Here is a 44,066-nt window from a genome sequence, read left to right as displayed (position 1 = left end):
TCCCTGGCTACGCGGGACTCAGATGCCCTTGTCCCCCCGCCCATGGTTGTCGTTTCGTGTTGTGGACCAGGGCGCTGGCGGGGTCGGGCGGAGCCCGAGGGAAAACAAAGGGCTGGGTGGGTGGGAACATCCACCTGGGTCAAGGGGCGCATCCGGTGAGGTCCGCCGGAGGAGTCGGCTGTGGGGTGTTGGCGAAGAAGAGCTTCGCGCAGGCGGCGGTGAACTGGGGGTTTTCTTCGGGGGTGAAGTGGCCGGATTCGGGGGCGATTACTTCGCGGACGTCGTCGGCGACTCGGCGGAAGGAGCCTGCGATTATCCCGCCCAGGGCCTGTTGGCCGCCTATCGCGAGCACTGGCATCTGCAGGCGCTTGGCTTCGGCGTTGGCCTGGTTGTCGGCGGCGTCGGCGGCCAGGGAGCGGTAGTACTCGAAGCCGGCGTGCCGGTCGCCGGGGTCGGAGTAGGCCTTGTAGAAGACCTCGCGGGCGATGTTCTCGGGGTGCCGCGCGCCGTCGAAGAAGTGGTCGAGGATCGGCTTGGTGTCGCCGGTGTCCCAGACCGCTTCCGCGATGGGTGACATGTTGAACTGGAAGTGCCAGCTGAAGGGGTAGAAGTCCTCCTGGCCGAAGCCGGGCAGCAGGGCCTCGATGACCGCGAGCCTGGTGACCTCGCCGGGGAAGTCCCGGGCGTAGGGGTAGGCGACCTGGCCGCCGACGTCGTGGGCGAGGAGCTCGACCTGGCCGCGGAAGCCGATCTTGCGGACCGCCTCGCGGATCCGGTGGGCGGTGGTGACCTTGTCGTAGCCGCCGGCGTACACGCTGGACTCGCCGATGCCGGGCAGGTCGAAGGCGAGCACGGTGTGGTCGCGGGCCAGCTCGGGGATGACCTTGTTCCAGGTGTACCAGGTGCCGAGCCAGCCGTGCAGCAGCACCAGCGGCGGGCCGTTCCCGGCCCGGACGTAGTGGATGCTGCCGCCGTCCACGGTGACCTTGCCGTGCCTGAGGTCGCCGCCGGCGTTGGCCGGCCCGGCGGCGGAGGTGAACAGGGTCACCAGCGCCGCGATTACCGCGAATAATGTGAGCCGCTTCATGACCGGCCCCCTGAATTCTTTGTCTCCACGGTCCCTCCTCGTTTTACCGATGAATTGATACTCGAATGCGGGGAGCGACCGCGCATCTCTAAGAATGCGCACTGAATGTGACGTGGATCTTGCGCCCCACCCGTCCCGCCTCGGCCAGCAGGTCCTCGCTCCACCGATCCCAGAGCCCGGCCATGCGGGAGGTGATGACGACCGTGTCCACGGACTGGTCCTCAAGACCGGTGAGCAGCCCGATCCGGTGGTGCCCGGTGTGGCCGCCGCCCGCGGTCGCCCGCTGAAGCAGATCGCGGTCGATGTCGAACAGGGTGGCCGGGGGCAGCGACGGCGGCACCCGGCCGCCCGCACCGATGACGACGATCCGGCCGGTCGGCGCGATCTCCTGCACGGCCGCGTCGATCTCGGCGGACACGTCCAGGTCGCGGACACTCGCCGCCCAGTCGAGCACGGCACGGCACTCGTCGTCGATGGTCCCGAAGAGCAGCCGCGGGATGAGCAGGGCGAGCAACTCGACCTGGGGCTCCTCCCAGCCGCGCAGGAAGTAGCGCAGGTTGATCGCGACGTCCTGCATGTCGTTGGCCCGGTTCCGCTCGTGCGGATACTCCAGCGCCCAGGCCGTCCTGGACAGGACCAGCGGCACGCCGCTCTTGAACAGCCTGAAGCCGAGATGCATGTCCTCGCAGCCCCAGCGGTCGAAGCCCTCGTCGAAACCGCCGACCTCGTGGAACTCCTTGGCCGGGACGGAGACGTTGATGGTGAAGAAGAGCAGCCACGGGATGGCCATGCGGCTCAGGTCGAAGTCATATTTCTCGTACAGTCCGTGCCTGACGTCCAGGAACCACGACTGGCCGGTGAAATGCTCGACCACCTGCTCGGGCGGCATCCGGGACATCGCCTCGGCGATGGCGTCCACCTGGTCGTGGCCGTAGTCGGGGTTGTAGCCGTAGGCATACCCGACGATGGCCCGCGGGCCGCCGGGACGGGCGTGCTCGGCCAGGTGGGCGCGGAGGAAGCCGGGGCCGACCATGCCGCCGGTGTCGAGGAAGACGAACAGCGGCGCGGACGCCATCCTGGCCCCCGCGTTGCGGGCGTGCCCGGCCCGGAACCCCAGATACTCCATGAAGTGGTATTTCATGTGCAGCTGCCCGGCGAAGGAGTCGACCACGTCCTTGGTGTGATCGTTGGAGCCGTCGTCGGAGACGATGACCTCGAAATCGTCGGCGGAAATGTCCTGCCGGACGAGGTGATTGAGGGTATCGCGCAGCATTTCGGCGCGATTGTAGGTGGGAATAATCACGGAAATCTTCATGAGTTCTCCCTAATACGTCGTAGCTGGTGTCAGCTGTACGCTTTTGCCTGAAGCGCGAAGAGCTCCGAGTAGAGGCCGCCGCTGGCGGCCAGCGTGCTGTGGTCGCCGACCTCGACGACCCGGCCGTCCTGCACGACGATGATCAGGTCGGCCATCCGGACCGTGGAAAAGCGGTGCGACACGAACAGCGTGATCGCGCCGGTCGCCTCGCCGACCCGCCTGGCCTGCTCCGCGTAACGCTCGAAGAGCGCGTGCTCGGCCTGCGGATCCAGCGCCGAGGTGGGTTCGTCCAGCACCAGCAGCAACGGCGAGGACCGCATCAGCGCCCGGCCCAGCGCCAGCTTCTGCCACTGCCCGCCGGACAGCTCGACGCCGTCGGCGAAGGACTTGCCCAGCTGGGTCTGCAGGCCGTCGTCCAGATGCTCGAGCACGTCGGAGCCCTGCGCCCGGTCCAGCGCGGCCCTGATCTCCGGCTCGTCGTCCAGCCTGGGCAGGTCGCCGACGCCGACCGTCTCGCCGGCGAGGAACTCGTACCGGACGAAGTCCTGGAAACCGGCGGCGATGCGCTCGCGCCAGGCGTCGATGGGGATGCGCCGCATGTCCACCCCGTCGATGAGCACCTGACCCCGGGTCGGCCGGTAGAACCCGCACAGCAGCTTGACCAGCGTGGTCTTGCCCGCGCCGTTCTCACCCACGATGGCGGCCGTGGCTCCGGCCGGGATGTGCAGGTTGACGTCGCTGAGCACCTTCGCGTCGGTGCCCGGATAGGTGAAGCCGACGTCGTCCAGCCGGATCCCGTCCCGCAACCGGTCCGGCGGGCTCTCGTCGCCGTGCGCCGCGACCGCGACCACGTCCCTGATCCCGGCCAGCCGCCGGTACGCGCTGGACATGCGCTGCAGGTCCTGCAGCAGCGTGACAGCGGTCGTGACCTGCTGGTTCACCTGCGCCGCGAGCGCGATGACCAGCACCACCTCGCCGACGCCGCGCCGCCCGGCGATCGCGTCCCGCACCACCAGCAGGACCGCGCCCACGTAGGCCAGCGCGAAGATCACCTGCCCGGCGGCCCGGATCCAGGTGGCGGCCAGATGCGCCCGCCACAGGCCGCGGGTGGCGTCCGCCCACAGCCGGGTGTGCCGCCCGCGCAGCTCCTTGGCGAGGCCGAAGACGCGCAGCTCACCGGCGAGCCTGGCCGACGTGGACAGGTGGAACAGGTTCAGCGCCACCCGGGTGGACTCGGCGGTGGCGGTCCGCGCGGTGTCCCTGACCCGTTCCGCGGCCCGGCCGGTGAGCAGCGGCGGGATCGCGGCCAGCGGCAACAGCAGCAGCCACGGGTTGACCAGGGCCAGCAGCACGCCGGTCAGCGCCACCGCCAGGCCCAGGCCGATGCTGTTGAGCAGCGCCTCCAGGCCGACCCGGAACTGGCGGCTCTCCTGCTGCAACACGGTCAGCGCGTCCGCGTGCTCGGCCCGCTCGTGGTGCTCGATGCCCGCCGAGCCGTTGGACAGCGCGATGAGCTGCTCGTCGAAGTCGAGTTCGGCCAGCTCGGAGAGCTCGAAGTAGGCCAGGTGGGCGAAGTGGCCGAAGGTCAGCACCATCACGGCGAGCACCGCGACGACGATGCCCGCCAGGGCCGCCTGGCCCGGGTCGTGGGCCACGATGGCGTTGGTCATCCAGGCGAGACCGGCGGCGAGACCGGGGGCCGCCGCCGCGCCGGCCACCATCAGCACCACCGAGATCGCGGTCTTGCGCCGGTCCATCCGCCACGCGGTGCTGATCATCTTCCAGGAGCCGGCGAGGAGGTCCTTCACACCGGCACCTCCTCGTCGATGTCGGTCTCGTCGGTGAAGCGGTCGGCTTGGAGGTGGAACAGGGTGGCGTACCGGCCGTCCAGCGCCAGCAGCTCCTCGTGGCTGCCCTGCTCGATGATCCGGCCGTGTTCCAGGACGACGATGAAGTCGGCCTGCCGCACGGTGGAGAAACGGTGCGAGATGAGCAGCGTGGTCGCGCCCTGGGTGAGGCCCGCGAAGTCGTCGAAGAACCGGGCCTCGGCGCGGACGTCGAGGCTGGCCGTGGGCTCGTCCAGGACCACGATCGAGGAGCCGTGGCGGAGGGCGAACAGCGCCCGCGCGAGCGCGACCCGCTGCCACTGGCCGCCGGACAGGTCGGCGCCGTCGGTCAGGTGCCGGGCCAGCGGCGTGTCGATGCCGAGCGGCAGCCGCTCCAGCGTGGCGGTGAGGCCCACCCCTTCGGCGGCGGCCCGGATCCCAGCCCGATCATCCATGTACGCCACCGCGCCGAACCCGATGTTGTCCGCCGCCGGCGCCTCGTACCTGGCGAATTCCTGAAATATCACGCCAAGCTTGGCGCGCCAGGCCTCGATCGGGTACGTCGAGATGTCGACGCCGTCCAGCCGGACCGCGCCCGAGGTGGGCTCGTACAGCCGGGCCAGCAGCTTGACCAGCGTGGTCTTCCCCGCGCCGTTCAACCCGACGATCGCCGTGCACCGGCCGACCGGAATGGTCAGGTCCAGGTCCTCGAAGACCGCGCGCCGCTGCCCCGGATACCGGAAGGTCACCCGATCGAACTGAATGGTGTGCACGGGCTCAGGCACGACGACGGCCGTTCGCTCCTCCTCGACCGGCTCGTCGATGCGGTCGGCGAACCGCTGCACCGCGTCGTACGCCTCCATGCCGATGGCGGTCTGCAGGTCCGACTCCGGGTAGTACTCCGCCAGCCGCAGCGACCCGAGCGAAGCCTGCATGACCAGGATGAACGTCGTCAGCGTGAGCGTGTCGGTGAACCCGACCAGACCGAAGACCGCGGCCGTGGCCACCAGCGCCCACGCCCCGAACCAGACGAACGGCCACAGGTAGACCCGCCGCCGCTCCGCCCACATCGGCCGCAGCCAGGCGAAGTACGCGGTCCGCAGCGTGTCCCGCATCCACCCGGCCAGGCCGAACACCCGGATCTCCTTGCCCGCCAGCGGCTGGATGGCCAGCGTGCGGAGGTAGTCGCCCTTACGCTCGGCCGAGGTGAGGGCGAACCGCACTCGGGCGTATTTGCGCAGGCCGCCGCGCTGGCCGTACCGGAAGAGCAGGACCGCGACGACCAGCCCGGCGGCGGCGAGCCAGGAGAACGCCACCCCGACCACGACCGCGTACCCGGCGAGCTGGGTGTAGCGCGCGATCAACGCGACCAGACCCGAGCAGGCCTGCCCCGGGCTCTGCACGCCGAATTCCAGCTCCCGCGCGGCCACCCGCAGGTCCTCGAGCGCGCCCTGATCCTCCAGCGGCCCAATCCCCGGCGTCCGCAACGACGCCGCCATCAGGCGCTCGACCATCTGCCCATCGATCCTGCGCGCCGCCAGCTCGCCCAGCGAGGCCTGCAGCGGTGCGATGATCTGCTGCGCCACGAACGCCACCGCGGCCACCACGAACACCGCGACCAGCGAGTCCCACGCGGCCGAATCCAGGCCGCCCTGCACGGCCGCGGGCACCCGCCCCAGCACCACGCTGGTGGCGATCACGAACACCACGGGCAGCAGGCCGAGCACCAGGTTGACGACCACCAGCAGCGCGACCAGGCCGGTCCCGGCCTTCGGCACCAGCGTGGCGATGCGCCAGCGCGAGGCGACCAGGTCGCCGGCCGACATCACATAGGGGTTGGCGCTCATGACGACTCCCGTCCGCTCGCCGCGACATACTCGGCGCACCTCGGCAGGTCGCGCGCCATGATGATGTTGTTCAGCTCCCAGTAGTTCAGCTCGCCGATGTGCGGCAGGAGCGCGGTGATGGGGGTGGCGTACTTGGCCGCCATGTATTCGTAGTTGCTCGCCGCCTGCTCGTTGTTGCCGTCGAAGCTCTTCTCGTGCGGGCAGTGGATGGCGGCCGCCTCCCGGTTCAGCACGAAGTAGGCCCCGTCCCGGTGCAGCCGGTAGCCGAGGTCGATGTCCTCGCCGCCCCACTTCCGGAACGCCTCGTCGAACATCCCGATCCTGCGCAGCTGCTCGGTTCCCGCCGAGACGTTGCAGGTCCAGTAGTTCAGCCAGGGGGCGGGGAGGTGGCCGAAGTCGTCGCCGTACAGGCCGTAGAAGATCTCCCGCACGTCCAGCCAGACCTTCTTGCGCTGGAGATCGGCGATCGTACGATCCGGCCGCTCGAAGTCGATGATCTCGTTGATCTGCTTCGCGTCCTCGTTGTCGAGGTTGAAGCAGTACACGTAGCCCACGACCGCGACCGGCCCGTCGGCCTTCTCGTGGCTCGCCAGGTGCGCCCGCAGGCAGTCGGAATGGGCCAGCACCCCCGAGTCGATGAGCACGGTGACATCCCCGCCCGCCGCCGCGATCCCCACATTCCGCGCCTGCGCCGCCCGGTACCCCTCGTCCTCCTGCCAGAAGTACCGGAGGTTGAGCCGCCCGCGGAAGGTGTCCACCATGTCGGCCGTCGAGTCCGTGGACCCGTCATCCACCACCAGCACCTCGAACTGGTCCTTCGGCAGACTCTGCCCGACCATCGACTCGAGCGTGTGCCGAAGCAGCCCCACCCGGTTGTAGGTAGGAATGACCACACTGCACTTCAACGACCCCACCATTGCCGCTCCAGTCCGTCGAGAAATGCGCCTAAAACGCCCGGACTGTCAGTCTTCCGGTGGCCTCTCCTGAGCCGCATCTTCCTAAATGCTGAGGTCATCCCTGCAGGTCAGGAGTCCTTCGCCTCCCGGCACGCTGATCACTCACTGTCCCGGCCCGCGACGCCTGACCGACGTCAATCACACGCGCCGAGGGGTTCGACGGCGTGGATGACCCGGCCACCCTGCGGGGGTGCGGCGAAGGCGACGGAGAAGCAGCGCACGACGACTCCGCCGGACCCGAGGAACGATCCCCTGTCCGCCACGGCCTCCACCGTGACAACGGGCGATCCGGGCGCGGTCGCGCGCACCCGGACCTCCGCGAGCCCTTCGTCCGCCTCCGCCACCGGGTCGGCCGCACTTTCCCAGCGTTGCACGGCGCGCTCGGCGAACAGCACGGCGTAGCGCTCGGCAGCCTCCTCGGCCGCCACGGTGAACCGCCATTCGGCGACGAAGAAGCCGGCTATCGGCAGCGCGAACACCAGCACGAAGATCCCGAGAGCCACCCAGAGGGCCACCCTGACCCACCGGACATCCCGTTCGTCGACCACCCGCGTGCCCTTCCGTCGGTGCTCCGATGTTAACCGCGGCCCGCCTACCAGCGACGTAGTTGCCCAGCGTGGTGTTCTCGTCGAGATAGCCAGCCGCCAATCGCGCGCACTCCCGGAAGCGGCCCTCAGCGGACTCCCGGAAGTCCGGCCACGGGTAGGGCCCGCCCGTATAGGCGTATTCGGGCACCGTCATGTCCCGCGTGGTCGCCCGGAGCAAGCGACGAAGTGGAAGTTCCAGCCGCGGGTCGTCCCGGGGTGCAGGGGTGCCGATCACACAACCATGTCACATTCGAGGTGTCAACGATATTTCGAAGTTGTGCGCTTTACTGCATAATCATGGAGCATGTTCGAACCGGCGTTGGCGGCACCACTTCCTGTGGCGTCCCCAGGTGGGCCACGATCCGCTGGTCCGCACCCGAAGCTCGCACCGCCCGCGCCGCGCGGCAATCGAATCCTGAAGGAGTACCCGTGGACAGCCCCGACCGCAGTATCCGGTCCGTCATCGAAGCCTGGGCGATCTGGCGCGACGCGGGGGCGTGGGACGACCTCCGTCTAACGTGGCATCACGACGGTCGGATGAAGACGACCTGGTTCAGGGGCTCTGCCGACGATTTCGTCGCTGCGGCTCGCGCGGGCTTTGAGGCGGGAGTGCTGGTGCACCACTTCCTCGGTGGTTCATTGATCGAGGTGTCGGACCATCGCGCGATCGCGCAGACGAAGATGTCTATCTCCCAGCGCCTCATGTTGGAGAACGTCGAGGTTGACGTCACCTGCGTGGGTCGGTTCTACGACTTCTTCGAGCGGCGAAGCGGCGACTGGCGAATCGTGCTTCGCGAACCGATCTACGAGAAGGACCGAGTGGACCCCGTGACGCCCGGTCAGATTCCGGCGATGGATCGAGCAGTGCTGGCAACGCTTCCGCCCGGCTGTCGGCATCTGCTCTACTGCCAGCGCAATGCGGGAATGAGCGTTCACACGGACGTTCCAGGTCTTCGCGGCCGAGAGGTGCAGGAACTCTACGCGGATGGCCGACGCTGGCTAGCTGGCGAGACTCTCCGCCGCTGACGGACCCACCCCGGCCCTCGGAGAGTGAGCGCTATTTTCGTAATTTTCACCCCTTCCCGAGAATGTCTGTTACATTCGCGACATGGCGACTAGTGACATCGAGACCGTGACTCAACTGGTGCTGCACGAGCGCCAGGGGCGCGACCGCAGGTGGTGGGATCAGATGCGCGCCCAGTACTGGCCGGACGCCACCGTGCACCTCAGCTGGTTCGAGGGGAGCGCCTACGAGAACGTCGACCTGTCCGAGGCGATGAACGCGAACGGCAGCGTGTCGACGCATCGCCTGTCCCCCTTGGTCGTCCACGTCGTCGGAGACCGCGCCATCGCCGAGTTGCCGACAGTGATCGAAGCTCCGATCACCATCAACGACGTCGACGTCGTTCTGATGTCGTCCCTCCGCATTCAGTACCGCGCGCTCCGGCGCGACAGTGACTGGCGACTCCTCAGACTCGACACCGTCTACGAGCGCGACCACCTTGTGGTGACGACCCCCGGCGAGTCCGTGCACGTCGATGCCGCTGAGCTTGCGCCGTTCCGCAAGCCCTACCGTCTGCTTGCCTGGTTCTTGGCCTCGCGCGGCTACGCCGTTCTCGATGATCTGCTCGGCGACGATCGTCCCGATGAGGTCGCCGCGTTCTACGAGCGCGAGCGTCGCTGGCTGAACGAGTCCTGATCACCATCGCTTCACCAGAAAGGAATCCCTGTGCCCGAAGCAGTGATCGTCTCGACAGCGCGCTCGCCCATCGGCCGCGCCTTCAAGGGGACCCTCGCCGGCATGCGCGCCGACGATCTGACCGTGCAAATGGTCCGTGCCGCCCTGGACAAGGTACCCGAGCTCGACGCAGCGGACATCGACGACCTCATGCTCGGCTGCGGGATGCCGGGCGGCGAGCAGGGGTGGAACATGGGCCGGAATGTGGCGGTCCTGCTCGGCTACGATCACCTCCCCGGCACCACGATCACGCGCTACTGCTCGTCGTCGCTGCAGACGACGAGAATGGCATTCCACGCGATCAAGGCCGGAGAAGGGGACGTCTACATCTCCGCCGGCGTCGAGGTCGTGAGCGGATTCGGCAAGGGCACGAGCGACGCGATCGAAGGCCAGGACCTCCTGAACCCGCGGTTCGCGGACTCCCTCGCTCGCACCACGCGCCGCGCCGCGCATCCTGAGCCCTGGATCGATCCCCGAGCGCGGGGTGAGCTTCCGGACGTGTACCTCTCGATGGGTCAGACGGCTGAGAACGTCCAGCAAGTGCTGGGGATGAGTCGTCGCGAGCAGGACGAGTTCGCCGTACGCAGCCAGAACCTCGCCGAGAAGGCGATCGCCGACGGATTCTGGGCGAGTGACATCACCCCGGTCGTCCGGCCCGATGGCACGGTGGTCGCGACGGACGACTCGCCTCGCCCGGGCGTCACGCTCGAGGCGGTGAGCCGGCTCGAACCGGTTTTCCGCGCGGGCGGCACCGTTACCGCCGGCAACGCCTGCCCCCTCAACGACGGCGCGGCCGCGGTCGTCGTGATGAGCGCTACCAAGGCCAAGGACCTGGGCATCACCCCGCTGGCCAGAATTGTCGCCACCTCCGTCACGGGCATCTCGCCCGAGATCATGGGTCTCGGCCCCGTGACCGCCATCCCTGCCGCACTGGATGCCGCCGGAATGTCCCTCGCCGATATCGACCTCTTCGAGATCAACGAGGCCTTCGCCGTGCAGTGCCTTGGTTCGGCTCACAAGCTCGGCATCGACCTCGACCGGCTCAATGTCAACGGTGGGGCGATCGCGATCGGACATCCGTTCGGAATGACCGGCGCCCGCATCACGAGCAGCCTCATCAACGCCCTCGTTCAGCGCGACAAGCAGTTCGGTGTCGAATCGATGTGCGTCGGCGGTGGAATGGGCATGGCGATGGTGATCGAGAGGCTCGCCTAGTTCCGCAGGGCTCTTTGCAGCCCGACGGGGCCGGTCCCCAGATCGTCGGCGATCGCGGCCAGGGCGATCGCCGACGCGGCGGCTCCGAGCGGCATGAGAAAGACCGCCGTGAGGACGACGAGGGCGCCCGACACCGTGGCCTATGTCCGTACGTATGGGCTTCCCGGCGGCGCGAGCTCCTGCGGTTCGAAGCCGTACGAGCTGGCGAACTGTTCGGGCACCAGCAGCATCTCGACGGAGAGGTTGTCCACGAGACGCAGATAGAAGCCGCCGGAGACCGCCGGCATCCCAGCGGTCGAACGGATGGCGAGACGCTCGGACGCTTCGCGCGCACGCAGGAGTTCGTCGCGGTCCCGGTACCCCATGGCGACGTTCATGAAGCCCTGGTCGCTCAAGGGCGCGTCGGGGTGCGGGGCCTTCGGCTCGGGGATTTCGTACTCCATCACCTCGAGGAGCACGTCGCCGGCCTGGAACACCGCGCAGGTTCGCCGAGCACCCTCGAGTCCCCACAATGCCTCGTGCTCGGGACGGTGCAGGGCGTCGGACGCGATCTCGGCGAACCCGAAGACCTCTCGGATCTGGCGACGCGCGACCTCCAAGTCCGACACCGACACCGCGGCATAGGACACGGCCGGGCCGGGCCGCACGCCAGGAACGGCTGTCTCCTCGGTCTCCTCGATGATCTCGACGATGACGTCCGACCCGGATTCTCGGAAGCAGACCCGCCGCGCCCCATCGACGATCACGGGGTCGGTGAGCGTCGACTCCCCCGCCGCGCTCAGCCGCTCCAGCACCGCGTCGAAGTCGGAGACGGTGATGCCATAGCGCACCCAGCCGAGGTCCGAGGGCCGCCACCCCGCCGGCCGGGGTCGCTGCGGGGGGTTGATGTGGTGGAACAGCTCGATGTGCACGAACTCCTGACGTCCGAGCATCCACCACAGCATGACCGAGGTGTCATCGCCACTGGGCAGCTCCTGCAGGCGGGCGGCGAACTCGCCCCACCGGGGCCTACCGCCCGCGCTCGAGAAGCCGAACACCTCGACCAGCGTGCGAATCGTGCGCGGCATGTTCGCCGTGCACACGGCGACCTGGATGAGACCTGCCATGTTCCAGCCTTCCTAATTCAGAATTCAGAGAACGAGCGCGACGATGCGGGGCCCGTCATGCCGTGCCGAAGTTGACCAGCTCGGTGATCCCGCCGTCGTAGCGGAACTCGGCGCCGGTCAGCGAGCGGTTGGCGGGGTCGGCGAGGTACACGATCGCCCGCGCGATCTCGTCGACGCCGATGAGATGCCCCAACGGCATCCGGGCGGTCAGGAGCTGCCGCGCGGCATCCGGATCCGCGTCGTAACGACCGGTGACGGAGGTGTGCACCGCCCCGGGGTAGACCGCGTTGACCCGAATGCCCTCGGCCACGAGATCGGCGGCCATCGCCCGGGTGAGCGCGGCGACCGCGCCTTTGGACGCGCTGTACACCGCGCGTAGCGGGGTCCCGGCGACGGCGGCGATGGACGCCACATTGACGATCGTGGCCGAGTGCCCCGCCCGCAGGAGTGGAATCGAGTGCCGGCTGACTCGCGCGACGCCGAACACGTTGACGCCGAAGACCTGGAGCCAGTCGTCTTCGGTCGCCGTCTCGACCGACCCTCGCGCCCCGATCCCGGCGTTGTTGACGACGACGTCGAGCTTCCCGTGCGCGTCGCCGAGAGCGGCGAACGCCGCACTCACGGAGGCGTCGTCGGCGACGTCGCACGGAATCCAGCTGATCCCCTCAGTTGGAGGGCCTTCGCGCAGGTCGAGCCCGACGACGGTCATCCCGGCCGCGGCGAACGCCGATGCGGTGGCCAGCCCGATGCCGGAGGCGGCCCCAGTGACGGCGACGATGCGTCCGGCGTCGCTGGAGGGCGGCGCGCTCATCGCGTGCGTCCTAGGTTCATGATCGCCTTCCAATAACTGTTCGTCCATCTCACCAAGCTCCTTTGCTCAGTTCTCGTCCGGCCGATCGCCGGGTCTTCTTCCAAGTGCCTCAGCTGTTCACACGCGAAGGGGAACCGGCAGCCGAATCCCGTTCACAACCTCCGCCCCGCCGTCAGGCCGCCCTCGACGGGAATCAGCGCACCCGTGACGAAGGACGCCTCGTCGGACAGCAGCCATCGCGCCGCATGGCCGATCTCCACCGATTCGCCTGGCCGGCCCAGCAGATGGAGGCTGGCCGCCCGCTCGACATACGCCGCGGACTCCGTCGACCCGAAGACGGCCTCGGCCATCGGCGTGCGTATCGAGCCCGGGAGGATCGCATTCACCCGAATGCCCAGGGGCCCGCCCTCGACCGCGGCGGCACGTGTCAATCCGCACACGGCATGCTTCGAGGCGATGTACTCCGCTCTGTTCGGCAACGCCATCACACCGAGCCCGGAGGAGGTGTTCACGATGGACCCGCCGCTTGCCATCGCCCGCATCTGATGCTTCAGGCAATGGAACGTCCCGAGCACGTTGACGCGCATCACCCGGATGAAATCGTCAGTGGTCAGATCGACGAGCGGTTTCTCGTTCTGTGACACTCCCGCGTTGTTGAACGCGCCGTCCAGCCGCCCGAAACGCTCGACCGTGCTTTCGACGAGCGCGCGCACCTCGTCCTCCTCGGTGAGGTCGGCTTGGACGAAGAACGCCTCGGGCCCGTCAGCGGAGAGCTCCGCGGCGAAGGCGGCGCCGCCCGTTTCGACCACATCCGTCAGGACGACATGCGCCCCGGACTCGGCGAGCAAGCGCGCGGTCGAGCTGCCGATCCCGCCGAGCCCACCGGTGACGATGAACACCTTCGCGTTGGTCGCGTTCACAACGTCTTCTCCTCCGTGGATGCCGGTGACGAGAGCGACTTTGCTGTGCATCTGAGACATGAACTTCTCGCTCGTCGGCCGGCGGCCGCCGTGCGATGGAGCCAGACGATGATGAGGCAGAGCACGGCCACGACGAGGGCCATCGCGATCAGGGTCGTGCGGAACGCCGCGGCGTAGACGTCAGCGTGCCCGACCCCGCCCGCGGCGACCCGGGCAGCCGTGGCCGGGGGGAGTGAGTAGCTGATGAGCGCGGCCATCACCATCCCGTACCCGCCGACGGCGATGGCCGCCGAGCCCGTACGGAGGAAGTTGAGCACGCCGACGGCGGTGCCACTGCTGCGAACGGGAACGGAGGAGATCGCTTCACCGTCGATCAACCCCATGGGGAATCCGTAGCCGAAGCCGACGAGAGCCAGCGGCATGATCAGCCAGGCGAGCGCGACACCTGGGGACAGCAGCAGCAGGCCGAGGTCTCCGATGATCAGGGCTGCGAGCGAGGCGTAGATGATCGTCTCGGGGCGGATCCACCGCACGCGACGCACCAGGTGGGCGGCGAGCAGGGGACCGACGAACACCGGGATCGTCATCGGGAGCATGAAAGTCCCCGCGTCCGCCGCGGTCATACCGAACATCGCCGCCGTCGCCACCGGCAAGTAGGTGAGGATAGTGACGTAGCCCACCGCCGGCGCCAGCGGAACCAAGCAGAAGGCGAGGAATCGGCGATTGCGCAGCAGCGCGAAGTCCATGGCCGTCTGACGCGGCTCGCGCTGCGGGTGGGCGCGCGGAAGGGCCGCACTCACGACAAGGACGACCAGTGCCGCCAAGCCGAGGACCGCGTAGACGCCACGCCATCCGACGCTCGCCACGAGACCTCCCATGATGCTGGGGCCGAGGGCCAGTCCGATCCCCACGGTCGTGCCGAACAACGCGAACGTCCGCGCCCGGGCTGGGCCGCTCGGGTAGGCGTGCGACATCGCGGCCGATCCTCCAGCGATGATCCCCGCACTTCCCACCCCACCGAGGAAGCGGCCAACGTCGAGGACCAGCAACGTCGGCGCCAACCCGCTGACGGTCGACGACGCGAGAACGACTACCAGGCCGATCACGAAGGTGAGCCGGTATCCGAACCGGTCGGCGAACACTCCTGCGGCAATCGTGAAGACCGCGAACGCGAAGTTGAACCCGTTCACCGCCCACTGGAGACCGAGCTGATCGGAGCCGAGGTCCTGAGCGATCGCCGGTAGTGCGATCGCGGTGCCGGCCACGCTCAGGGGTGTGAGGAAGACTGCCACGAGGACGACTGGAGCTACCGGCAACGACCATTTCCTACTCACGGTCTCGGTCGCTGGCACGTGCCATCAAGTCGGCGGCCACCTCGGGGGCGAAAGCGCTTCCCGGGGGCGCCAAGTCCTGTGGACTGAAGCCGTACGCCCCGTCGAGATCCGGAGGCACGAGGAGCAGCTCGACGGAGAGCCGGTCAGAGATCCGCAGGTAGGTCGCACCCGACACAGGCGGCGGGTCAGTGGTGGCGGTAGCGCCAAGGGACTCAGCGGCCGCGAGAGCATCGAGCATCTCCGCACGATCCCGGTGCCCGATAGCGACATTCATGATGCCCTGGTCACTCAGCAGCGCATCCGCCGCCGGCGCCTTCGGTCGTGGCGTCTCATAGTGCATCACCTCGAGCAGCACGTCGCCGGCACGGAAGACGGCACATGCCCGTCGCGCGCCGTCGAGCCCCCACATGGCCTCGTGCTCGGGTCTGTGGATAGCGTCTGACTGAATCTCGGGGAAGCCGAAGACCTCGCCGAAGTATCGCCGCGCACCCTCAAGATCGGATACGGACGCCGCCACATACGCAAGCGCCGGAGCGTGGGACCCAACCGTCTCCTCCATGATCTCGACGATGGCGTCCGCGCCAGGCTCTCGAACGCACACGCGACGACGTCCGTCGACCTCTACCGGACTGGTCATCGTGGTAAGACCCGCACCGGGCAACCGCCGCATCGTGAGGTCGAAGTCAGGAACGGTGACTCCGAAGCGGACCCAGCCGAGATCGGAGGGTCGCCAGCCCGGACGCCTCGGTCGTTGGGCGGGGCTCGTGTGGTGAAACAGCTCGATCTGCACGAACTCCTGCCGCCCGACGAGCCACCACATCATGACGTGTGTGTCGTCTCCGGTCGGGAGTTCGTGGACGCGCGAGGCGTACTCGCCCCAGCGCGGTCGCCCTCCCGCATTGAAGAAGCCGAGCACGTCCACGAACGTCCGGATAGTACGAGGCAGATCAGCGGTGCACAGCGCGACCTGAGCAAGATTGGCCACTTCGGAACTCCCTGGATCCAGTCGAATCGAGTACGTGCCGACGCGAAGACTCGCCGTCACTCCGACTGAATCCACCAATGCAGCACCCGGCGCTTGAACGCGTCCGCGATCCAGAGCATCAGCAAGGCACAGACCGACAGGACGATGATCACGGCAAACGTCATGCTGGTGTCGGCCGCGTTCGTGGCGGCTGTGATCAGCAGACCCATCCCCGACACGCCGGTGAGGATCTCGCCGGTGACCACCGAGACGATCGCGAAACTGACGGCGACGGGAAGGCTGGAGAGCGTCCAGGCCAGCGCGTAGGGGAATCGAACTCGCCACATGAGATCCCACCCGGAGGCACCGAGCAGGCGGACATTGTGCCGCACATGCGCCTCGACGGTTCTGGCGCCCTCATAGGCGTTGAAGAGAGCCACGAAGAAGACCACCATGAAGGCGATCACGACGGAGCTCTGGAGTCCGCTGCCGAAGAGCACGACCACGATGGGGATCAACGCGATCCGCGGCACCGCGTTCAGAGCGACCACGAACGGGCGGAACACCGCCCCCGCGAACTCGAAGCTGCCCAGCAGCAGGCCCATCAGGCCTCCGACGATCATCGCGATCACGAGGCCGATGATCGAGGCGAGAAAGGTCGGCCACAGGTACCCCCAGACCGCGGGTACGCCCTCGCGCCCCAACAGCAGGTTCATCAAGGTCGCGCCGACGCGAGACGGCGAACTGATGAAGTACGGGTCGAGGAGCTTCCACTGCGACAGGCTGCCGATCTGGGGAATGAACTCCCACGCGAGCAGGACGACGACCGCGACCAGTGCCTGTGTCGCGGTGACGACCACTCGTGGCCGGCTGTTCGTTCGGATGCGTCCGGTGCCCGTGGCGCTCTGGTTCGCGACCGGGAATTCCTTGGGGCTCGCAGCCGCCTCGGAGAACGTGTTGGTCGCCATCAGTGGCTCCCCTCGGCGTCGTCCCGAGTCGACTCACTCTCGTGTGACGCGTCGATCTGCAGGTGGAGATCCCGCCAGAGCCGGCTGTAGAGATCAAGGAAGTCGGCGCTCTCGCGGAGCGTCATCATGTCGCGCTCCGGTCCGAAGGGAATCTCGTGCTTGCTGAAGACGAAGGTGGGCCGGGGTCCCATGATGTACACCTGGTCGCACATGCTCGCGGCCTCGGCGAGATCGTGCGTCACCAGGACGGTGGTGATGCCCAGCTCCCTGACGATGTCGAACACGTCCTGATGGATGGCCACCCGGCTCGGCTCATCGATCGCCGAGAAGGGCTCGTCGAGCAGCAGGATCTGCGGAAACGCGGCGACGCTGGTGAGGACTGCCACCCGCCTGCGCATCCCGCCGGAGAGCTGGTACGGGTAGGCCTTCTCGAACCCCTCCAGATGCACCATCGCGATGAGCTCGCGGATCCGTTGATCGATCGCTCGTCGCGACAGCCCTCGGCGACGCTCTGACCCCTTCTTGAAGCTGTAGTGCAACTTGACGTTCTGTTCCACGGTCAGCCACGGCAGCACGGTGTCCTTCTGGAAGACCATGCTGAGGAGATGCCGGCCCGATTCATCCGGGCGTACGAGGACGTCGCCGGCCTGCGCTTCTCGAAGACCCGCGATGAGGCTCAGCACCGTGCTCTTCCCGCACCCGCTCGGACCGACGATGCCGATGCTCTGCCCGCCGGCGATGCTGAGGTCGAGACCGTCGATCGCGTGCAGTCCACTCGGGTAGCGGTACCCCACGTTGCGAAACTCGATGGAGGCGCCGGCGGCGCGCCCGGTTTCACGGTCCGACCGCGGGCGAGTCGAGAACTCCGACAGATGCGTCATCATTCTCCAATCGCCGCTTTGTAGTACGACATGTCGACCGCGCTGGCGTAGTCAAACCTGCTCGAATCGCTGGCGAGGAAGTCCAAGCCGCCCGTCTCGTAGAAGGCCAGGGTTCTAGACCAGACGTCCTCGGAGATGTAGCCCTTGTCCGGGCTGAGCAGCGGCTTGAACTTCTCCACGGCCTCGGCCAACACGTCCACCGAGCCCACCGCTGCCCACTGGGGGTCGTAGGAGATCAGCGTTCGAGCGATGTCCTTCGAGTCAGCCGCCAAGTAGTCGGACAGCGCCGTGTCGTACGCCCTCAGGAAACGCTCCACGGCCGGCTTCTTCGCTTTCAGCCTCTCCGGAATTCCACCGAAGACGTCCTCCACGCCAAGGGCGGGCCACCCGGGCGGAAGACTGGATTTGTCCGTGGGGTCGAGGATGACGCGCAGCTTGCCGCTGTCGATGCCGCTCTGGTAGAAGGACACGTTTCCGGTCGCGCAGTCCGTACGCCCGCCTATGACGTTCGCCGCGATGGCCGGGACCGTGGTGAGTTGCGTGATCTTCCATTCGACGTCGTAGACCTTCTCCAGCTGTCTGGTCCACGCGTACAGCACCGTGCCAGGAGTCGCTGTGGTGACCGACTTGCAGTCGGTGGGCGTCTTGACCGAGTCGCTCGATGTCACGACCCACCCGGAGATGCCCGAATCCGAACCATAGATGGCGGTGACGCGCTTGCCGGAGTTGATGACGCCGAACAGCGCACCTTGTGCGCCCATTGACAGGTCCACCTGACCAGCGACGAGCTGAGCGCTGTGGGCCGCCTCACCGGCCTTGATGGAGAGGTCGAGTCCCGCGTCCTTGAAGTACCCTTTCGCTGCGGCCCAGTACAGGGATGCTTGGGGGACGGTCGCGTTCCGCACGCCAACCACCAGCGACCCGTCCTCCGATGAAGCCGCGCGGTCGGTGCCTTCGCCTGCTCCACAGCCCGCCGCCAGGACGGAGATGACGGCCAGCGCGGCGAGCCGAGCGGTCACGCCCTTGCGCCTCGGCCCCGTGGCCGCCGACGCGGGACTGATTTCAACATCTCGCTGAATCATGTCTTCAGCTCCTCTGCTGTCCCTGTGGGACATCGTGCTAAATCTCTTTGGATCGTTTTCGTCCCCCGACTGCGCGAATCACCGGTTGGCGCTCGACTCCTCGTCGGCCCACCGACGGGCGAGATCGACATAGAACGAGACGAGCTCCGGGCGATCAATGGCGCCGGCGCTCAGCACCTCGCTGGGGTCGGCGCCCTGCAGGATTCGCTTGAGCGGCACCTCCAGCTTCTTGCCGGTCTTGGTGTGCGGAACGGCAGGCACCACGTGGAATTCATCGGGAACGTGGCGCGGCGAGCCCTCGGTACGCAGCTTGTGCCTGATCAGCTCGATGGCCTCGGCGTCGAGGGCACGGCCGTCCTGCGGCACGAGGAACATCGGCATCCGGTAACTCCCGTCCGGGCGTTCGACACCCAGCACGAGCGCCTCCGCGACGCCGGCCGCTCCTTCGACCACCTGGTAGAGATCGGCCGACCCGATCCGCACCCCGTTGCGGTTGAGCGTGGAGTCCGAACGACCGTGGACGACGAACGTGCCACGGCCGGTGTGGGTCGCCCAGTCGCCGTGCCGCCATACGCCGGGAAAGGTCTCGAAGTACGCCTCGCGGTAGCGCTCCCCGTTCACGTCACGCCAGAAGCCCAGCGGCATGGACGGCATGGGGACGGTGACGACGAGCTCGCCGACCGTGTCGCGCACGGGACGACCGGCGTCGTCGAATGCCGCTACCGCGACGCCGAGGAGCGGACCCGGAATCTCGCCGCGGTGAACCGGCAGACCCGGCGCACCGCCCACGAACGAGCTGACCACGTCGGTACCGCCGCTGGTCGAGATCAACGGGACGTCCGGCGACACGGCGTCGGCGACCCAGTCGTACAGCGACTCGGCCACGGGGGCGCCGGTCACCATGATCTGGGTGAGGTGTGCGAGGTTGTGGTCGTCGCCGGGCCGCACGCCGGCGGCGGCGGCTGCCCGCAGCAATCCCGGACTCGTGCCCAGCTGCGTGGCACGCTCCTGCTCGGCGATCTCCCACAGCCGGCCCGCCGTGGGGAAGAGCGGACTTCCCTCGTACGCGACGGTCGTGACACCGGCCAGGAGGGCCGAGACGACGACGTTCCACAGCATCCAATTGGTCGTCGTGTACCAGAACAGGGTGCTGCCCGCGGACAGGTCCTGGTGCAGGCCGAGCATCAGCAAGTGCGTGACGACGACACCGGCATGGCCGTGCACGATGCCCTTGGGGATGCCCGTCGTGCCTGACGAGAACAACACCCACAACGGATGGTCGGGCGCTACCTGCTCGGTGCGAAAGGCGCCGATGCCGGCCGTCGCCACGGCGTCGGACCAGGTGACGAACCGGGTACCGGCAGGCTGGTCCGCGGGCTCGACATCCAGGCCGCCGCGCGTGACCGTCACGACGAGGCGGGGGTCGAGCCGGTCGACCAGCTCGGTGAGGACGTCCCGGCGGTCGCGGAGCACGCCGCCGAACGAGTATGCGGTCGCGCCGACCAGCACGGTGGGCTCGAGCTGTGCGAGCCGGTCGCTCGCGGCCGATGCCCCGTAGTCAGGTGCGCAGCACGCCCACACCGCCCCGACCGCGGCCGTCCCGAGGAAGGCGACGATCGCCTCGTCGGCGTTCGGCAGATAGCCGACCACACGGTCGCCGGGCTCGACACCCGCATCCCGCAGCGTCGCGGCGAAGGCGGCGACACGTGCACCGAGCTCGTCCCAGCGGACCTCGCGGCGCGTGCCGTCCTCGGCGACTACTACTACGGCCGGCGTGTCAAGGTGGCCGGCGTGCCGCAGCACCTGGTCGACATAGTTCAGGCGTGCGCCGGTGAACCAGCGCGCCCCGGGCATGCGGGGCTCCGCCAGGACGGTGTCGTACGGCCGGGACGAGATCACCTCGAAGAAGTCCCACACCTCGCCCCAGAACGTCCCGGGATGGGCGACTGACCAGGCGTGCAGCAGTCCGTAGTCCGACACGTCCACGCCGTGCCGACGTGCGACGCGAGCGGCGAACCGGCCCATGGCGGAGCCGGCTCCGATCGGAGCGTCGGGCCCTGCGACCCCTGGTCGGTCGGAGGCCGCCGTCATGACGAGTGCGATCCGGTCATGAGACCAGCAAGGTCCTCGGGCGCAAGGAACGACGGCGGTGGCGGCGGACCCCACTGATACAGCGACCGGGCGCCCTCCCACACGCCCGGCGTCCACAGGGCGTCGTCGACGATGCAGTCGATGTCGGCGTAGTACTCGGAGAAGTTCCCGGCCGGGTCCTTGAGGTACCAGAAGAAGTTCGAGCCGATGGCGTGCCGGCCGAGTCCCCACACGTGTCGTTCCGGGTCCGCCTCGAGCATCTCCGCGGCGCCACGTCCGACCTCGTCGACATCGTCGACCTGCCATGACGTGTGGTGCAGGAAGGTGACGGGCGCACGCTGCACCAGGAGGTTGTGGTGGTCGGTCGAGCAACGCATGAACGCGGCGAGGTCCTTGACGGTGTCGCTTACTTTGAAGCCGACGCCCTCGGTGAAGAATCGCTGCGTGGCCTCCTGGTCGGCCGACCCGAGAACGACGTGCCCCAGCTTGCGCGGCCTGACTCTGGTCCCGCGTGTGACGGCATCGGCGCGCGCGTTCTCGCGGGCGATCACGCCCGGCGCGTTGTAGGCCGGAGCGGGGGTCGGCCTGGACTCCACGCGTGGGGCGATCTCCACCCGCACCCGTATGTGGGTACCGGGGTCGACTGCCTCCACCGCTGTCGCGGAGCGCACGGTCTCGACCTCCAACCGCGCCATCGCCCGCGCCACGCGGTCGAGGTCGTCCGAGTCGTCGACTCCTACTCCGAGGTCGAGCAACCTGCGGCGGGGAGCGTGGGTAATGGCCAGTTGCTCGCCGCCGTCGACGGTGCTGAACCGTTCGACGTCCGGCGTACCGCCGGTCGCGGTGACCCGCGTCAGGCCGAAGTCCCCGTAGTACGCAGCGGTACTCCGGACGTCCGGCACGCCCATCGTGATCCTAGTGAGCCGGTGCAGCGGCATGAGAGATCCTTTTGTGGTTCGGGAAGCTAGGGGGCGACGCACGTCTGACGCAGGCTGCCGATGCCCTCGATGGTCGTCTCCACCACGTCGCCGGCTTGGAGGAAGACGGCGGGTGTGCGGGCACCGCCGACACCGGCCGGCGTACCGGTGAAGATGACGTCACCCGGCATCAACGGCACGACCGACGACAAGCGCTCTACCAGCGTCGGAACAGGAAAGATCAGGCGGCTGGTCGAGCTCTTCTGCATGGTCTCGCCATTGATCCGGCACTCGATCGTCAGGTTGTCCGGATCGGCGACCTCGTCCGGAGTCACCAGCCAGGGACCCTGGGGGGCGAATCCCGGGAAGGACTTGCCGAGCGAGAACTGCGGGGCCGGCCCCGACAGTTGAAGCGCGCGCTCGGAGTAGTCCTGTCCGACGGTCAGGCCCGCCACGTACGACCACGCGTCGGCCGCCGTCACCCGCTCGGCCCGGCGCCCGATCACTACAACGAGTTCAGCCTCCCAATCGACCGTCGCCGCGGGCAGCTCGAGCCGGCCCACAGGTCCGGCGAAGCTGCCCACCCACTTGGTGAACGCCGGGGGCGAGTCAGGATGCTCCAAGCCCGCCTCATCGGCGTGGTCACGGTAGTTGAGCCCGATCGCGAAGACTTGCCGTGGATCGGTCGAAGGAGGACCGAGCTCCTCGAGCACGACCGGCACACCGTCGGCGGCGAAGTCGATCGAGGAGCCGGTCGCCCAGTCGACGAATTCATCCCACGCGTCGTATACGCCGCGCGGTTCAGGCCCGAAGCGGCCTCCGCTGGCCCGGGCGACGTCGACGATCGACGCAGTGTCGGCTGAGACGAGAACCGTCCTTCCAGATCGCGTTGCAATGCGCACTCGTTTGACCTCCTGGAACGAGGTCGTCACCGCGACGACCGAGACTGTGGCAGCGCTCACACAACCACCTGATATTCGAGGTGTCAAGATTATTTCGAAGATTTGTCGTTTTGGCTCTGCACCCGGTGAGGTTCGCACAACCTTCGGAACTTCGTTAAGATGTCGTCATGCCGCGTGCCCGATCCTCAAACCCCACCCGCTCGGACGTGATCCTCGGCCAGATCCGAGTCGACATCCTCAACGGCCGGCTGGCTCCAGGCTCCAGGCTCGGATTCGCCGATCTCGGCGAGCGGTATGCGGTGAGCGCGGGCGTGCTGCGCGAGGTGCTGACGCGACTCGTCGAGCAGGGACTGGCCGAGTCAGAGGCGCAGTTCGGATTCCGGGTCGTCGACGTCTCGATCGAGCGCCTCGTCCAGCTCACCGATGCCCGCGTCGCCATCGAGACGCTGGTCACGCGGCAGGCGATCGCCGTCGGCGACATCGCGTGGGAAGCCGACGTGGTCGCCAAACACCACGCGCTGGCCCGCATCGGCGACTCCATGTTCAGCGAAGGGATCACCGAGGAATGGCTGACCGCCCACGAGGCGTTCCACGCCGCCATCCTTTCGGGCTGCAAGAACGCGTACCTCATCGAGATCGCGGTTCGGCTTCGCTCGATCTCCGAGGTATATCGGTGCTGGTCGCGGCCCGAGCACACCCGCACGCACCGCGATGTGGCCAGCGAGCACCGCGAGATCATGGCGGCGGCGATCGGCCGGGACGCGGACCGCGCCGTGGAACTGACGGAAGCTCACATCCGGCTCACGACTGAGTTGCTGATCTCTGGCCGCACCGCCGAACTTTCCTCGCCCTGACTCACCGAGCGTCAGCCGGTGTGCCGGGCCCGTACGACGGCGCGGACCACGATCAAGGCGATGGCCATGACGAGGATGTAGAGCGGGAGGCCGAGGGCGACCTGGCGGGCGACTTCGGCCACGACGCTGACCGGTTCGGCCCGAGGTAGGGGAGCGCGGCCGTCGCCCCACCAGGTGGTGACCTGGGTGGCGACCCAGGTGCCGCGGCCGACGAGGGCGTCGTGCAGGAACGGGCCGGGGGCGGTGACCAGGGCGAAGGCGGCGCCGCCCGCGATGACGTAGAGGGTCTGGCGGAGTTGGTCGTCTTTGGCGTGGGCTGAGATCCATCCGGCGAGGGGGAGGATGAGGGCGATGGCGGGGAGGAGGCCGATGAAGCCGGCCGAGGAGTCGAGGAGCCAGTGTTGCCAGTGGCTGATGGCGGGGCCGCCTTCGCCGAGGTAGATGGCGTGGTACCAGAACATCACCGCGCCGCCGCCGTACGCGAGGAAGAGGGCCGAGATGAGGAGGGCGGCCCAGGCCATCCGGCGGGAGTAGAAGTCGCGCACGATCCCGAGCACGAATCGAGGGCTGAGGAGCGCGCGCAGCCCGGAAGCCCCGTCAATGATGGCCGAATCTCCGGCAGGGCCTCCGTCCGCTGAGCCGGAAGTCCCCGGCTCAGCCGCCTGGGGAGAAGGCTCGGGTTGATCCGCCCGCGGAGAAGGGTGGTCCGCTGGGTCGAACACCGTCCACGCGGTTGCGTGGGGGACGCGAGATGGCATCGTCGGCCTCCGTGTCAATCGCTGTCAATGCCCGCGAAAACCATAAGTTGGCGTCGATCGCCCGCGCGGGAGGGAAAACTTTCCCGACTCGAATTACATTCGGAAACCTACGTTGACCTGGCGTGATGCATATATGACCCACGACGGATAAATGTATATTTCAACTATGACAGAAACTCCCTGAAGGGAATTGACGTGAATCATTCAATAAGGGTTCTGATGAGCTATTGAATGGTTCATTCGTGACGGGATTGCTGTTCCCAGGGGCACCGTTGGCAACTCTCGCTCTGCTGTGGCCCACGGGCAGGTCGTAGCGTCGGAGCCGTGGATCTGCTCATACGTGACGCCGCCCTGCGCGGACGGCCCGGCCGTTGGATGATCGCCGCCGAAGGGGGCAGGCTGGCGGCCGTACAGCCGGAGGGCCGGGACGCCCCGGCGGCGGGGACGGTCATCGACGCGGGCGGGAACCTGGTCACCGAGTCGTTCGCCGACGGGCATCTGCATCTGTGCAAGGTGCACACGCTCGACGTGGCGGGGTCGTCGGCGCTGGAGGCGTACACCGGCGGCTCGATGGGCGCGGCGATGGGGGCGATCGAGCAGGCCGCGGCGGTCAAGGCGGGCCAGTCGGTGGAGGCGGTCACCGGCCGGGCCAGGGCCGCGCTGGTGGAGTCGGTACGGCACGGCGTGCGGCGCGTGCAGGCCTTCGCCGACGTGGACCCGGTGGCGGAGCTGACCGGAGTGCGCGCCCTGCTCGACCTGAAGGCCGAGTTCCGCGACCGGGTCGACGTGCGGGTGGTGGCGTTCCCGCAGGACGGGGTGGTGCGCTCGCCGGGGACGGCGGAGCTCGTCGAGGAGGCGGTCCGGCTCGGCGCGGACGTGGTCGGCGGGATTCCGTGGATCGAGTGGACCGACGACGACGCGCGGGAGCACGTGCGCACGATGGTCGAGCTGGCGCACCGGTATCGGCGCAGGGTCGCCATGCTGGTGGACGACGCGGGGGACGCGTCGCTGCGGACCACCGAGATGCTGGCGAGCGCGCTGCTAGCACACGGCATGATCGGCCAGGGCAGCGCCCAGCACGCCCGCGCGATGGCCCTCTACCCCGAGCCCTACCTGCGGCGGCTGATCGGCCTGTGCCGGGCGGCGGGACTGGGCTTCGTCAGCGATCCGCACACCGGCCCGCTCCACCTGCCGGTCTTCACGCTGCGCGAGGCGGGCGTCCCCGTCGCGCTCGGACAGGACGACATCGAGGACGCCTACTACCCGTTCGGCCGGCACAACCTGCTGGAGGTCGCCTTCCTGGCCGCCCACCTGCTGGACGCCCGCACCGACGCCCGGCTGGACGAGCTCTACGACATGATCACCGTCACGGCGGCCCAGGTGCTGGGCGGTCCCGTCCCCCGGATCGAGCCGGGCCACGACGCCGACCTGGTGATCCTGACCGGCCGCACCGTACGCCAGGCGCTGGCCGCGCACACCCCGCCCAGCCATGTGATCGTTTCCGGCCGGGTGGTCGCGACCACGTGGTCGCACACGTCTTTCGAGTGAGTACGGGGTTACTCATGCGCGCCGGATATTTCCGGAGCACTGTGTATGTCGGGAAATAAACCGATATCGCGTGAGGAGCACCCATGCCATCCGGCGACATCTTCGACCCGGCCGCGATGGCGGTGGCCGCGGCCGCCGCACCCGTGCCGGAGGCAGCTCCGGAACCCACTCCCGTCTGGACCCTCATCCAGGGCCTGACGTTGCGCGAGTTCCTCAGCGACGCGGGCGAGCTGACCCTGGACGAGCGGCGCGTCATCGTCGAGCAGTCCCTGCTGGTGCTGGAGCAGAACTACGCCCACCTGCCGCTGAAGATCGCCATGCACGGCGTCAACCCGCTGCAGCGCCTCAAGCTGCTCCGGGCCAAGCTCGACCGCCCCGGCACCCCCGACCCGGAACTCGCCTTCCACGCCGAGATGTTGTCGATCTTCCACTCGGTCCGCGACCTGCACACGCTCTACCTGCTGCCCGAGCCCTTCAACAACACCGCGGCGGCCCTCCCGTTCGTCATCGAGGAAGCCGCCGACGGTACGGGCGGCACCCAGTACCTGGTCTCGTCAGTGGACTCCCCCACCCTGGTCCCCGCCGAATTCGTGCCCGGCGTGGTCGTCACCCACTGGAACGGGATCCCGATCGCCCGCGCGGTCGAGCTCAACGGCTCCCGCTACACCGGCGGCAACCCGGCCGCCCGCCACCGGCGCGCCCTGGCCACCCTCACCAGCCGCTCCCTGGTCGTGCACCTGCCCCCGGACGAGGAGTGGGTCGACATCCACTACATCGACCTGGACGGCAAACCCCAGCAGTTCAGCATGGAGTGGCTGGTCCTCCGCCGGATCGTCCCGCCGACACCGCCGTCCGGATCGCTCCCGCAGGGCTTCGACCTGGAAGGCCAGGAGGTCGCCTCGATCCGGGCGTTCCTCAACCCGCCCGCCAAAGCCGCCGAAGCCTCCCCCTCCGCCTACCAGGCGACCGGGAAGTTCCTCTGGCGCGAGGTCGCCACCAGCACCGGCACCTACGGCCACATCCGGATCACCGGCTTCCAGCTGGGCGAGTTCGCCACCGACGCGGCCTTCCAGCAGGTGTTCCTGAAGTTCCTCAACGACTTCGTGGCCATCGCCACCCACCTGCCGGAAGCCGGTCTGATCATCGACATCAGGAACAACCCCGGCGGCGTCATCGCGGCGGGCGAGACCCTGCTGCAGTTCCTCACCCCGAAGAAGATCCAGCCCGAGTCCGCTCAGATGCTCTGCAGCCCGCTCAACCTTCGCTTAGCCCGCGAATCGCCCAGAAACTACGGCCAATGGGCGGCGTCGCTGGAGCAGTCGGTGGAGACGGGCGCGGTCTACTCCGACGCCTTCACGCTGACCGCGCCCACGCTGGCCAACGCGTTCGGCCAGTTCTACCACGGCCCGGTCGTGCTGATCACCGACGCCCGCTGCTACTCCACCGCCGACATCTTCGCCGCCGGATTCGCCGACCACGAGATCGGCGAGATCATCGGCACCGACGGCAACACCGGCGCGGGCGGCGGCAACGTGGTCGACCACACCGACCTGCGCAAGGCCCTGCGGGAGCCCTATGAGAACCTGCCTCGGGGCGCCGGTATGACCCTCGCCATCCGCCGCATGCTCCGGGTGGGCGGCTCCGCCGGGGTCCCCCTGGAGGATCTCGGCGTCCTCCCCTCGGTACGGCACCAGCTCACCGCCGCCGACGTCCTGCACGGCAACCAGGACCTGATGGAACGGGCCGGGAGCATCCTGCACGGCAAACCCGTGCGACGCCTCCGGCTCACCGCCGTCCCCGGCGACGCCAGCCTCACCGTCACCCTGGACACGCTCGGCCTCGACCGCGCCGACCTGTACGTGGACGGCCGGCCGCGCGGCTCCTACGACATCGCGGCGGGAGAATCCACGGTGGTCGTCCCCGACATGGTAACCGCGACCGAGATCCGCGCCGAGGGCTTCCTCGGCAAGGACCTGGTCGCGGTCGCTCGCACGTTCCTTGATTAGGCGGCCCGCGCCATCTTCCTGCTCACCCGGGGAATGCGGCGGACGCGCTTGTCCAGCCAGGTCGGCCCGCTGGAGGTCACCGTGACCGGCACGCCGAGCTCGTCGGCCACGAAGGCGGGCCACGGCCCGGGCACCGGTTCCAGGATCGGGCGGGCGCCGGCCAGCCGCCTGGCCAGGTCGGCCTGGTGCGGGAGGTCGCCGGGCGTGAGCCGTACCGGCTGGTCGTAGGCGCGGCAGACGCGCAGTTCAGGGTGTTCGTCGGCGACGTCCAGGTGGGTGAGGGCGAGCTCGTCCACGCCTCCGCACACCTGGACGGCATACCGCGCGGCCACCAGGTCCAGGTGGCCGACCCGGAACGCGCCCTGCCACTCGCCGGTGTCGTTGTGCCGTTCCGGCAGCGAGAGCTTGGCGTCCTCGGTGACGAAGGGTCCGGGGCCGTGCCGCGTCCCGTAGGTGCGCAGCACGCCGAGCCGCCGCACGTCCCCGGCCCCCGCCCCCGCCTCGTCCAGCAGCGTGAAGGCGTTCATGAACGTCGTCGTGGACCAGGTCGTGTACGGATGGAAGCCGTACACCTCATCGAGCAGCACGCCCTGCGCGCCCTCGAACAGCAGCGGCCCGCCCGAGGGCAGCCGCCCGGTGCGCACCCGGAGGGCGAACGCGCCGAACGCGTCGGCGACGTCGTCCACCGCGGGCAGCGGCACCGGGCCGACCTCGTCGATCACCCACTCGCGCAGCCGGCGCAGCAGCAGCCGGAGCGAGCGCGGGCTGCCGCAGTCGGCCACCCGGGGGGCGGCGGCGGGATGGGAAACCGCGTAGGAGGCCGTCTCGCCGACTCCCATCCCGCACGATCCGTGCCTGCCACGCCCCCGGGCCCGCTCCCGCGCGCGGTTGGCCGCCTTGTGGTACGGCGTGGTGACGAGCGCGTCGGGCGCGACGGTGAGCAGCTCGAACGGGTCGCCCGTGCCGAGCCAGCGCAGGTGCGCGTGCTCGGCGATCAGCGCCAGCGGGTCGACCATCATGAAGCGCGACAGGAACGTCGGGACGCCCCAGAACGTCCCGGCGCCGAACTGCGCGAACGTGTGGTGCCGCCCGTCGGGCGTGATCACGTTGTGGCCGGCCTGCGCGCCGCCGTTGTAGCGGACGACCGCGTGCGGGGCGTCCTTCGTGCGCGAGCAGAGCCAGTCCACGATGGTGCCCTTGCCGCTGTCGCCGTACCCCAGATCGGCGATGATGACGTGCTCGTCCATCTCTCCCCCGTTACCGTGCCCGTTGGGACATGACGCGGTCGACCACGGTGAGAGCGATCGTCTGGCAGATCTGCGAGACGTCGCCGATCTCGATCACCCGGTCGCCGAGCAGGTTGTGCCAGAAACCCGTGACGTGCTGGTTGCGTCCGTGTGAGGTGCCGCCGGGGATGACGAAGTTGATGTCCCAGGAGACCTGCGCCTGCCTGAGAATCTCCTCAAGCCGGACGTCCTGCGGCTGACCGTGGCCGAACAGGCTGGCCACCTCGTAGCCCTTGACCATCGGATAGGCGGTCTCGTCGCCGATCACGAAGGCGATGCCGCGCACCCCGCGCTTGGTGAAGCAGTCCAGCTCGGTGTGCCTGGCCAGGAAGTAGAAGGCCAGCTCGTAGGACTCCTGCATGCTGCCGCCGCCCCCGCCCTCCAGCAGGATCCGGCGCAGGTCCTCGTCCATCCGGTTGTCGGACTCGAACTGGCCGACCTGCAGCGGCGCCTGGTCGCAGGTGGCGTCGCCGATCGCGCCGAACAGGATCTGCGCGTGCGGCAGGTGCTCGGTGATGGCGGTGAGCAGGTTGGGCAGCCGGGCCTGCAGCTCCCGCGGGACCAGCTGCATCGAGCCGGTCACGTCGAAGAGCACCGCGATGGCCACGGACTCCGGGTGCTCGGCCGAATCACGGGATTCGCGGACGCCGAGCCCGATCGGATCCAGGGCCTGGTGGACCCGCCACTGCAGGCGGCTGAGCCGCCGCATCGCATCGCTGTGCCCGAAGGCGCTCAGCCCTCGTTCCTCCCGATACCGCTGCGCGGCGTCGTAGGCATCGACGGACCATCTTCCGTCCCCCATTGAGGTGCTCCTTTTTCATGGCCGCGCCTCCGGCACGGCGGGCTTGGCCGCTTTCAGCCTGCGTCTTCCCTCGTCACTCCGGCCGCTTCGCGACCTCCGTTCCTCAGTCCAGACACAGGCGCGGCCAAGCCTTCCGGTGGCTTCGTTCAGCGGATTTCGTCTTCACGCGATGGCCGCAGCAGGGCGGGGTGCAGGTACTTGGCGTCGCCCTTGCGGTAGAGCCGGGCGCGAGGGCCCCCCCGAGGCCCCCCGCGTTCCGTGGTCAGTCCGGTGCTCTCCACGAAGCCCGGGACCGACAGCACCTTCCGGTGGAAGTTGCCGGGGTGCAGCTGCTCCTCCCAGACGGCGTCGTAGACGGCGCGCAGTTCGGAGATGGTGAACTCCTCGCCGACGAACGAGGTCGCCAGCGGCGTGTACTCCAGCTTCGAACGGGCCCGCTCCAGGCCGTCGTCGAGGATCTTCGCGTGGTCGAAGGCCAGCTCCCGAGTGGCAGTCAAGGGAGTCCACACCGCGGCGTCCGCGTCTGATCCGGCCTTCGGATCGGGCAGCCAGGGGGCGAAGGCGAGGTAGGCGACGGTGACGACGCGCATCCGCGGGTCACGTCCCGGCTTGCCGTAGGTGCCGAGCTGCTCCAGGTGGACCCGGTCCAGATCGGCCGGGGACAGACTGGTCTCCTCGGCGAGCTCACGTGCCGCGGCCTCCTCCAGGTCGTCCTCGCGGACGAAGCCGCCGGGCAGCGCCCACGCCCCGCGGAACGGCGGTTCGCCGCGCCGCACGAGCAGGACGTGTAGCCGCCCGTCCCGGATGGTCAGCGCCACGATGTCGGCCGTGACGGCCATCGGGTCGAAGGCCCGCGGGTTGTATGCCGCGAGGAAATCCGATTCGTCCATCCGCCCGTCTTTCTCAAGTCGAGTAGTTCTCGGAATGAGAATAACGCGGGAACCCCTACCACACAAGATGCGCTGAACGTTTCACCGCCCCCGGCGAAGCGGCGCACGTCACAAGGGGGCCACCCCGTCATGTTGGCGAAACACCCTGTACGCCCCCCCGAAACCAACGGACATTGGGAGCGCTCCCAATGAGGGGGTTGGGCGCGCTTGGAGCCGTACACCCGCAAAACCGGGACGGCGTGGACCCCATATGGCTGGGAGATGATCAGTTTGAGATCAAGATCCTGGCGAGGGCGTTTGATGGCGGTGGCGACTGCGTTCGCCACTGCCCTCGCTCTTGCCACCGTCCCCTCGGCCCCGGCGCACGCCGCCGTGGCCTGTCAGGTGACATACACGAAGACCTGGGAGGGCGGCAACGGCTTCGGCGCGTCCGTCCGGCTCCAGAACCTCGGCGACCCGGTGTCCAACTGGCGGATCACCTACACCTTCCCCGGCAACCAGACCCTCCAGAACGGCTGGGAAGGCACCTGGAGCCAGTCTGGCGCCAACGTCACCATCGCCGCCCCCTCCTGGGCGCCCAACCTGGCCGCCAACGCGGTCGTCCAGCCCGGCGCCAACTTCACCTTCAGCGGGACCAACACCAACCCGACCGCGTTCTCGCTGAACGGCACCCCGTGTACTGGCCCGGTGACGACCCAGGCCCTGGTGGTCACGCCGACCAGCGTGAACGTGCCCGAGGGTGGGACCGCGACCTACTCGGTGCGGCTGCAGTCCGCCCCGACAGCCAACGTCACGGTCACCAGCACCGCCGCGGCCACCGGTGACACCAACCTGACCGTCTCCGGCGGCGCCTCGCTCACCTTCACCCCGGCCAACTTCGCCACGCCGCAGAACGTGACGATCGCCGCCGCTGAGGACGCGGACACCACCAACGGCACCCGCACCATCAACGTCGCCTCCACGGGCCTGACCACGGTTCCGGTCACCGCGACCGAAGTGGACAACGACCCGACCACGACGCTGTCCTGCATCGTGACCCCGACGATGGTGAGCGTGCCCGAGGGCGGCACGGCCACGTACTCGGTGCGGCTCAACCAGGCGCCGACCGCGAACGTGGTCGTGACCAGCGCGGCGGCGACCGGTGGCGACACCAACATCACCGTGACCGGCGGCGCTTCGCTGACCTTCACCCCGGCCAACTTCGCCACCCCGCAGAACGTGACCCTGAGCGCCGCTCAGGACGCCGACACCACCAACGGCACCCGGACCATCAACCTGACCTGTGGCTCCGGCGGGCCCGTCACCCCGATCACGGCAACGGAGGCGGACGACGACCCGGTCACCACCCAGTCCCTGGTCGTCACCCCGACCAGCCTGAGCGTGCCGGAGGGCTCCACCGCGATCTACAGCGTGCGGCTGGCCATCGCGCCGACCGCCAACGTGACGGTGACCAACACCGCCGCGACCACCGGTGACACCAACATCACCGTGACCGGCGGCGCTTCGCTGACCTTCACCCCGGCCAACTTCGCCACCCCGCAGAGCGTCACGCTCTCGGCGGCGCAGGACGCGGACAGCACCAACGGCACGCGGACGATCACCGTGGCTTCATCCGGTCTGACGTCGGTTTCTGTCACCGCGACCGAGGCCGACGACGAGAACACCAGTAACTCCTACCTGACCGAGTTCCAGGCCCAGTACGACAAGCTGAAGGCGTCCGCCAGCGGCTACCTCTCCCCCGAGGGCATCCCGTACCACTCGATCGAGACGCTGATGGTGGAGGCCCCCGACCACGGTCACGAGACCACGTCGGAGGCGTTCAGCTTCCTCATCTGGCTGGAGGCGCAGTACGGTCGCGTGACCAGGAACTGGGCGCCGTTCAACGCCGCCTGGACCCTGATGGAGACCTACATCATCCCCTCGGCCGCCAACCAGCCGGGCGGCATGACCAGCTACAACCCGGCGGACCCGGCCGACTACGCGCCCGAGTTCAACCAGCCGAGCGGCTACCCGTCGCCGCTGTCCACCTCCGTGGTGGCCGGCTCCGACCCGCTGGCCAACGAGCTCGCCTCGACGTACGGCAACCGCAACATGTACGCCATGCACTGGCTGCTCGACGTGGACGACGTCTACGGCTACGGCACCGGGCGGGGCTCCTCGCTCACCGAGTGCGGCGACAACACCAAGCGGGTCACCTACATCAACACCTACCAGCGCGGCCCGCAGGAGTCGGTCTGGGAGACCGTCCCGCACCCGTCGTGCGAGACGCAGCGGTACGGCCAGTCCGGCCAGGGCTACCAGCCGCTGTTCATCCAGGGCACCGCGGCCGCCCAGTGGCGGTACACCGCCGCCCCCGACGCCGACGCGCGCGCCGTCGAGGCGGCGTACTGGGCGCTCACCTGGGCCACCGAGCAGGGCAACCAGTCCCAGATCTCGTCGACCCTGACCAAGGCCGGCAAGCTCGGCGACTACCTGCGCTACGCGATGTACGACAAGTACTTCAAGAACCCCGGCTGCGCCGCGCCCACCTGTGCCGCGGGCTCCGGCAAGAGCAGCTCGGCGTACTTGCTGAACTGGTACTTCGCGTGGGGCGGGGCGCTGGACGGCGCCTGGTCGTGGCGGATCGGCTCCAGCCACAACCACGGCGGCTACCAGAACCCGCTCGCCGCGTGGGCGCTGTCCCCGGCCGGCCCGACCGCGCTGCGCCCGCAGTCGCCGACGGCCGCGGCCGACTGGGAGCAGAGCCTCACCAGGCAGGTGCAGTTCTACAAGTGGCTGCAGTCGGCTGAGGGCGCCATCGCCGGTGGCGCGACCAACAGCTGGGACGGCGCGTACGCGGCCCGACCGGCCGGTCAGCCGCAGTTCTTCGGCATGACGTACGACGTCGACCCGGTCTACCACGACCCGCCCTCCAACCAGTGGTTCGGCTTCCAGGGCTGGGGCATGCAGCGCCTCGCGGAGCTGTACTACGTGACCGGCAACACGATGGCCAAGTCCGTGCTGGACAAGTGGGTGGCCTGGGCCATCTCGCAGACCACGCTCGGCACCGGCAGCACCTTCCAGATCCCGAACGAGATGGACTGGAGCGGCGCTCCGTCGGCCAGCTTCAACAGCGCCACCGGCACGCCCGCGGACAACCCCGGCCTGCACGTCACGGTCCGCAACCGGACCCAGGACGTCGGCGTCGCGGCCGCGTACGCCCGGACGCTGATCTACTACGCCGCCAAGGAGCCCACCAGCACGCTCGGCATCTCGGCCAAGAACACGGCCAAGGGCCTGCTGGACCGCATGATCATGCTGAAGGACGCCCGCGGCATCGTGGTGCCGGAGACCCGCGCCGACTACAACAGGTTCGACGACGTGTGGACCTCGGCCAACCAGACGGGTCTGTACATCCCGTCCGGCTACAGCGGGGTCATGCCCAACGGCGACACGATCGTGCCGGGCAAGTCCTTCCTCGGCATCCGCTCCTTCTACACCAGCGACCCTGACTGGTCGAAGGTGCAGACCTACCTGAACGGCGGCGCCGTGCCGTCGTTCACCTACCACCGATTCTGGGCTCAGGCGGACGCCGCGATGGCGCTCGCCGACTACGGCTCGTTCTTCCCCGCAGGATGATCTAGTTCGATCCGGTACGGCTGCCGCCCCCCGTGGCGGCAGCCGTTCCGGCTTTCTCGAATGAAAGTTTCATATCCGCACAGGCCGTCCATCCAGCTGTGATGGGTGGATCTTGACGAAACGATCCCATCGTGGGAGCGTTCCCATCAAATAAGTCGCTGGTCAAAGGGCTTCGATGCTCCCCTTGTCACTCGCACAGGAACGTTTGTGGTTCCTGCACAGGCTCGATCCCCGGGACCCGTCGTACCACCTGTTCCACGTCGCGCGGCTGAGCGGCCCGGTCGACCCGGACGGGCTCGCGGCCGCACTGACCGAGATCACCACCAGGCACGAGGTGCTGCGCGCCCGGTTCCCGCTCCGGGACGGCTCCCCCGCGCAGGTCGTCGACCCGCCGGAGCCGTTCGCGCTCGAGCTGATCGCCGCCGACGCGCCGGACCCGCTGGTGACCGACCGGATCTCCCGGCCCTTCGACCTCGCCACCGACCGGCTGATCCGGGCCACCCTCATCGCCACCGGTCCTGAGCGGTTCACGTTCTGCCTGGTCGTGCACCACATCGTGGCCGACGCCTGGTCGCTCGGGCTGCTGCGGCACGAGCTGGCCCTGCTGTACGGCGGGGAGGAACCGCCACCGCTCCCGGCGCAGTACTCCGACTTCCTCCTGGCGGCGGACGCGGGGGCGCCCAAGTCGCTGGACTACTGGACGGACGTGCTGGTGGGCGCGCCGCCGCTGGCGCTGCCGGCCGACCGGCCGCGGCCGCCGGTGGTGACCACCGCCGGCGGGCACGTGCAGCGCGACCTGCCGGAATCGCTGCTGCAGGCGGTGGACCGGTTCGCGGCGGCGGAACGTTGCACGCCGTTCATGGTGCTGATGACGGCCTACCAGGCGTTGTTGTCCGGGCGGAGCGGGAGCATCGACATCTCCATCGGGTTCGCCACGGCCGGGCGGCGGAAGCAGGAGTACGAGCCGCTGATCGGGTTGTTCGCGAACACGCTGGTGTCGCGGGGGGATCTGTCGGGGGATCCGACGTTCCGGGAGTCGCTGCGGCGGACGCGGTCACGGTTGCTGGCGGCGTACCGGCATGGGGACGTGCCGTTCGACCAGCTGCTGACGGCGCTGGACGTGCCGCGGGACCAGAGCAGGACGCCGCTGTTCCAGGCGATGTTCGGGCTGTTCAACCTGGCGAATCCGACGCTGACCCTGCCGGGGATCGAGACCGAGCACGTGGAGCCGGATTTTCCGCACGCGACGCACGAGTTGCGGTTCGCGGTGTGGGAGAAGGGCATGCTGGCGGTCTACAACAGCGATCTGTTCGATCGGGAGACCATCCAGCGGTATGTCGCGGGATATCAGGACATCTTGGAGCGGGTGCTCCTGGACCCGGAGATCCGGTTGTCGCGGCTGACCGCGCCGCGCGGGGACGAGCGCGATCTGGTGGTGCGCGGCTGGAATCAGGCCGCTCCGGGGGTTTCCGGCACCTTCGACGCGATGTTCGCCGCGCAGGTCGAGGCCCGGCCGGACGCGCTCGCGCTGGTGTGCGGGCAGGATCGGCTGAGCTACGCCGAGCTCGATCGGCGGGTCACGGAACTGGCCGCGCGAATTCCGGCGGGGCGTGGCGATCTGGTGGCGATCCAGCTGCCCAGGAGCACGGATCTGCTGGTGGCATTGCTCGCGGTCCAGCGAACGGGTGCGGCTTATGTCCCGCTCGACCCGGAGTATCCGCCCGCCCGACGCGCTTTCGTCCTCGCGGATTCCGGCGCGAAGCCCCTGTCCCTCAAAACGCTCCCGGACCGCGAAGCATCCTCGAGCCCCGAACCGCCCTCAAGCCCCGAGCCGCCCCCGAGCTCCGAAGCGTCCACGAACCCCGAAGCCAGGGCCACAAATCCGAAATTTCCCCCGTCGCCGGGTGATCCGGCCTATGTGCTGTACACGTCGGGTTCGACCGGCCAGCCGAAGGGCGTGACCGTCCCGCATTCCGCGCTGGCCAACCTGCTCGCCGCCATGGCCGACCAGCTCGGCTCCGCGCCCGGCGACGTCTGGCTGGCCGCGACCTCCCTCTCGTTCGACATCTCCGCCCTGGAGCTCTACCTCCCGCTCGCCACCGGCGGCACCGTCGTCCTCGCCGAATCCGCCGAAGCCCCCGCGCTCGCCCGCCTGATCCGCGCCGAGCGCGTCACCCACGCCCAGGCCACCCCCTCCGGCTGGCGCGCCCTCCTCGACACCGGTTTCCGCGACCCCTCCCTAGTAGCCCTCGCAGGCGGCGAAGCCCTCCCGCCTGCCCTGGCCAGAGAGCTGCGCCCCCGCGTCGCCCGCCTGGTCAACGTCTACGGCCCCACCGAGACCACCATCTGGTCCACCTCCTGGGAAGTCCCGGAAAATCCTGACGAGATCCGCATCGGCTCCCCCATCGGCGGCACCCGCTGCTACGTCGTCGGCGAGCACCTCGACCCGCTGCCCATCGGCGTCCCCGGCGAGCTCCTCATCGGCGGCTCCGGCGTCGCCCTCGGCTACCACGGCCGCCCCGCCCTCACCGCCGACCGTTTCGTCCCCGACCCGTACGGCCCGCCCGGCACCCGCCTCTACCGCACCGGCGACACCGTACGCCACCGCCCCGACGGCACCCTGGAATTCCTCGGCCGCGCCGACAACCAGATCAAACTCCGTGGCCACCGCATCGAACTCGGCGAGATCGAATCCGTCCTGGAAAGCCTCCCCGGCGTGCGCCAGGCCGTCGCCGCCGTCCACGACGAGATCCTCCTCGCCTACGTCGTCCCCCCGCCCGCCGACCAGGACGACCTCCTGCGCCTGCTGGCCGACCGCCTGCCCGAGTACATGATCCCGGCCTTCCTGCTCGGCCTGGACGCCCTCCCGCTGACCGCCAACGGCAAGGTGGACCGCCGCGCGCTACCGCCGCCGGAGGGACTGCCCGGTGCCGGCCGGCCGGAATTCGTCGCCCCCAGGACCGACGCCGAGGAGCTGGTCGCCGAGGTCTGGACCGACGTGCTCGGCCCCGGCAGTCCCATCGGGGTGTTCGACGACTTCTTCCGGATCGGCGGTCACTCGCTGATGACGGTCCGGGTGAGCGTGCGGCTGGCCGTCATCACCGGAATCGAGCTGCCGCTGCGCACGCTGTTCGCCCGGCGTACGGTCGCCGACCTGGCCGCCGCCCTCGAGGAGCGCCTGCGCGAGGAGCTGGCGGCGATGCCGGAGGACGAAGCCGAGCGGCTGCTCGGCGAGGCGTCCCAAGAGACAGCCCAGACCTGGAGGTGAACATAGTGCAGGACCCCTTGGAGAACCGGCTGGCCGTCATGGTGGCCGCCGCCACCGACGACCAGATCTCGGCCGACGACGTGCTGGCCGCGCGGCACTCGCTGGCCGCGCTCGGCGTGACCTCGCTCAGCCTGATCCGGCTGGTGGACGCCATCGAGGACGAGTTCGGCGTGGACGTGGACCCGGGCCTGGTGGACGACTTCGCGAACCTGGTCGCGGACGTGGCCGGGAGGCTGGGATGAGCGAGCGGGTGCGCTTCTCGGGCGGGCGCGGGGGCCGCGCGAACCTGGCCTGGGGGCAGCGGTCCATCTACGAGGCCATGCGGCAGGCCGGTCCGGCGAGCGCGCACTATTTCAACCTCTGGCGGGTGCTGCCGATGCCGCGCGGGCGCGGCCCGTACACGGTGGAGCAGGTGACCTCGGCCGTGGTCGCGCTGGTCGCGCGGCACGACTCGCTGCGGTCCAGGATCGCCCTCCACGCGGACGGCCAGCCGTTCCAGATCGTGTCGGAGACCGGCTGGCTGGAGCGGCAGGTGCTGGCGGCCACCGAGCAGGAGGCGGAGAAGGCGGCCGAGGGCCTGGTCCTGGATCTGGCCGCGCGCTCGTTCGACCTGGTCGAGGAGTGGCCGGTCCGGATCGGGCTGATCACCGTCGACGACGTGGTGCGGCAGGTCGGGGTGGTGCTGTGCCACACCGCCGTGGACGGCTACGCGGCCGACATCGTGGTCCGCGACCTGCGCCAGCTGCTGCTGCGCGGGAGCCTGGCCAGGCCGCCGTCCCAGCAGGTGCTCGACCTGGTGGCCGAGCAGGAGTCCGGCGTGGGGCGCAACCGATCCGAGCGGGCGCTGGCGCACTGGGAGGCGGGCTACCGCAAGGGCCCGCCGACGATGTTCCCCGATCTGGTCGCCGAGCCGGGCTCGCCGCGCTGGAGCAAGGCGATGCTGGAGTCGCGGGCGCTGGAGGACTCGGTCACGATCGTGGCCGCGCGGCATCACATGAGCACGGCGACCGTGCTGCTCACCGCCGTCTCGGCGCTGATCGGCACGATCACCCCGCACGAGACCTGCGTGATCACCCCGATCGTGCACAACCGGTTCCGGCCGGAGACCAGGGACCTGGTGACCTCGCTCAGCCAGCTCGGCCTGTTCACGATGTCCCCCGATCCCGACGCGACGCTGGCCGAGACGCTGGAGGCCACCCTGCCGGAGGCGATGCGCGCCTACCGGCACGCCCAGTACGACCAGCTGGCCTGGGAGGCCATGGTGGAGCGGGTGAGCGCGGACCGCGCGGTCAAGGTCGACCCGTCGTGTTGCTTCAACGACATGCGCCCGGTCGACCACAGCGCCCTGCAGGAGAGCTCGCCGGGCGAGGACGCGATCCGCACCTCGGTGACGTCCTCCCGGATCGAGTGGCTGCCGGGAGTGGACCATTTCACCTGCAATTTCTGCTTCTTCGTGACCCGCCAGAGCGGCATCCTGTCGATCGGCCTGAACGCCGACACCTGCCGCCTGCCGCAGAGCCGGATGGTCGGGCTGCTGCGCGCGGTGGAGGAACTCGTGGTGGAGTCGGCTTTCAGGGACGCCCGGCCGGGTGAGCTGGAGGTCGCTCCGTGATGCTGGCCGAGCTGCTCGCTGCGCGCGCGCGGGAGGACGCCGCCCGGGTCGCGATCGAGGTCGCGGGGGTGGACTCGCTGACGTTCGGGGCGTGGGAGCGGCGTTCGGCCGCCGTGGCGCGAGGGCTGCCCGTCCGGGCGGGCGAGCGGGTGGCGCTGCTGTACGGGTCCCGGGACTGGGCCGACTACGCGGTGGCGTACGTCGGGGTGCTGATGGCCGGGGCGGTGGCGGTGCCGCTGTCGGACCGGCTGGCCGAACCCGAGCTGGAGTTCCTGGTACGCGACTGCGGAGCCGTGGGCATCGTGCACGCCTCCCGGTTACGCCCGCCCAAAATCGAAGGCTGGTCGTCGGTCGTAACCGAACTCGAACTCGCCCACGGCGACCTCCCGGAGGGGCCACGGCCGAAGGACCTGGCCCAGATTCTCTACACCTCCGGCACCACCGGACGGCCGAAAGGCGTGGGCGCGACCCACGCGAACCTGGCCTTCGGCCGGGGCGGGCCGCCCGCGCGCCGGATGTTCCGGCACTCCAAACACTTCCTGCACGCCTTCCCGATCGGCACCCAGGCCGGTCAGGCCATGCTGCTCAACGCGCTGGACTCCGTCCCGGCCATGCTCACCCCTCCCGTGTTCACGCCGTCCAGGTTCGCCCGCCTGATCGAGTCGCACGGCGTCGGCACGGTCTTCCTGGTCCCGACCATGGCCAACGAGCTCCTCGCCTCGGGCGCGGCCGATCGGCATGACTTCTCCTCGGTGCTGCTGCTCGGCTCGGCCGCCGCCGCCCTGCCGCCCGCGCTGGCGCTCCGGCTCACGAAGGCGTTCCCGAAGGCGACGGTGACGAACTACTACACCTCCACCGAAGCGGCCCCCGCCCAGACCGTGATGATCTTCGATCCGAAACGTCCGGCCGCGCTCGGCCGGCCCGCGTTCGGCAGCGGCCTGCGGATCGGCGACGGCACGCTCCCGCCAGGCGAGACGGGCGAGGTATGGCTACGCTCCGGCGCGGCCCCCCGCTCGTACGTCGGCGACGGCGAGGCCACCGGCGCGGTCTTCAAGGACGGCTGGATCCGCATGGGCGACCTCGGCTACCTCGACGAGGAGGGCTACCTCTACCTGGTCGACCGCGAGAGCGACGTGGTCAAGTCCGGCGCCTTCAAGGTCTCAACGATCATGGTGGAAGCCGCCCTGTACGAACATCCGGACGTGGTCGAAGCCGCCGTCTTCGGCGTGCCCGACCCTTCGCTGGGCACGGCGGTGGCCGCCGCCGTGGTAGCCGGCGTCTCCGCCAACGACCTGCGCGCGTTCCTGGCCACCCGGCTGGCCCGGCACGAGCTCCCCGCGCACATCCTGCTGCTCGACACGCTCCCCAAGAACCCGTCGGGCAAAATCCTCAAGACCGAACTGCGCGGCCTGCTCGGGACGCCGCGCGAGGAAAGCGAGTGACATGTCCTCGTCGCTGATCTGGGAGCAGGCCTCCCCCGCCCAGCACGGCATGTGGGTCACCGACAGGCTCGGGGGCGACCCGCGCGCCCACCACATGCCGCTGCTCATCCGGCTGACCGGGGAGCTGGACCGGGCCGCGCTCGCCGCCGCGTGCGCCGCCGTGGTCGACCGCCATCCGCTGCTGGGCAAGGCTCTCGCCGACCGCGACGGCGTGGTCGGCCTGGTCCCCGCCGCGACGCCGCCCGCGCTCGAATCGGGTCCCGCCGAGGTGGAGTTCGATCTCGCCACCGGCCCGCTGACCCGGTTCATCCTGACCTCGTCCGGATCCGAGCACGAGCTGCTCGTGGTCGCCCACCACGCGGTCTTCGACGGCGTCTCCAAGGACCTCCTGGTCCGCGACCTCGCCCTGGCTTACAGCGGTTCACCCCTTTCACCCCCCACGGCTTCGGAGTCCGAACCGGTCGACATCGCCGCCGCCACGGAATTCTGGCGCCCGCGCTGGCGCGACCCCGTCGAACTCGCCCTCCCCGGCCTGACCGCGCTCTCCCTGCGCGCCACCCCCGCCGACGCGGTCGACCTCAAACTCGACCCCGAACTCGGCCAGCTCGCCGAATCGCTCGGCGTCACCCGCTTCGAAGCCCTGGTCGCCCTCCTGCACACCCTCCTGTACGGCTACCGCTCCGGCCCCCAGACCCTCGCCGTCGACCTCTCCACCAGAACCGCCGCGGACCAGGACACCATCGGCCTGTTCGCCAACGAGCTGCCCGTCTTCACCACCCCGAGCTCGACCGACTCCTTCGCCCAGTTCGCCCGCAACGTCCGCGCCGAACTCCGCGAGATCTACCGCCACCGCCGCGTCCCCCTCGCCCGCGCGGTGACCGGGATCACGCCACGGGCGGCGCTGGCCCCCGTATCGCTCAGCTACCGCAAACGGTCGGCGCCGGATCCCGAGTTCCCCGGCCTGACCAGTTCGGTCGAGTGGATGACCGCCGGCGGCGCGCTCAGGAACACCCTGCATGTGCAGGTCGTGGACGGTGTGGGCGCGCGGTTGTCGTTCGATCCTGCGTGCCTGAGCCGGGCGTCGGCCGATCTGGTCGCCGCCGACCTGGCCGAGTTGCTGGCCGCGCTGGCGGCGACGCCGTACAAGCGGCTCAAGGACCTACCCCCGCCGCACCCGGCGGAACTGTCCACCCTGAGCGCTCCCGCGACGGCGGCCCCGGCCGGTCCCGCCGACGAGGGCATCCTGGCCGTCATGACCGCGATCTGGTGCGAGGTGCTGGGCGTCGAGGAGGTGCACCCGGACGACGACCTGTTCGACCTGGGCGGTCACTCGCTCACGATCACCCAGATCATCGCCCGGGTGGACAAGCGCCTCGGCGTCGAACTCACCCTCGACACGTTCTTCGAGACCCCGACGCTCGCCGAGCTGGTCTCCCAGGTGGAGGCCGCCCGCGCCGACCCCCACGGGGCCATGCCACGCTAACGCAGGCTCCGACGCCCCAAACGACGGACCCACTCAACCAAATGCCCCGCTCTCTTCGGAGAACGGGGACATTCTCTATGTGGCCCTCGGGGTCAATCCAACAGGCCCATGTAGTTGAGCATCCCGTTGACGATCAAATCGACGTACGGAAGAGGCAGGTCAGCGGCGCGGTCCCGTAAATCCTTTTTCAGGATGGGTTGGGGCATCGTGGCCCGCGCCCAGCAGGACTTGGGGAGGTTTCCTACACCCTTGTCCAGCTTGACGCAGTAGGCGGTGGCCAGTTTGCCCTGCGTGGATGTGGGAACAACCAGCACGGTCGGCCAGTTGGGATCAGAATTTCTGAGGTTCCCGCTCATCACCACCACATAGCGTTGCTGATGATACTGGCGGCCGTCGTTGGGGGGCAGCGTCAACACGGTGTCGTTGACGAGAAGGACGCTACCCCTGCGGATAGCGGCAATCATGCGTCTCCGAGCTCCTTGGTGTTGGCGCGACGGCGAAGCTCATCAAATTCTGTCTGCTCGGCGATCAGCTCGGCGGCCACGCCCGGGTCATCCTGGTCGACGCCTTGGTCCTGGAGAAGTGCGCGGTGGCGCTCAATCAATGCCCGGACCTTCTTGGCCTCGCGCGCGCGGTCGAGGTTAAGCACGACGCCACGTTGTCCGCCTGCCTGTGCTTCGGCCATCGGCGGGGTCGCATATGACAGATCCTTGAGCGTGGTGGCGTTCTTGGCCCCATGCTCGACCACAATCCTCCGCAGGATACCCATCGCGCCCGGCGGAAGAGGATCCTCCACCTGCTTGACATCGTCGGCCAGGCTGAGAACGACGGAACCGTGCATTGCCTGGAGGATCCGCCCGTCCTGCCGATTCATCTTGTTAGACCAAAGAAGCTGATCTTCCACGTCGTACAACGCGTGGTCGAAGGGCCCGTAGTCGTGCCACTTCCAGCTCGCACCACTGATGGGCGGCATCCCGTCACTCACCGCAGCCAGGTCGGCCAGGTACAGCAACTTCGCCGCTTTCATGCGAGTGAGGGTGACACGTCGCCCTTGCTCTTTGGCGACCTTGAGCAGGGCAAGGAGGGCATCTTTGAGCTGAGCTTCAGCAGGCTCAAAAGCAGCAGCCACGCTCATCCCTCCCCTCCCAGCAGTGGATCCGTCATAAAACTACCTTCGGTTCATACCCGCCTATCTGCTCGACCGGGGTTGCTTGCCATGGAATTCGCTTACATAGCCCTTGTCTCGGTGGCGCTCTGTCTGGCTTCTGCCTTTGGCGTGCTGCGCCGGAAGTTCGGCGTCGTGCATGTTCACGGGCCGAGCATGCACCCGCACCTGAACGCGGGCGACAGAGTCATTATCGCGCGTCGTCCGTCAAATTATGCGCGCGGGGACGTTGTCGTGATCACGCGTCCTGACTCGCCGGGGCAAATTATCAAGCGGATCGCGGCTGTTGCGGGCGACCGATTCCCGGGCGGGTTGGAAGCGGTGCCGCCTAACCATGTGTTCGTTCCCGGCGACAACCTGCCGTCCAGTATGGATTCGCGTCATTTCGGGTTCGTTCCGATGGACCGAGTAGTGGGTCGAATGATACGGCGGCTGATAATATAGCGTCTCAATGGGACCTCGGCGTCCAGATAGCCCAGGCCCTCTGATTGCTGTAGGTGACGGCTAGATGGCAGACCATTCACTCTTATTCAGCGGGACTCTACTCACCGTCGTCTTCCTTACCTCGAGCGTCGGAAAAATCTTCCGTTACTCATCGTTCAGGGACTCGGTCCGTGAAATGCGGCTCCTGCCCATCGGGGCCGTACCGAGTGCCGCAATCCCAGGGCTGACAGCATTCTCGGATGCTGAGACGGTGGGTGCCGGTTCTGCGGATCACGGATGGATCGCGTACGGCGTGGCGTAGCCCTGACATGCAACAAGACCCCATAGAACGGCGGTTACCACA

37 protein-coding genes are annotated in these 44,066 nt (G+C 68.7%); 13 read left to right on the top strand and 24 right to left on the bottom strand.

Annotated elements, in window-relative coordinates:
* Nucleotides 1-139 precede the first annotated feature (139 nt).
* From ABGB08_RS46705 to ABGB08_RS46680, 6 genes are all read right to left on the bottom strand, one after another.
* Complete coding sequence (locus ABGB08_RS46705; RefSeq protein ID WP_347604397.1) at nt 140-1,087, bottom strand: alpha/beta hydrolase; 948 nt, start codon at nt 1,085-1,087, stop codon at nt 140-142.
* An 88-nt stretch (nt 1,088-1,175) separates the two neighbouring features.
* Complete coding sequence (locus tag ABGB08_RS46700; RefSeq protein ID WP_347604394.1) at nt 1,176-2,402, bottom strand: glycosyltransferase; 1,227 nt, start codon at nt 2,400-2,402, stop codon at nt 1,176-1,178.
* A gap of 29 nt (nt 2,403-2,431) precedes the next feature.
* Nucleotides 2,432-4,210, bottom strand: a complete 1,779-nt coding sequence (locus ABGB08_RS46695; protein ID WP_347604391.1) for an ABC transporter ATP-binding protein — start codon at nt 4,208-4,210, stop codon at nt 2,432-2,434.
* Nucleotides 4,207-6,075: an ABC transporter ATP-binding protein gene (locus ABGB08_RS46690; RefSeq protein ID WP_347604389.1), complete on the bottom strand. Its 1,869-nt coding sequence runs from the start codon at nt 6,073-6,075 to the stop codon at nt 4,207-4,209. The genes ABGB08_RS46695 and ABGB08_RS46690 overlap by 4 nt, the downstream gene beginning before the upstream one ends.
* Nucleotides 6,072-6,992, bottom strand: a complete 921-nt coding sequence (locus tag ABGB08_RS46685; protein WP_347604386.1) for a glycosyltransferase — start codon at nt 6,990-6,992, stop codon at nt 6,072-6,074. The genes ABGB08_RS46690 and ABGB08_RS46685 overlap by 4 nt, the downstream gene beginning before the upstream one ends.
* Before the next feature lie 173 nt (nt 6,993-7,165).
* A complete protein-coding gene (locus ABGB08_RS46680) occupies nt 7,166-7,579 on the bottom strand; it encodes a hypothetical protein (RefSeq protein ID WP_347604383.1) in 414 nt (137 codons plus the stop codon).
* 468 nt (nt 7,580-8,047) lie between these two features.
* Here ABGB08_RS46680 and ABGB08_RS46675 point away from each other — a divergent pair, with 468 nt between their 5' ends.
* From ABGB08_RS46675 to ABGB08_RS46665, 3 genes are all read left to right on the top strand, one after another.
* The gene (locus ABGB08_RS46675) at nt 8,048-8,644 is read left to right on the top strand and encodes a nuclear transport factor 2 family protein (protein WP_347604380.1); all 597 of its coding nucleotides are present in this window, start codon (nt 8,048-8,050) and stop codon (nt 8,642-8,644) included.
* Between the two features lie 82 nt (nt 8,645-8,726).
* The gene (locus tag ABGB08_RS46670) at nt 8,727-9,317 is read left to right on the top strand and encodes a nuclear transport factor 2 family protein (protein WP_347604377.1); all 591 of its coding nucleotides are present in this window, start codon (nt 8,727-8,729) and stop codon (nt 9,315-9,317) included.
* A 30-nt stretch (nt 9,318-9,347) separates the two neighbouring features.
* Nucleotides 9,348-10,571, top strand: coding sequence for an acetyl-CoA C-acetyltransferase (locus tag ABGB08_RS46665; protein WP_347604374.1), 1,224 nt, complete (start codon nt 9,348-9,350; stop codon nt 10,569-10,571).
* On the opposite strand, the gene ABGB08_RS46660 is transcribed toward ABGB08_RS46665, so the two are convergent.
* From ABGB08_RS46660 to ABGB08_RS46605, 12 genes are all read right to left on the bottom strand, one after another.
* Nucleotides 10,568-10,705 carry a hypothetical protein gene (locus ABGB08_RS46660; RefSeq protein WP_347604371.1) on the bottom strand — a complete coding sequence of 46 codons (138 nt, stop codon included), beginning with the start codon at nt 10,703-10,705 and terminating at the stop codon, nt 10,568-10,570. The genes ABGB08_RS46665 and ABGB08_RS46660 overlap by 4 nt on opposite strands.
* A 6-nt stretch (nt 10,706-10,711) precedes the next feature.
* Entirely contained in the window at nt 10,712-11,677 is a 966-nt protein-coding gene (locus ABGB08_RS46655) for a hypothetical protein (protein WP_347604369.1), read from the bottom strand.
* A gap of 55 nt (nt 11,678-11,732) precedes the next feature.
* Nucleotides 11,733-12,488, bottom strand: coding sequence for an SDR family oxidoreductase (locus ABGB08_RS46650; protein WP_347604367.1), 756 nt, complete (start codon nt 12,486-12,488; stop codon nt 11,733-11,735).
* A gap of 152 nt (nt 12,489-12,640) precedes the next feature.
* Nucleotides 12,641-13,408 (bottom strand): SDR family NAD(P)-dependent oxidoreductase, encoded by a 768-nt coding sequence (locus ABGB08_RS46645; protein ID WP_347604365.1) that lies wholly within the window; start codon nt 13,406-13,408, stop codon nt 12,641-12,643.
* Nucleotides 13,405-14,700, bottom strand: a complete 1,296-nt coding sequence (locus ABGB08_RS46640; RefSeq protein ID WP_347604363.1) for an MFS transporter — start codon at nt 14,698-14,700, stop codon at nt 13,405-13,407. The genes ABGB08_RS46645 and ABGB08_RS46640 overlap by 4 nt, the downstream gene beginning before the upstream one ends.
* A gap of 34 nt (nt 14,701-14,734) precedes the next feature.
* Nucleotides 14,735-15,727: a VOC family protein gene (locus ABGB08_RS46635; RefSeq protein WP_347604361.1), complete on the bottom strand. Its 993-nt coding sequence runs from the start codon at nt 15,725-15,727 to the stop codon at nt 14,735-14,737.
* A 56-nt stretch (nt 15,728-15,783) separates the two neighbouring features.
* Nucleotides 15,784-16,674 carry an ABC transporter permease subunit gene (locus tag ABGB08_RS46630; RefSeq protein WP_347604359.1) on the bottom strand — a complete coding sequence of 297 codons (891 nt, stop codon included), beginning with the start codon at nt 16,672-16,674 and terminating at the stop codon, nt 15,784-15,786.
* Nucleotides 16,674-17,558, bottom strand: coding sequence for an ATP-binding cassette domain-containing protein (locus tag ABGB08_RS46625; protein ID WP_347604357.1), 885 nt, complete (start codon nt 17,556-17,558; stop codon nt 16,674-16,676). The genes ABGB08_RS46630 and ABGB08_RS46625 overlap by 1 nt, the downstream gene beginning before the upstream one ends.
* Nucleotides 17,555-18,637, bottom strand: coding sequence for an ABC transporter substrate-binding protein (locus tag ABGB08_RS46620; RefSeq protein WP_347604355.1), 1,083 nt, complete (start codon nt 18,635-18,637; stop codon nt 17,555-17,557). Before ABGB08_RS46620 ends, ABGB08_RS46625 begins: the two co-directional genes overlap by 4 nt.
* A 78-nt stretch (nt 18,638-18,715) precedes the next feature.
* Nucleotides 18,716-20,728 (bottom strand): acetoacetate--CoA ligase, encoded by a 2,013-nt coding sequence (locus ABGB08_RS46615; RefSeq protein ID WP_347604353.1) that lies wholly within the window; start codon nt 20,726-20,728, stop codon nt 18,716-18,718.
* A complete protein-coding gene (locus tag ABGB08_RS46610) occupies nt 20,725-21,666 on the bottom strand; it encodes a VOC family protein (protein WP_347604351.1) in 942 nt (313 codons plus the stop codon). The genes ABGB08_RS46615 and ABGB08_RS46610 overlap by 4 nt, the downstream gene beginning before the upstream one ends.
* A 26-nt stretch (nt 21,667-21,692) precedes the next feature.
* Nucleotides 21,693-22,607, bottom strand: coding sequence for a fumarylacetoacetate hydrolase family protein (locus ABGB08_RS46605; protein WP_246267987.1), 915 nt, complete (start codon nt 22,605-22,607; stop codon nt 21,693-21,695).
* 107 nt (nt 22,608-22,714) lie between these two features.
* Between ABGB08_RS46605 and ABGB08_RS46600 the strand changes: the two genes are divergently transcribed.
* The gene (locus ABGB08_RS46600) at nt 22,715-23,401 is read left to right on the top strand and encodes an FCD domain-containing protein (protein WP_347604349.1); all 687 of its coding nucleotides are present in this window, start codon (nt 22,715-22,717) and stop codon (nt 23,399-23,401) included.
* An 11-nt stretch (nt 23,402-23,412) separates the two neighbouring features.
* Here ABGB08_RS46600 and ABGB08_RS46595 read toward each other — a convergent pair whose 3' ends face one another.
* Nucleotides 23,413-23,958 carry a hypothetical protein gene (locus tag ABGB08_RS46595; RefSeq protein WP_347604347.1) on the bottom strand — a complete coding sequence of 182 codons (546 nt, stop codon included), beginning with the start codon at nt 23,956-23,958 and terminating at the stop codon, nt 23,413-23,415.
* Between the two features lie 525 nt (nt 23,959-24,483).
* On the opposite strand from ABGB08_RS46595, the gene ABGB08_RS46590 reads away from it, so the two are divergent.
* Nucleotides 24,484-25,707 (top strand): amidohydrolase family protein, encoded by a 1,224-nt coding sequence (locus ABGB08_RS46590; protein ID WP_347604345.1) that lies wholly within the window; start codon nt 24,484-24,486, stop codon nt 25,705-25,707.
* Nucleotides 25,708-25,790: 83 nt separating this feature from the next.
* A complete protein-coding gene (locus ABGB08_RS46585) occupies nt 25,791-27,713 on the top strand; it encodes a S41 family peptidase (protein ID WP_347604343.1) in 1,923 nt (640 codons plus the stop codon).
* Here ABGB08_RS46585 and ABGB08_RS46580 read toward each other — a convergent pair.
* The 3 genes from ABGB08_RS46580 to ABGB08_RS46570 all read right to left on the bottom strand — a co-directional run bounded on the left by ABGB08_RS46580 (nt 27,710) and on the right by ABGB08_RS46570 (nt 30,691).
* Complete coding sequence (locus tag ABGB08_RS46580; protein ID WP_347604341.1) at nt 27,710-28,960, bottom strand: adenylosuccinate synthetase; 1,251 nt, start codon at nt 28,958-28,960, stop codon at nt 27,710-27,712. The two genes, ABGB08_RS46585 and ABGB08_RS46580, sit on opposite strands and share 4 nt — an antisense overlap.
* Nucleotides 28,961-28,970: 10 nt before the next feature.
* Nucleotides 28,971-29,801 carry a hypothetical protein gene (locus tag ABGB08_RS46575; RefSeq protein ID WP_347604339.1) on the bottom strand — a complete coding sequence of 277 codons (831 nt, stop codon included), beginning with the start codon at nt 29,799-29,801 and terminating at the stop codon, nt 28,971-28,973.
* Between the two features lie 146 nt (nt 29,802-29,947).
* A complete protein-coding gene (locus ABGB08_RS46570) occupies nt 29,948-30,691 on the bottom strand; it encodes an NUDIX domain-containing protein (protein WP_155352265.1) in 744 nt (247 codons plus the stop codon).
* Between the two features lie 300 nt (nt 30,692-30,991).
* Between ABGB08_RS46570 and ABGB08_RS46565 the strand changes: the two genes are divergently transcribed.
* The 6 genes from ABGB08_RS46565 (at nt 30,992) to ABGB08_RS46540 (ending at nt 42,114) form a co-directional block, all read left to right on the top strand.
* A complete protein-coding gene (locus ABGB08_RS46565; RefSeq protein WP_347604337.1) occupies nt 30,992-34,309 on the top strand; it encodes a glycoside hydrolase family 48 protein in 3,318 nt (1,105 codons plus the stop codon).
* A 184-nt stretch (nt 34,310-34,493) separates the two neighbouring features.
* Nucleotides 34,494-37,577: an amino acid adenylation domain-containing protein gene (locus ABGB08_RS46560; RefSeq protein ID WP_347604335.1), complete on the top strand. Its 3,084-nt coding sequence runs from the start codon at nt 34,494-34,496 to the stop codon at nt 37,575-37,577.
* Complete coding sequence (locus ABGB08_RS46555; RefSeq protein WP_347604333.1) at nt 37,574-37,819, top strand: acyl carrier protein; 246 nt, start codon at nt 37,574-37,576, stop codon at nt 37,817-37,819. Before ABGB08_RS46560 ends, ABGB08_RS46555 begins: the two co-directional genes overlap by 4 nt.
* Nucleotides 37,816-39,189 carry a condensation domain-containing protein gene (locus ABGB08_RS46550; RefSeq protein WP_347604331.1) on the top strand — a complete coding sequence of 458 codons (1,374 nt, stop codon included), beginning with the start codon at nt 37,816-37,818 and terminating at the stop codon, nt 39,187-39,189. The genes ABGB08_RS46555 and ABGB08_RS46550 overlap by 4 nt, the downstream gene beginning before the upstream one ends.
* Entirely contained in the window at nt 39,189-40,631 is a 1,443-nt protein-coding gene (locus tag ABGB08_RS46545) for a class I adenylate-forming enzyme family protein (protein WP_347604400.1), read from the top strand. Before ABGB08_RS46550 ends, ABGB08_RS46545 begins: the two co-directional genes overlap by 1 nt.
* 1 nt (nt 40,632) lies before the next feature.
* Nucleotides 40,633-42,114: a condensation domain-containing protein gene (locus tag ABGB08_RS46540; protein WP_347604329.1), complete on the top strand. Its 1,482-nt coding sequence runs from the start codon at nt 40,633-40,635 to the stop codon at nt 42,112-42,114.
* Nucleotides 42,115-42,206: 92 nt separating this feature from the next.
* Here ABGB08_RS46540 and ABGB08_RS46535 read toward each other — a convergent pair whose 3' ends face one another.
* Both ABGB08_RS46535 and ABGB08_RS46530 read right to left on the bottom strand, forming a co-directional pair.
* On the bottom strand, nt 42,207-42,578 hold the full coding sequence (locus tag ABGB08_RS46535) for a type II toxin-antitoxin system PemK/MazF family toxin (RefSeq protein ID WP_347604327.1): 372 nt from the start codon (nt 42,576-42,578) through the stop codon (nt 42,207-42,209).
* Nucleotides 42,575-43,249, bottom strand: coding sequence for a hypothetical protein (locus ABGB08_RS46530; protein ID WP_347604325.1), 675 nt, complete (start codon nt 43,247-43,249; stop codon nt 42,575-42,577). The genes ABGB08_RS46535 and ABGB08_RS46530 overlap by 4 nt, the downstream gene beginning before the upstream one ends.
* Before the next feature lie 81 nt (nt 43,250-43,330).
* On the opposite strand from ABGB08_RS46530, the gene lepB reads away from it, so the two are divergent.
* A complete protein-coding gene (lepB, locus tag ABGB08_RS46525) occupies nt 43,331-43,723 on the top strand; it encodes a signal peptidase I (protein ID WP_347604323.1) in 393 nt (130 codons plus the stop codon).
* Nucleotides 43,724-44,066: the final 343 nt, after the last annotated feature.

Source organism: Acrocarpospora sp. B8E8 (assembly GCF_039871605.1).
Lineage (GTDB): Bacteria > Actinomycetota > Actinomycetes > Streptosporangiales > Streptosporangiaceae > Acrocarpospora > Acrocarpospora macrocephala.
The sequence above is the reverse complement of the archived record's forward strand: the minus strand, read 5'-3'. Positions and strand labels throughout refer to the sequence as shown.

Coding starts and splice junctions, on each gene's coding strand:
- ABGB08_RS46650 (WP_347604367.1), bottom strand. CDS start 12,488: ATGAGCGCGCCGCCCTCCAGCGACGCCGGACGCATCGTCGCCGTCACT.
- ABGB08_RS46705 (WP_347604397.1), bottom strand. CDS start 1,087: ATGAAGCGGCTCACATTATTCGCGGTAATCGCGGCGCTGGTGACCCTG.
- ABGB08_RS46580 (WP_347604341.1), bottom strand. CDS start 28,960: ATGGACGAGCACGTCATCATCGCCGATCTGGGGTACGGCGACAGCGGC.
- ABGB08_RS46670 (WP_347604377.1), top strand. CDS start 8,727: ATGGCGACTAGTGACATCGAGACCGTGACTCAACTGGTGCTGCACGAG.
- ABGB08_RS46575 (WP_347604339.1), bottom strand. CDS start 29,801: ATGGGGGACGGAAGATGGTCCGTCGATGCCTACGACGCCGCGCAGCGG.
- ABGB08_RS46545 (WP_347604400.1), top strand. CDS start 39,189: ATGCTGGCCGAGCTGCTCGCTGCGCGCGCGCGGGAGGACGCCGCCCGG.
- ABGB08_RS46570 (WP_155352265.1), bottom strand. CDS start 30,691: ATGGACGAATCGGATTTCCTCGCGGCATACAACCCGCGGGCCTTCGAC.
- ABGB08_RS46685 (WP_347604386.1), bottom strand. CDS start 6,992: ATGGTGGGGTCGTTGAAGTGCAGTGTGGTCATTCCTACCTACAACCGG.
- ABGB08_RS46615 (WP_347604353.1), bottom strand. CDS start 20,728: ATGACGGCGGCCTCCGACCGACCAGGGGTCGCAGGGCCCGACGCTCCG.
- ABGB08_RS46565 (WP_347604337.1), top strand. CDS start 30,992: ATGGCGGTGGCGACTGCGTTCGCCACTGCCCTCGCTCTTGCCACCGTC.
- ABGB08_RS46535 (WP_347604327.1), bottom strand. CDS start 42,578: ATGATTGCCGCTATCCGCAGGGGTAGCGTCCTTCTCGTCAACGACACC.
- ABGB08_RS46540 (WP_347604329.1), top strand. CDS start 40,633: ATGTCCTCGTCGCTGATCTGGGAGCAGGCCTCCCCCGCCCAGCACGGC.
- ABGB08_RS46585 (WP_347604343.1), top strand. CDS start 25,791: ATGCCATCCGGCGACATCTTCGACCCGGCCGCGATGGCGGTGGCCGCG.
- ABGB08_RS46550 (WP_347604331.1), top strand. CDS start 37,816: ATGAGCGAGCGGGTGCGCTTCTCGGGCGGGCGCGGGGGCCGCGCGAAC.
- lepB (WP_347604323.1), top strand. CDS start 43,331: ATGGAATTCGCTTACATAGCCCTTGTCTCGGTGGCGCTCTGTCTGGCT.
- ABGB08_RS46625 (WP_347604357.1), bottom strand. CDS start 17,558: ATGATGACGCATCTGTCGGAGTTCTCGACTCGCCCGCGGTCGGACCGT.
- ABGB08_RS46610 (WP_347604351.1), bottom strand. CDS start 21,666: ATGCCGCTGCACCGGCTCACTAGGATCACGATGGGCGTGCCGGACGTC.
- ABGB08_RS46655 (WP_347604369.1), bottom strand. CDS start 11,677: ATGGCAGGTCTCATCCAGGTCGCCGTGTGCACGGCGAACATGCCGCGC.
- ABGB08_RS46530 (WP_347604325.1), bottom strand. CDS start 43,249: ATGAGCGTGGCTGCTGCTTTTGAGCCTGCTGAAGCTCAGCTCAAAGAT.
- ABGB08_RS46620 (WP_347604355.1), bottom strand. CDS start 18,637: ATGATTCAGCGAGATGTTGAAATCAGTCCCGCGTCGGCGGCCACGGGG.
- ABGB08_RS46630 (WP_347604359.1), bottom strand. CDS start 16,674: ATGGCGACCAACACGTTCTCCGAGGCGGCTGCGAGCCCCAAGGAATTC.
- ABGB08_RS46690 (WP_347604389.1), bottom strand. CDS start 6,075: ATGAGCGCCAACCCCTATGTGATGTCGGCCGGCGACCTGGTCGCCTCG.
- ABGB08_RS46700 (WP_347604394.1), bottom strand. CDS start 2,402: ATGAAGATTTCCGTGATTATTCCCACCTACAATCGCGCCGAAATGCTG.
- ABGB08_RS46600 (WP_347604349.1), top strand. CDS start 22,715: ATGCCGCGTGCCCGATCCTCAAACCCCACCCGCTCGGACGTGATCCTC.